Genomic DNA, 57671 nt, shown 5'->3' on the forward strand with positions numbered 1-57671 from the left:
TGGCAAAAGTGCCTGTTTTCGGGGTTTTATTATACCATTAAGATAGTGATAATTATTTAATTATCAAAGATATATACCACTTAAGAATATGCCTATTTAGAGGCTTAAATTTGAAAATCTTATTAATTCGTTTAAAACTTCCGTTTCTCTGGATGCTTCCATTTGTAATATTTGTTTATTACAAATAAAGCAGTCGAGGACGCCAAAATAAGGCGATCCTAATTTAATCAAACTAGCTTTAGTTGTTTTATGTGAACGATGGCTCTGGGCTTGCCCCGAGGTGGTTCACAAGTATTCCTTACAAAGGAAATAAGAATATGGAGAAAATACATTCTATATGATTGTACTACTAAAATAAAATTCAGTTGGGATGCTCAGCACCCCAACTAAATTTATTGACTTTTTCAATAAGCAGAAAAATCGATAAGTAACGTTTCTACCGGTAAAAACGTTACATTTTATAGGTTAGTGATCAAACTTGATATGAACTAATTTATAACAGCTTTTCATGTTGAGGGCCTCAGGCCTCCAACTGATATAATTGAGTTAATAAACAGTAATTCTACATTCTGTTGGTTAATATATTAGCTATAAAGTAAAATTACAGCTATATTTGTCTAATATATTAGCTATATGTATTCGGTTAATCCAACACCTCATGAAATCGGTAAGGAACTGGCTAAACGCCACAAAGCCTTGCGTAAACAATTAAAGATATCTCAATCAGATATGGCAGAGCGATCTGGTGTTTCTTTAGGTAGCTTAAAGCGTTTTGAAACTACAGGACAAATATCTCTGGAGTCGCTGCTTAAGTTAGCGCACCTTCTTAATAGACTGGAAGATTTTACATCAGTTTTCCAACCCAAAGAAGGCTTAGGTAATATTGAAGACCTTTTCTCAACTAAATCTTAGGTAAATAAGCTGTTATGGAAAATATCAAAAATATTTTAGTATCTCTGGAGCTTGAAGACCAAAGTTATGAGGTGGGGGAAATAGTAATGGATAATCGGACTATCTATTTTCGCTATAATGCTGATTTTTTAAAATGTGGTTTGAATATCTCACCAATTAAGTTGCCTTATAATAATGAAATAAATTCGGCTGGTTCAGAACCCTTTGATGGTTTGTATGGAGTTTTTAACGATTCATTGCCTGATGGTTGGGGAAGGTTGTTATTAGATCGCACACTTGCATCGAAAGGAATAAATATCCGGAATATAACTCCATTGGATCGATTAGCTTATGTTGGAGATAAGGGGATGGGAGCTTTGTGTTATAAGCCAAAGTTTGATGAAGATGTTTCCATTTCGGCTGAAATTGAACTGGATATGATAGCTCAGGAAATGGATCATATTTTAAAAGGAAGCGATTCTGATATAATTGAAGAGCTATTTACTTTAGGCGGTTCTTCCGGTGGAGCACGTCCTAAAATCTTTGTTGGGTATAATAATGAGACCAAAGAATTAATGCATGTTAATCAAAAACTGGCAGAAGGTTATGAAGACTGGTTGATTAAATTTCCATCATCTTCTGACCCTATAGAGATTGCTAATGTTGAATACGCTTATCATAAGATGGCTTTAAAAGCCGGATTAGAGATGAGCGATTGTAAACTATTCACTGGTCGGTCAGGACAAACATACTTTGGTACAAAACGCTTTGACAGAATTAAAGAGAAAAGAGTTCATATGCATACCGCTAGTGGATTGATGCATGATAATTTTAGAATGAGCACCATGGATTATGGTCATTTAATGGACTGCGCTTTTCAGCTTGAAAAACATGTGAAAGCTTATGAAAAAGTGTTGAGATTGGCAGCTTTTAATGTGTTTGCTCACAATAGGGATGATCATAGTAAGAACTTCTCTTTTTTAATGGATCCCAAAGGTCATTGGAGTTTCGCTCCGGTATATGATTTAACTTTTTCAAATTCAGCATATGGTTTTCATAGTACTATGGTTGCAGGAGAGAGTGAAAATCCTGGAAGGAAACATTTGTTGGAGTTAGGCTTACATTTTGGAATAAAGAAACCAGAGCTAATTTTGGAAGAGGTACAAGATGCAGTCTCACTTTGGGACTCAATCGCCAAAGAATGTGGAGTGTCTCAAACGGCTATTGTAGCCATACAAAAGGCAATAAATAGAGTGAATAAGAATGGATAAACTTCCTCATTTTAAGGAAGTTCAAACATAAGTATTGAGTAAATATCGCAAATCTTGATATGCGATATTTACATTTATGATGTTGATTGTTAATACAAATCCTTAATCTTCTCCATGTTCTTTTGAATCAAAGCCTCGGTTGTTCTTGCATAACGCTGAGTCATTTTTGTGCTGGAATGGCCAAGTGTTTTGGAAACCACCTCTAAAGGCATGTTATTCTCTAAAGCTACAGTAGTAGCAAAAGTGTGTCTGGCTGTATGGGTTGATATAGGTTTATCAATACCGCATATAATACCAATTTCCTTCAAATAAGCATTCATTTTTTGATTACTGAGGACGGGGAGAACAGCACCTTTTTCAATGAGTTCTGGTTCGTACTCATATTTGGCCATTAACTTTTTAGCAGCCTCAATTACAAAGATAGTACTCATCTGATCGGTCTTAGTACGCTTTTTATGAATCCAGGTAATCCCATTACTATCGGTTGTGATATGTTCACGTTTTAAAGACTTGGCATCTGAGAAAGCCAATCCGGTAAAACAACAGAATACAAAAACATCACGAACCTGTCTTAAACGTTCTATGTTTATTTCCTTATTGATAACTGTATCTAACTCTTCTTTGGTAGGATATGCTGCATCAACGGGCTTTAGTTTGAATTTTATGGTAGCAAATGGATCTTTCTTCATCCATCCATTGGCTAATGCAATGCGAACAATCTTTTTGAAGTTCTTCAAATACTTAATAGCAGTATTGTGTGCACACTTACGTTCTGTTTTTAAATAAAGCTCATAATTACGTACAAACTGATGATTCAGGTCTTCCAAGGCCATATCTTCACGTTTGTATTGCCAACGAATAAAATCCTTGGTATGCGTATAACAAGTTTCATAGCGTTGAACCGTATCAGGAGCGAAGTCAATTCCAATTAATTTTCTGGCATTGTCATTATGCTCCTGGAATACTTTTAGGATAGTTCGTCTGGTTTCTTTTTTGCCAACAAGTTTCTCCTTAATAATTCTAGCAGTAACCGTTTGGTTATCCAGAATCATAAAATCAATATAGGATAGAATTTTCGTCTGGTATTTATCTATAAAATCATTGACTTCTGTAGCGGCCGGAGTTTTGCCTTTAGCCCTTTCTTTTTTGTCATCCCATATTTTGGGCGAAACATGTTTTTTTAGAGAAAATTCTGTTCTTTCCTTGTTAATAGTGATTCTTACGAAGATTGTTGCATCTCCTGTTTTGGTAAGTTTTGTTCTTTTGATAAAGAACAAGATTTTGACATTCTCAAGTCCACTCATAATGATAAATTTTAACGTTAAAATTATTTTTATGAGTTCATTTTATAACGATTAAAAACCGAGTAATTAAGCGCAATGCAGCGTATTTTTAACTGTCAATCGAGGACTTTTTTCAGAGGAAATTAAGTCCTCGATAAGTCCGCTCTAAAACTGCCTTTTTCTGCCTTTTATTGCACACTTTTGCGCATGAAAAAACCCTGTAAGTGTTGACTTACAGGGTTTTACTTTAAATTGCTTTCGCACTCAGCGGAGAGAGAGGTAAGTGAACCTGCCCTCATATGCTTCTGTATATCAATATTTTAAGCTAGTGACTTTCTAAACAGGTCATGATTTAGCTACTACTTTTAGCTAAGCCAAAACACCGCCAAATCCTACAATATTTCAGATTCGAATTTACAAAATTTTGTTGAGATGACGAAAGTCATACAAAATATATATTATATCAATGAACAAAAAACCTTTTTGCTTTTTATTGTTAGCTCAAACCTAACATTAACCAGAAATGAATGATTTTATAGGGAAGGTCGAGAAGCTTTTTGCATCGCAAAGAGTAAGATTCGAAGATTTTCAAAAATTAATAGGAGAGTGGGGGGAGCTATTGTCAAACATATGTTACAATTATGACAAGCGACAAACTTTCCTTAAGCTAAACCGCATTAAGCTATCAGTTAAATGGTACAAGCAACAACACACTTCTGACAAGAGTAAGCAATTACAGGATTTTCTTGAGTATTTGATTCAATATTTAAGTATGGAGTTAGAGAGTTTAGAAATCCATCCTTATGCCAATGATGAAGCAACAGACATAAAAGGGACACCTGGTAAAGAAATACGTTGGACAATCAATAAACGTTCCCTCATTGAACTCATATGTGCATTACATGAAGTTGGATGCATCAATAAAGGAACCATTACATTACAAAAGTTAATTGAGCATTTTGGGGCAAAATTTGGCGTTGATTTGAAAAATTACCATCCTGAACTTCACAAGATGGCATTGCGTAAACCAAAGAATGACAATAACCAACGAGCTTATTTCTTGAATACCTTAGCATATAAGTTTAATGAAAAAATGCTCAGTTTAGAGTAAAAGTGACACAACTTGCTAGGCAAGTTGCGCTCATAAAACTTTCCTTGTTTACACTTTTGCAATGAACTTAAAAAGTCAGAGCATGAACGTTATAACATTTGAATCCGATGCCTACCAGGCTCTTATTGACAAGATAGAATCGCTTTCTCAATTAATAGACATACATCAGCAAAAAGTAAATCCAGATGAGGCATGGGTTAACAGTGAAGATGTATGCACTTATTTAGGAATTAGTCAGCGCACTTTGCAACGATTACGTACTAGTGGAAATATCACCTATTCTTCTCTAGGAGGCAAAATATTCTACACAATTTCCGAGATAAAGCGATTGCTTGAGAGTCGAAAAGTCAGAAGTAGTGCTCAATCGGTTGATGAGTTATGCGATGCATACAAAAAGCGTATCAGCAGCTTTCAAGGCAAAGGGAAACAATAGTGTTTATCTGAAAATTCAAAAACAATGGTAGTTTATCTTTCCGGAATCCATGACAACACTGATGAAAATGAGATTCTAAGATTAAAGATTCATCTTCTAAACCTGGGTTGTACAATTATTACTCCCGAAGATAAAGAACTTGAGAAGCACAGCTGGTCTGAAAATTTACGTTTGAGGATGAATTTTCTTCAAAGCAGTAGTGCCATTTATATGATTCCCAATTGGAAAGAAAGTGTAATGGCTCGCATTGAGCTTACTGTAGCGATGGATGATAGCATGCCCCAATGTTTTTCAACGGAAGATATTAAAGAATTAATAACCACCCTTGACGGCTAGAATTGGTTTCGGCAGGGCTGAACAAGGGCAGCCCTGCTTTTTTAAAAAGTAATTTTTGAAGAATTAATTATGACAATAAAAGCGCCTAATACAGTATCAAAGCTATTTTTTTTCGATAAACGCATAAAAGGCTTTTACGAAAAACAAGGATATACTTCTGTGCCATTTGATAGCATAGAGATTCAAAAAATGATTGTAGAATCTAACAAAGATTTGAAGAAACTCTTTTGTAATATATGGGGGGTACCTAGGGGAAACCACCTATTAGATATGTACCGCGAATTAAATGGTAATATTCATGAGTTTTTCTTGCATCTAGATAACCATAATCAACAACTATTTACAACAATTAATTGGTAGCTTAATGGATGCAAACAGGGTTATAGAACAAATAAACGACCATATTCTTAGCATTGCAGAGAATTTTATTGAGTTTAAAAAAATGGGCAGTAATTTTATGGGTTGCTGCCCTTTTCATAACGAAAAAACACCGTCATTAAGTGTGAATCCGGCAAAGGGAATTTTTAAGTGTTTTGGTTGTGGTAAAGGCGGTAATGCTATTGAATTTATTAAGGAACATGAGGGCGTAGAATTTAAAGAAGCAGTTGTGATTGGTGCTAAGAAGCTGAACATTGGTTTTGAGTGGAAAAAGAGCTCCAACTTCGATGAAGCAAAGTACAGGCACGAAGAAAGTTTAAAGATAGCATGTGGCGTTGTAGAAAAGTTCTTCTTACAACAGGTAAGTCAAAAGGAAGCGCAGCAATATATCAAAGAGCGTAAGCTTGCCATACCACAAGATAGCAGCTTTAATATTGGTTATGCTCCTAATGGGAATGCACTCCTGGCTCATGCAAGAAAAAGTGGTCTTAAAACTGAAATACTAGAAGAGATTGGTGTTTTAAAAAGTAACGACAAGGGTGTTTATGACTTCTTTCGCAATAGGTTGATATTTCCAATCTCCAATTCCAGAGGACAAACAATTGCCTTTGCCGGACGTGACCTTAATAAAGAGCCTAAAATCAAATACATAAACACTCCTGAAAGCTGCATCTATACCAAAGGAAATGAACTGTATGCACTGAACGAAGCGAGGTTTGCTATTAAAAATGATGACCGGGCTTATATTGTCGAAGGTTATACCGATGTTTTAAGGTTGCACTCGATAGAGGTTTTAAATTCGGTTGCAACTGGCGGAACAGCCCTTTCTTTGGCACAGGTAAAGCTTCTAAGGCGTTACACCAATAAGGTAACTTTGGTTTTTGATGGAGATAAAGCAGGGCAAAGTGCCACCGATCGAAATGCAGAGATATTGATTAAAAACCAATTTCATGTTTCGGTTATAGGCCTGCCTGAAAAGCAAGATCCCGATTCACTTTTCACCTCCAAAGAACTGTTTCTGCAGTACAACGATAAACAAGTCGATTACATCATTTTTAAAACTTCCCAATATGCAGTGCAGTTTGCTTCCGACCCGGTTAAAAAATCGGATGCCATTAAGAGAATATCCCTGCTCATTTCAAACTATGACAAAACAAAGCAAGAGGTATACATCGACTTTGTAGCCGAAAAGATCAAACCTAAAAAGGCATGGCAGGATGCCATTAAAGAGTTGAGCAGGGATGAGCCAAAGAAAAGCCAGCGTTATAATATTCCTGAACATGTTAGTCTGAGTAACTTTAATCGCTGGGGTTTCTATGTTGAGAATAATTGTTACGTATTCCGGAACAAGAAAGGTGATGACTATGTGCATCATTCCAACTTTGTAATGACACCACTTTTCCACATAGAAAGTCCAATTAATGCTAAACGCTTATATGAAATCAAGAACCGCCACAACTTAGTTAAAATTATAGAGCTTCCCCAACGTGATATGGTTAGCATTACAGCTTTTAAGCTCCAGATAGAATCATTGGGTAATTTTTTATGGACCGGAGGGGAAAGCGAATTGAATAAACTCAAAGCCTGGCTTTATGAGAAAACTAAGAGCTGTAAAGAAATAATGCAATTAGGCTGGCAACGAGAGGGCTTCTTTTGTTGGGGAAACGGTATTTTTAACGGTGACGAGTTTGTACGAGCGGATAAGTACGGCATCGTACAACATGACAGCAAGTATTTTTATATTCCTGCTTGTTCTGATATATACGATGGTGACGATACTTTATTTGAATTTGAACGCCATTTTATCCATAATGAGGGAAATATTACCTTATATGAATATGCTACAAAGTATTATGGTGTCTTTGGACATAATGGTATCATTACACTGTCCTTCTACTTTGCCTGTTTATTCATGGACATCGTAGCAAAACGCTTTGATAAGTTCCCTATTCTTAACATGTACGGACAAAAGGGGTCTGGTAAAAACACATGTGCCGAAAGCATTTTATATATGTTTGGTCGTAAAGGAAAAGTGCCCAACCTGCATAACTCAAGCAAGCCCTCCATCGCCGACCATGTGGCGACAAGTTCCAATGCAGTTTGTGTTCTGGATGAGTATCGTAATGATTTAGAAATGGAAAAGCGTGAGCTGCTCAAAGGTTTCTGGGACAAGACTGGGCGAACACGTATGAATATGGATAAAGACAAGAAAAAAGAAACTTCCAAAGTTAACCAGGGAATCATAGTCTGTGGTCAGCAAATTGCTACTGCAGATATTGCCTTATTCAGCCGTTTTATTGCATTGGGATTTTCAAAAACTGTATTTTCTTTTGAAGATAAAAAGCTATTTGAGGAACTGGAACAACTCAATAAGCAGGGATTAACCCAAATCACACATCAATTATTAAAACACCGGGAACTTTTTACTAAATACTATAATAAAACGGTTGACTCTGTTAGCGATGAGTTCAGGAAACTCCTTGGTACAATTGCAATAGAAACACGGATATTTAATAATTGGCTTACCGTAGCCTCAGCTTATGCTACCGTTGCTAAAATGGTAGAACTACCGTTTAAGATTGACGAGATTATGCAACTGTTCGTTGAGATGATGATTGAGCAGAATAAGGAAACGGCCAGGAACGATGATTTGGGTATCTTTTGGAAAACAATTCAATACCTTATCAGTTCCAATGTATTGTTTGAAGAAGGTGATTACCGTGTGGTCTATGCTGAAAAAATGGAACGCACCTTTAAAGAAGATGGCAAGTGGCAGAAGTCCGATATCGTATTCCAGGAACCGCAGAAGCTCTTGTACCTATCTGTAAGTCGTGTGTTTGGCTTATATAAATCACAGGCATTGCGTGAGGGAGATAAACCATTACCCGATGCAACGGTAGAGTATTACCTAAAAAACAGTCCTGCTTTTATTTGCGACACGAAGAAAGTCAGCTTTAAAAAGATGGATGCCAAATCAGGTTATCAAGAATACGATGAAAGAGGCAATAAGAAATATACCAGTACAACGGCTTTTGTGTTTTATCTTGATAAGCTAAACCTGAATCTTGATACAGAAGCAAAATCGGTTCATAGTTCAAACATGTAATCTATTTAAGCAGGTATATCAGTTAAAGATATAATCGACCCGGTATCAGTTTTGGTATCGGGTTTTTTGTTGTCATTTGTTTAATAATATAGAGGGGAAATGAAAACAAACTGCGATTTGCACTCCAAACATGAAAAATTCTTACAAAACTGGTTACTTAGGTTACTTAGATTACTTAGAGAGGTATAAATAATAGAATACAAGTGTATTATATCAATATTAAATACTCTATCCGATTACTTAGTGTTACTTAGAGTTACTTAGTATTTTGATGTTTATAATAATGGTTACTTAGTTACTTATAAAATGGAAGCTTATTTAAAAATATAAACACCTATAATAAAGTCCTTTAATCCTACTAAGTAACCTAAGTAACTTAAGTAAGGTAAATGTAGGTTCTTTACGATAGTTTTGTTCTTTTTTGCAGAATTGAAAAAGCTATCTTTACATCATTAGCCGTCAGGGGTATAATTGCGTAAGTTATGCCCAAAATATTTCAATGTACTAAACAAGCAAGTCTTTATCTGGAGCAATATTCAGAAAAGCAGCCTGAACATGGTCTGAATATTCTCTCAGGTTATCGCGATATTCAAAAAAGCCATGGAAAGCAGTCTCAGGCACTTAAAATATACTCAACAACACAACTTTTCTCAATGTTTAAATGGCTTTTTCACCTATTTCCAAACCTTAATCCAGAGTTATGATTATCCGAAGAACGATACTTAAACAGGAGTTGGTGAAAAAACTATATCCTAATAGCATTCTATTAAGTCAGCCATGCAGCAATTGAGAAATGAAATTGATATTTGCCCAGCACTCAAAAAAAAGATTAAACAGGCAGGGAATACCAGACGGCACTATTACACCATACAGCAACTCCTTTTAATTCTGGAACATTTTTGCATTACAATTGATGAGTTTGAGCAACTATGATGTATTTTTTAGGTTTCAATTAATTTGATTTATATCTTATAAAATGAGATAATTAATAAAAAAATTATAGATTAGTGGCTGAAATATTTATTTTCGAATGAATAGAATAAAAGAAGTATTAGAGGAGAAAGGCATAAAACAAACTTGGTTGGCTGATAAACTTGGTAAAAGCTATAATATGGTTAATGCTTATGTGCAAAATAGACAACAGCCGAGATTGGAAACGCTTTTTGAAATTGCTAAAATCCTCAATGTAGATCCTAAAGATTTAATTCAATCTGAGCATGAATAAGAAGAAACTGTCAGAACGAGATATATGTACCAAGTTTATTACGCCTGCCATTGAAAAAGCAGGTTGGGATAAACAAACTCAACTACTCGAAGAGGTTAGTTTTACCGATGGTAAAATATATGTACGTGGTAAACTTACAGCAAGAGGGACACGTAAACGAGCTGATTATATTCTTTATTATAAGCCCAATATTCCAATTGCTATTGTCGAGGCAAAAGATAACAAGCATTCAATTCGTGCAGGTATTCAACAAGGATTAGACTATGCAAAAATATTAGACATCCCTTTTGTTTTCAGTAGCAACGGAGACGGTTTTTTATTTCATAACAAGACAGAAACAACAGGGAATATTGAAACTGAATTAGACAATGATAGTTTTCCAAGTCCGAAAGACCTTTGGACTAAATACAAACATTACAAAGGAATAGAAACACCCGAAGCCGAAAAAGTAGTTGAACAAGATTACTTTTTTGACGGTAGTGGAAGAACTCCAAGATATTATCAACAAAATGCTGTAAATAGAACGCTTGAAGCAATTGCCAAAGGTCAAGATCGAATTATTTTGGTAATGGCTACAGGAACAGGTAAAACTTATACTGCTTTTCAAATAATTCACAGACTGTGGAAAAGTGGAGCAAAAAAGAGAATTCTATTTCTTGCCGACCGTAATGCGTTAATTGACCAAACAAGAAGGGGAGATTTTAAACACTTCAAAGATAAAATGACGGTTGTAAAGCACCGTATGATTGACAAGAGCTATGAAGTCTATTTAGCTTTGTATCAAGGCTTGTCTGGTACTGACGAAGAAGCAAACGCTTACAAACAGTTTTCACCTGAGTTTTTCGATTTAATTGTAATAGACGAGTGCCATAGAGGAAGTGCAAAAGAAGATAGTGCTTGGCGTGAAATTTTAACTTATTTTAAAAAAGCAACTCATATTGGTTTAACAGCTACACCAAAAGAAACAGACGAAGTTTCAAATATTGAATATTTTGGAGAACCTGTTTACACCTATTCTTTGAAACAAGGAATTGATGATGGTTTTTTAGCTCCGTACAGAGTTGTTCGTGTAAATCTAAACGTTGATGCCGAAGGTTGGCGACCAGAACAAGGGAAAAAAGATAAAGATGGAAACAAAGTTGAAGACCGTGTTTACAATAGAAAAGACTTTGACCGAACTTTAGTTATTGATGAACGGACTCAAATAGTTGCAAAAAAACTATCTGAATTCATGAAGGGTTCTGACCGTTTTGCAAAAACAATTGTATTCTGTTCTGATATTAACCATGCAGAGAGGATGCGCTCTGCACTTTCAAATTTGAATAGTGATTTAGTGGCTGACAATCACAAATACATTATGCAGATTACAGGTGATAATGATGAAGGGAAAAGAGAATTAGACAATTTTATAAACCCCGAAGAACGTTATCCTGTTATAGCAACAACTTCTGAGTTAATGACAACAGGAGTTGATGCACAAACTTGCAAAATAATTGTTTTGGATAGCGAAATCAAATCAATGACAAAATTCAAACAAGTTGTTGGTAGAGGAACACGAATAAATGAGGAATTTGGAAAACTTTATTTCACAATTCTTGATTTTAGAAATGTTACAGATTTATTTGCCGACCCTGAATTTGATGGTGACCCAATCCGAGTGAAACCAGTTTCTGAAGAATCTGACCTTGGAGGCATATTGGATGAAGAAGAAAATATTGACACGCCAATCATTGATGAAGAAACAGGTGAAGAAATAGAAATAGAGCCTGAAATCCGATATCCTGAGCCTCAGACACCAACGGATAGGGTAAATGAACCAAGAAAAAAGGTGTATGTAAACGGTGTGGATGTATCGGTTTTAATAAGTCGTGAAATGTATTTTGACAACAATGGTAAACCAATAACCACCAGTCTAAAAGACCACACTAAAGAGCTAATCAAAGGGCAATATGCCTCTTTGGACGATTTTTTAAATCGTTGGAACAGCACAGGCAAAAAAGGAGTCATTATCAGGGAACTGGAAGACCAAGGAGTGTTAGTTGAAGCATTGAGAGATGCGGTAAACCGTGAAGTGGATTTATTTGATTTAATCTGTCATGTGGCATTTGAACAGCCACCACTCACTCGCCAAGAGCGTGCAAATAATGTAAAAAAGCGAGACTACTTCACAAAGTATGGTGAACAAGCTAGAAAGGTTTTAGAAACTCTGCTTGATAAGTATGCGGATGAAGGTGTAACCAACATTGAAAGTATGGACATTCTTAAAGTGAAACCACTCACCGATTACGGTTCTCCTTTGGAAATCATCAAGCAATTCGGAAGCAAAGCCAAATATATGGAAGCAGTAAAAGAATTAGAAACTGAATTATATAACACAGGAACATAAAATGACTACCGATTTTAGTTCAATCATTAATGATTTTGTTGAAACAGAAAAACAAGAATTAGAGAAACTTAAACCTATCGCTAATAAGATTGGATGCTTTAAGTCTGTGACTATTTCATCAAGCTCAACACTTGAATTGAGTAAGTTTAAAATAAAAAACGTACTCTATTTTTTGACCCTTGATCCTTCGGAAAGCTTGACAGCTTCAACAATATCCAAAAATATTTCTAAGGAGAAAGCGGATGAAAGTAGTAGTCTAAAGTTACCACAAGTTAACCCTATTGAATTTAGCAGTACAGAAAGAGTAATATATGTGGGAAAGTCTAAAAATCTTTTTTCCAACAGGTTAAAAGCACATCTAGGGGAGGCATCAGAGAAAACTTATGCATTGCACTTAAATAGATGGAAGAAAATAGTCGGTAAAGAAGTAGAACTTATACTTCATTATGCCTCAATTGACAAAATAACAGATAAACAATTAGAGCTATTAGAAACGGCATTACATTATAAATTAAAACCAATACTAGGCAGATCAGGACATTAATATGGCAAACTTAAAAGGAATCATAGACGGCATTCGTAAAATCATGTGGCAAGATACAGGGTTGAATGGAGATGCACAACGTATTGAGCAGTTGGGATGGATGTTATTTTTAAAAATATTCTCAGATAAAGACAAAGAACTTGAAGTTTTAAACGATAAATACACTAGTCCAATTCCTGATGAATTTCATTGGGATGCTTGGGCAGGTGATGATGAAGGAATAACAGGTGATGAACTACAAGAATTTGTTGATCAAAAACTCTTTCCTGCATTACGTAATCTTAAAGTTGGAGTAAATGACGACCTTACCAATAAACGAGCATTGATAGTTCGTGAGGTGTTTGAAGGAAACAACAACTATATGAAAAGTGGCATCAATATCCGAAAGGTATTGAATAAGCTTAATGAAATAGACTTCAATATTGCAAAAGACCGGCATGCTTTTGGTGAACTTTACGAAACCATTTTGAAGGAGCTTCAAAGTGCGGGTAAAAGTGGTGAATTCTACACGCCTAGAGCAATAACTGAATTTATCTGCGAAATGATAAACCCAAAGTTGGGAGAGAAGATTTTAGACCCAAGCTGTGGAACTGGAGGTTATTTGACGGCAGCTGTTGAGCATCTCAGAAAAGAAGCAAACAGCGTTGAGGACATTGCGAACTTAGCCAAAAACATCATTGGGTGGGAATACAAACCACTTCCCTATCTATTGGCTACAACAAACTTGATATTGCATGACATCGAAGTGCCAAATGTCTCATTTAGAGATTCTCTTGATCAGTCTTTAAGTGCTTACACAGAGAAAAATCGAGTGAATGTTATTCTAGCGAACCCGCCATTTGGTGGGATTGTAGCCAACAACAACGAAAAGAACTTTCCTCAAAATTATCGAACAAAAGAAAGTGCGGACCTCTTTTTAGTTCTTATGGTTCATTTACTTAAGAAAGGTGGCCGTGCTGGTATTGTATTACCAGATGGTTCACTAACAGGTGGAGGTATAAAAGAAAGGGTGCGGCAAAAACTTTTAGAAGCGTGCAACCTGCATACTATCATTCGTCTTCCAAATTCTGTCTTTCAACCATATGCTGGAGTTTCTACCAATCTATTATTTTTCACCAAAGGAGAACCCACTAAAGATATTTGGTATTATGAGCTTCGCCTTCCTGAAGAACAAAAAGCATATTCCAAAACCAAGCCACTCCAATTAAAAGAATTTGAACCAATAAAAAAGTGGTGGGACAATCGAGAAGAAAGCGATATTTCATGGAAAGTAGATATTCAAACCATCATTGATAGGAATTATGATTTAGATATTAAGAATCCAATTAAGGCTGAAGAAGAAATAGAACATAGTAGTGCAGAACTAATGAACATATTGGAAAACTCCTTTGCAACCAGCAGCAAATTATTGAACCAACTTAAAGAAGCAGTCAAATGAGTTTGATGAAAATAAAAGACTTGTTTCACTTTGAGAAAGGCTCTTTGCAAAGCACAAAAGCTACACCTGGTGAATACGACTTTATCACTGCTGCTGCAGATTGGAAAACACACAATGAATTTACGCACGACTGTGAAGCACTCATTTTCGCTGCAGCTGCTTCAGGTTCTCTAGGTAGAACCCACTATGTGTATGGCAAATTCATTTCAAGTGATTTATGCTTTATCATCACCCCAAAGGATCCCGAAAAATATCCAATTGATATAAAATTTTATCACCTTATTTTTCTTGCCTTCAAAGATGAAATTGTAAGAAATACTAAATCTGGCACATCAAAAGAGGCCATTGGTTTAACTGTTTTTGGGAAGTATGAAATTCCCTATTTTGAAATTGAAAAGCAAATTGAAACAAGAGATAAGTTTGTAAATGCACAAGAAGCAACTAATGAACTAAATTCTGAACTGACCAGCCAAATCAATATAGTCGAGCAACTTCGCCAAGCTTTTTTGACGGATGCCATGCAAGGAAAATTGATGTCCATGGCCAAGAGTGACGAGCCAGCAACATTGCTTTTAGGAAAAATCAAAGCCGAAAAAGAACGGTTGACAAGAGAGAAGAAAATCAAAAAACAAAAGCCACTGCAACTCATTACACCAGATGAAATTCCCTTTGAAATTCCTGAAAATTGGTCTTGGTGTAGATTAGGAGAATTGTTATTAGACATAAAGTATGGCACATCAAAGAGTTGTGACTATAACTCTAATAGAAACTCTAGAGTACTAAGAATCCCTAATGTTTCTGGCCACTCACTAAATGGTGATGATTTAAAGTTTACGGACTTAAGCGAAAAAGAACAAAAAGATTTAGCGCTAGAACAAGATGATATTTTGATAATTCGATCCAATGGTAGCAGGGAATTAGTTGGTAAAACAGTATTAGTAAATGGTGAATTTGTAGGTTTTGCTTATGCGGGATATCTTGTTCGGTTAAGATTTAACATAAACCTCATAAATGCAAGGTTTCTATTGCGAGCCACAAAATCAAATTTTTTCAGGGATTTGATTGAAAAACCTTTAAGAACAACTGTGGGCATTAACAATATTAACACTCAAGAAATTTCAAACCTACTAGTTCCTATTCCCCCACTAGAGATACAAATACTTTTAGCTGATAAACTAGATGAATTAATGCTATTTCTTGATTCTTTGAATAAAAATATATCAGAAAGTATAATAAATAATGAATTGCTTCTTAAGCAAGTTTTGACTGAAGCGCTAGGTATAGAAATTTTAAAAGAAAAACCTCAAAAGGAAACGTCAAAGAAAGACAGACAGAGAACTAGTAAATATGATCCAAATACAATACTTATGGAAATAGTGCCACTTTTAAAAAAACATGGTAAGCTTCATGCAGAAGAACTTTGGAAAATGTCAAAGTATTATGGTCCTAAAGAAGAAGATCGGAAAATTGATGAATTCTATGCGGAATTAAAAAAACAAATAGAGATGAATAAGACGGTCAAAGAAAGTTCAGAAAAAGGCTATTTAGAACTTGTATGAGAATAGATAAGGTTTACATCGAAAAATTCAAAAACCTCCATCAATTCAATATTGATTTGGATGAGTCTAAAATGCAAACCGTTCTTTTGGGAGAGAACGCAGCAGGTAAGTCAAACTTCTTGGAGGCATTGGTTATTATTTTTCGTGATTTGGAATTAGGAGTCGCTACTCCCTTTAACTATATCATTGAATACCAATGCAAAAGTCAGAATCTAAGAGCTGAAGGAGGCCCCGGAACTAGTGGCGGTTTTAAAATACTGCAAGGTTCTAGGATAAAAACGAAAGATAATACACCTCAAGTCTTATATAGCACAAAGCCTATTGGAAAAAAAGAAATAAAAGAAAATAAGTACCAGTATTTACCAAGATACGTATTCGCTTATTATTCGGGTTTAAGCAATAGATTGCTCGAACACTTCGACCCGCACCAAACTAGGTTTTATAAAGACTTATTGGCGGGTTTAGATAATCCTATGCGTCCGCTCTTCTATGCCAGAATGATACATAGTCATTTTGTACTAATGGCATTTTATGCTTTCTCTCAACCAGAAATAAGTGATTTTCTTGAAGAATATCTCGATATCATAGGGCTTGAGTCTATTCTTTTTGTATTGAAGAAACCTGATTGGAGTAAGAAAAAAGATCCTCTTGATTTTTGGGGTGCGAAAGGTGTTGTAAGAGAGTTCTTAGATGATCTGTATGATGCATCAATGGCTCCTATTTCTGCGACTGAAAATGTAAGAGCAAGTTTCAACAAAAACCATAAAGAAGAACACCTCTTTCTCTATATATCCAATCAGGAAAAGCTTGAAAAGATTGCAGAGAAATATGGAAACAATGCTGAATTCTTCAAAAGACTGGAAAGCACTTATATATCTGACTTAATCTTAGAGGTACGTGTAAAAGTTAAAAAACGCCATGTAGATGGTAATATAACTTTCAAAGAACTTTCCGAAGGTGAACAACAGTTGCTAACTGTCCTCGGCCTTCTTCGCTTCACTAAAGAAGAAGAATCTCTAATCCTTCTAGATGAACCAGATACTCATCTAAATCCTCTTTGGAAATGGAAGTACATGAAATTGTTAGAGGATGTTGTTCAGAAACCGGATACAAGCCAAATAATTATGACAACTCATGATCCTTTGGTTATTGGTGGTTTAACAAAAGAAGAAATTAGAATTTTCTACACCGAAAAAGTTAAAGATGAGGAAGATAAAGAGTTAATGCTTGTTAAAACCATGACACCAGATTTTGACCCGAAAGGCTTGGGAGTGGCAGGTATACTTACCAGCGAGTTCTTCAAGTTACCAAGCTCAGTTGATGAGCGTACTTTGGAAGTTTTAAATAGAAGAAATGAACTAATTTCAAAACAAGACAAAGGAGAGCTAAATGATATTGAGTCATCTGAATTAAATAAAATATTTCAATATTTAAACAGTCTGGGTATTAATACAACAGATAGAGATCCGTTATATCAAAAGTTCATAATAGCAATAAGTGATCTTGATGAATTTAAAAAAGAAGAATACTCACCTCAAGATTTAAAGAAACAAAATAAAATCGCACTTCAAGTTTTAGAAGAATTGTTAAACGAAGAAAAAGGTAAATGATTTATATAAACATTGACAATCATGAACCAGGTGAAGACTGGTTAAATAGGGCTGATACCTTAACTGCCGATTTATTAGCTGCTGCCGATTTACCTGCTAGAAAAAAAATCATTAATGATAACGCAAATATGTGGGGCGAACTGAAAAAGCATTTTTGTGATGTGCTTCATAGAAAATGCTGGTATTCTGAATCTGTTAATGATTTTACACATTGTCATGTAGATCATTTTCATCCCAAAGGTAAAGCTGAAGACGAAGACAAAAACATACAAGATGGAGGCTACTGGTGGCTGGCATTTAATTGGAAAAATTATCGTTATTCTGCACCTGCAGGGAACATAAGAAAAAAACATTATTTTCATGTCAATGCTAATAAAGCTTTGACTCCTGCTGATGCAATTGAAAATGAAAATATAAGATTCCTCGATCCTTGCGAACCTGGTGATCCTGAAAAACTGAAGTTCAACAATGAAGGACTTGTTAGCCCCAAGAATGAGGATGAAAATTCTAGAGATTACTTACAAGCTGAATATACAATTCGTAGGATGAACCTAAATATGCATGGGTTAGTTGAAGGAAGAAGGGATAATTACAGAAAAGCAGCTAGGATAGTAAGAGAAACGCAAGCTCTCTTGGCATTGCAAAATCTTAACTATGACATGGCACGTCAACAATCGATAAAAGCCAATCAGAAATCATTGCTTGAATTAGCAAACAAGTTTTCTCCTTATTCAGCTGCAGTAAAATATTGTTTAAAAGAAAGTGGATTGGAATGGGCGGTTAACATTGCAATAGCTGCATAATGATTATTACATCCAACATAAAAGCTTTACTAAAGAATGAATTGGGGCAAGCAAAATCCGTTTGGGTAGCCTCAGCCATGATTAGCCATAGTGGTTGGTTATTTCTTCAACAAAGTCTTCCACAAACCGCAACACAGACCTATTTAATAGGTATTGACTTAGCGACAGACCCTAAAGTGTTTGAATCAATTATTGCTCAGACAGATATAAACGCCAGGGTTTATGAAACTAAATACACCTTTCACCCTAAAGTATATTTGATACAAAAAAAAGACGACACATACACTGCATTTATTGGTTCATCTAATACCACAAATTGGGGGTTAGAAAAGAACGTAGAGATGAATTACCAAATCCATGACCAAAACGAATGCAGAAAATTGCTCGATTGGTTTAACAGCCTTTATTCTGAAGGTTATTTAATAACAAAGAAGTTTGTTGATGATTACAAAGTCAAATTTATAAAGGCGTCTATAAAGGTGAAAGAAGTAGATAATGAAGCTTTTTCTCTAAAATCTTGTTTAACACAAAACAATAACCAATTTTTTACCAAAAATCATCATGAAATATTTAACAAGAGATTCCATCGAGTAAATAGTGAAGACCTTAAAAAAATTAGAAAAGAGGTAAGGCTTAAGCTCTTAAAATTGCACGAAATAATTTATCCCGAATTTTCTAATAATGGATTAACTGATTTGTATTGCCACCATCAGTCCAGAGAAATTGTCAGCCGGCACTTTTTTAATCAGTATAGCGGTAACTATATAAATGCCATGTGGCTTCATTATGGGAAGTCATTTGATCAATTACAAGCATACAAGAGTGAGGATAAATCGATAAATAGGCCTAACTCTTTTATAAATAATATTAGGATGCAGGTAATCATACATGAGGACAGTCTTGGTATTTGGTTAGTTTTAGGTCGCAATAATGGAAGCAGAATAGACAGAGATTATTTCAGGAGTCAAATGCAAGATCCAATAATTCAAAGATCATTTTTTGATGCATTTAAAAAGCTGGGAAATGAATATTGGATAAACGTTAGTAATGGCGAAGCCATGAAAAATTTAAATACTCCAACTGACTTGTTGAAAGAAATTCAAAAAGAAACAATAGATGAGTATTTCATCATTGGTTGTGAAATAGATTGGCTAGATTCTCGGGTATCTTCTAAAAATATATCAACTACAGTTTTGAATGAGTTTAAAAAGCTATATCCACTCTATACTATCATGCGTCATTAATAATTGAATTTTATGCTAGTAGCAATTCTAAAAGTAAAAGGTACCGGAATTCTTGAATTTAAAGGAAATGGATTCATTGTAAATAAAAAAGGTCTATTATTATCTGCAGGACATCTATTTAAAGAATCACTAGATATGAAAGATTATTACGCTGCCGTTCCTTCTAGTACGAAAAGGTCCAAACTATATACAATTCGAAAGTATTACTTTGAGCATTTTGATCCATTAAAAGCAGAATCAGAAGATGATTTTAAAAGAAAGAAGTGGCCAAAATACGAAGACCTGTTTATTGGTAGGGTTCTTAAACTCAAACCTGAAAGTCATTTTAAACTTAGAATAAAACGTCCCAAAGCAGATGAAAGGTTAAATTCAAGATGTTTTTTAAGAAGACCTGATATTGAAGAGTTCCCTTTTGAGAATGGCGAAGTTGATTTAAGTTCATTACAAAATGTTACAGAAAGTAACCCTATTAAATCAAGAGAATTCAGTATTGTCAGTGATGAAAGTAATGATTATCAAAAACAACCAGAAAGAATAGAACTAATTAAAAGGTACAATAACACTATGTGGTTAAAGTACCCTAATGGTAAAGGTTCTAGCGGGTCACCAATTTTTAATAATGATGGAGATGTAGTTGGTATTCATCTTAGAGGTGCTAGACCAACAGAGGGGCATTGGAAACATATTTTATGCTCAAAGTATATTAGAAGACAGTGCAGGCACATAAGGTAATTAGTTTACATTTCATTATTTTTTCTATCTTAGCACCTCTAGCTGTCAAGGGTATAATCTCAAAATTATGCCCGTTTTATTTAAATATACTCTACAAATAAGTCTTTACAGGAGGCTTATAGTTGTTTGTACCCAGTCCATAGGTGAAATATGCTTTCAATATTGTCTTCAAAAAAGTAGTTTTTTAAAAAAGCACTCTGCACATACTTGTGAAGACCTCGAAAGCGATTCAGATATTCGAAAAAGCCATCTAAAGGATGACAAGGTACTCTTGATAATGTGTTCAAGCTTGCTTTTTTCAATGGTTTCAGGGCTTATATATGTAGTTTTAAACCTAAACCCTGCGCGATGATTATTCGAAGAACGATACTAAAACAGGACTTGGTGAAAAAATTGTACCCGGATAGCGTTTCAACCAAATCTGCATTGCAACTATTAAGACGAGACATTGATTTATGCCCGAAATTAAAGGAAAGAATTACACAAGCTGGTCATACCAGACGGCATTATTACAATAAACAGCAATTAAGCCTTATCCTAAATCATTTTGGCATTACTCACGAAGAATTTGAAATACTATAAAGCATGATTGAGAACCAGAGAAAATGAATTAGTTCTTAGGACTTACTTTAAATTTATATTATATTAGGTAGGAATTAGTATTCACACACTAATTTCCCGATAAAGTGAAGAAAGGGCTGGTACATTAATTTGTATCAACCCTTTTTTGCTTTTCCAGTAATGCTTAACGCCATGGTTACAAGCTAATGTGCACGCACTTCATTGTTGTCAAGATAGTTTTCATCATAATTCGATAGAAAAGGGCTTATGCTCCATATTTGTAAATTTCTAGAACGCTATTAGGTAATTCGGTATCCAATAGCTTGTAACTAGCAATATAACAATGATATAAGGAAGGTTGAGCATTGACTTTGATTCTAAAGCCTAGTAACTTCGCAGTTATTTCATTTTAACTCTAAAAATGAAGCTATGAAGAAGTTTTACCTTTCCACTGTTGCCACTTTTTTGATATTAAGTTCAATCACAAAAGCTCAGGATATTACTATCAGTTTTTCTGCAGAAGGAGCAACAACGACCTTTGACCAAATTACAGCTACTAATTTATCAACCAACGAAAGTGTGACTTTGGGAGGCACTGATGTTTTAATTTTACACCCCATTGCAACAAATATTCAAACAGCAGAGCAGGATGCAAGAATAAAAATTGTCCCTAATCCCATTAATGGAATCGGGAATCTATATTATTCCAATTACAAAGCACAACTACTGACTGTTCAGGTTTCGGATATTTCGGGCAAAATCATATTGAAGAATGTTAAATACATGGAAGCTGGGAGCATACATTATGAGTTATCAACAGCAAATAAGGGCATTTATTTAGTAAGTGTCATTTCTAGTGAGGGAGTGTTTAGTATTAAATTTGCGCAAAATAGTACTGGAGTAAATCTACTACGCCATATTGGAGTAGATCCCTTGGTTAAATCTGTTTTAAAAGCTTCAAAAGCAGATTACACCTTAAATTACAATGATGGAGATATCATTTCTTATAAAGTCACATCCGGTAATTACACAACTATTATTAATGAAATACCAACAGAAACAAAAACAATTACAGCTCGAATGGTTGAGGCAGTTGATGGTGATGGCAATTATTATACAACAGTAAAAATAGATGAACAATTATGGTTTGGTGAAAATCTTAAAACAACCAAATATAACGATGGTACAGACATTCCTTTGGTTACTGACAATTCAGAATGGAGCGGATTATCAACTCCCGGCTATTGCTGGTACAATAATGATGAATTAAATTATAAAGATCCATATGGAGCTTTGTATAACTGGCACACTGTAGATACAGACAAGTTATGCCCTGATGAATGGTATGTGCCAACGGAAAATGATTGGGATGTTCTAACTAATTATTTAGGAGGAGAATCAATAGCTGGAGGAAAACTGAAAGAACCAGGATTACTTCATTGGAGTGAACCTAACAGGGGAGCAATTAATGAAACATTATTTACTGCAGTAGGGAGTGGATTGCGTAGTAATTATAATGGTAGTTTTGATGGACACGGTATTTATGGGTATTTCTGGTCATCTACAGAAGTTGATGAAGGTGGAGCTAGTTTTCGAGGTCTAATCAATTCATATGGAGATGTGACTAAAAGCAGTAGAGGTAAAAGCAATGGCTTTTCTGTAAGATGCGTACGTGAATACGAAGAAATAGAACAACAAACGATTTATGGCCAAATAGAACTTCCAATTAATATTAATCCAGAAGAAATAAGTATTGTTTCCACGGGAGGAATATGTGGTATTGAATCTGATAATTCTTTTAAAGCAAATGCTACGACAATAAATAAGCAATTCCTATTTGCAGAAAATCAAGAGGGTGAGATGCTTTACGCTTCATTAATTGATGATAGTGATGCAGTGATTAATGCAAATAGTACAGCCAGAACAATGGTAGCATTGATGCCCTGGACTGCGTTTGTGGAACCTGAAAATTTAGGTATACTGCTAGATGAAATATCTTCGTTTCCTGAATATCAGGCATTAGTTAACCAAATACAAACATCAGTTGAAAGTAATACGCCACCTTTGGATAACAACCTGGTAGAGGATGCTTTTTTAACATTAGCCGACAAAATTGTTAATCAAACCACCGCATCAAATGAACTAGCAGAGATAGCTTATTATGTGCCAGAAGTTGATTACTTGGTAGAACCAACAATAACCTATGCAAATGGTGAGTTAATTATTAAAAATGATGGCACAACTACAGCTGCTTGGGGTATTGAAATCATAAATGCGGATGGTTCATTAGTGGATGGTCTTATACTTCCGGGCAATACTGTTCAATTTCCATCCCTTAGTAGTATCTGGGGCTTTCTTTCATCAGGAGATCCAGTAGATGCTGTTTTTGTAGATGCTGAACCTTTAATGATTCCGATATCTAAAGAAGATAAATATGATATAATTTTTAGAAGCCCAACCTGTTCAATTGTATTAGAAGATGAATTAGCAAACCAGGCACTAATGTATAATCTATCACAATTGTATATAGCATTATTTAAAAGCTTTGGCATTGACCTCCTTAAAGATATTGGTTGTTATAAAGCTATTTTTAATACTCTTAATAATGCAATAATTGATGCTGTTCGTGATGATAGCTTTACCGTATCTTTTTTTATGAACAATTTATGTCCTTTAATAATGGCCGAAGTTAATTCAATTGCAGATTGCGATAAAACGTTCAATGGCAATTATATAAAAAAAATATTTAAGTTTATTGATGTCTATTCAAAGGCTGAAACCGTCTTTGTTACAAGTAAATTAGTTGGTGATATGTTAATGCTTAATAACATAGACCTATGTCGCCAGGTATTAAATGATAATATATACCCTTGCTTTTCACTAGTTAAAAATGAAACCATAGACAATCAGCAAGTAGAGGTAGGTGAAGTTATTAAGCTTGATGTTGGTACAGAAGTGGATTTACCGGGTGAGGCTAATAATATTTATCCAACCGGAGCTCATATATTATGGGAGACAAATGAAGTTGGTGGAATATTAAATGCTTCATGGACTCCAGTAGATGGTAATGGAAAAACGGAAGTTGAATATGAACCAACAGAAGCAGGTATTCATAAAATTAAAGCCTATGTTAAAAGTGATAAATTGGTTGATGAAGTCATATATACTGTTGAAGTAACAGGAAACAATTGCGAAGAAACCGGCACTGTTACCGATGCCAGTGGCAATACCTACAAAACCGTAAAAATTGGCACTCAATGGTGGATGGCGGAAAACCTGGCCGTTACCAATGTGCCTTTAGTAACAAATAATGATCAATGGGCAGTTTTAACTACCCCAGCATACTGCTGGTACGATAACGATGCCAGTTATAAGAAACCTTATGGGGCTTTATACAATTGGTATGCTGTGGAATCAGGTAAATTATGCCCTTCCGGTTGGCATGTGCCCAGTGATGCAGATTGGACCATATTAATTGGCTATTTGGGCGGAGCAACTGTTGCAGGTGGCAAGTTAAAAGAAACAGGTACAGCTCATTGGCGTAGTCCTAACATCGGAGCAACCAACGAAACTTGTTTTACAGCCGTTCCGGGTGGTATCCGTCACGTCTCTGGAGGTGCATATATCGGCATTGGAACTGAAGGGTACTGGTGGACGACTACGCAGGACGGAAGCTTTCATGCAATGGATCGATGGATGAGCTATGAATATAGTTTTGTCGGCACTTTCCGCAGAGTTAAGAGGTTTGGTTTTTCTGTTCGTTGCGTGAGGGATTAGATAATGTAATGTCAAATTGACTGGTATATAATTTGAACATTCATATAGAAAACAAAGGCAAAAATGTGGTAATAGTCAATAAAAGCCATTTAATACAAAATCTAACCAAAGCAAACAAAATCCCCACCATAACCCTATCTTATGTTTGCTCCCACTATGGAAGCAAGCACAAAAAAGGTCTTAGGTACATTAGCAATTGCAGCAGTTGTTGGCGGTGGTTTTTACCTGATTAAAAAAGGTAGGAAACTTGTGTCAGGTGCAAAGATGAACTTTGCACTTCTTGGCTTCCGCATTCATAAATTGAATTTACAAGAAGTTCAGTTTGCTGTTAAACTCCGTTGCTACAATCCCACCCAAGTACCCATCACTATAGCCGTAAATCAAGTTGTCGCCAAATACAAAGGTTCGGCTGTTGCTTATTCCACTCCTAACATTAAAGGCTTAACTATTGTAGCAGGCTCAACACAAGAGCCTGAAATCTTATTCCAAGTACCTTATCTGAACCTATTGGGTAAAGGCCTATCAATTGCACTACTCCAAAACACCGCACAGCTTAAAGCCGATTTGAGTTTCACACTGAACTTAAGTGTCAATGGCGAAACTATTACTACCACACAAAATTTAACAACTGGCACAGCCGGTTTTGATACAGGAATTGTAAGTACTTCTAATCAAGCTTACAGCTTACCTGAAAGTTCACAATCATCATTTAAAAGCACTACTACAATGAGCGGATTCGCATTGGGGCAACTTGGTATAGTATCCGGCCCTCGTAATACCCAGGATGGTCGCAAGTATAATAATCTTATAAAAAGAGCCACAGGAACAGAAACTTTCGTCAAGAATGGCAATGTACTGGAAACAGTTGAAAGCTGTATTGAAATAATAGCCGATCATTACAGAGAAGTAGAAGACCTGGCTAAAATGCTTAAAAGTGGATCGCATACTGAGCCAGGCGAAGTAAAAGATACTTGTCGAAACATCTTCAATTTTGCATACAATTACCTACAGTATCAGAAAGATGATGACGGAACAGAACAGCTTCGTACCCCGGCTCGCAGTTGGTTGGATGGTCAGATGAAGTTCAAACAGCAAGGCCTTACATCATCAGGTATCGATTGCGATGACTACAGCATTTTTGTTGGTTCTATATTAAAATGTCTTGGCATTCCTTTTAAACTCCGTATTACCAAGTATGATGGCAAACAGAACTATCAGCATATCTATGTAATAGTCCCTGCTATAGGCGATTCAGAGGATGAAATAGTCATTGACCCAGTATTATCAAAATTCGATTACCAGAAACCATACAGTTTTGAACGATCAGACTTTAATATGGCTCCATTGGAGTTAGCCGGACTTAGCGGTATAAATGGATTAACAGGAACCAGTACTTTGGGCTTACCCATATCTGTTTTGTCAGGCATCGATCTAAGTGGAGGAAGACAAGTACAAGGTGAACATGAAGACCTCATGGCCATTGTATCAGGTTTTGATTTTGAAGAGACAATTAATGGATTAGGTAATGCCGAAGATGCCACTTATCGCTATTTAGTTCGTACCCGTAATTTCCTGTTAAGGAATAAGGATAATAAAGCCAAAATGGCACATATACAAAACCCTGATCAATTCATATCAATGGTTGACCAGGCCATTAAATTCTGGAACACACCCAAACGAGATGCAGTACTAGACAAGCTCTCAACCATCGAAGCCAAACTTGTTGCCAACGGACATATTAAATATGATGCAGATGCCATTGAAGGACTAACGGAAATAGATGATCATGATGAGTCAATAGATGGCTTGAGTGGAGATAGAGGCCTGGGAGGTTTCTTTAAATCACTTAGACGCATTGGTAAAAAGATTGGTAGGGGAATCAAAAAAGCAGGAAAAGCTGTAGCCAAAGTAACCAAGAAAGTTGTCAAAGCAATTATTCGTTTCAACCCTTTATCCATTGCTATTCGAAATGGCTTATTAGCTGCACTTCGATTAAATATGTTTGGCATTTCAAAGAAACTGCAATATGCTTATTTACCAGAACAACTGGCAAACAAATATGGTGTTGATGCCAACAAGTTAAAAGACTTAAAGAAACGACACGGCAGAGTTAGAAAACTATTCAAGGGTTTGCAGGGCAGAGATAAATATCTGAAAAGAGCCATCCTAAAAGGTGCTAAACAAAAAAGTTCTGACTTTACGCTACATGGTATTATTAATGGCCTTAAAGCTTTGGAAGCAATTGGTGAATTAGCCGAGTTGGGAAATTTGGGTGAACCTGCTACAGCGGTATCGATAGGTGCAGCTACAGGCGTATTAGCTAAAATCAAAAGCTGGTTGAAACCCGTAAAAAACATTTTCAATAAGATAAAAAATAAGTTTAAATCCAGAACACAAGCTCAACCGCAGCAGGCTCTTCCTCAGAATATAGTTCAACCAATAGCACCAGTAATACCAAATTATAGCTTCCCACAGATTAATCAAAACATGCCTATGATACCAACGATGACACAACAACCATCGATGAACACGACAATAGCACCAAGCTCTATTAATACAAAGAAAGGCATCAGCAAGGGCGCAAAAATTGGAATCGGAATTGGTGTGGCAGCGCTTATCGGTACCGGAGCCTATTTGATGCTTAGAGATAAGCATGATAAACCAAAAACAAGTACCAAAAAATCAAGCAGAAAAGGATCACTCGGATCAATAACACTTAGTTAATAACAGATTTTAAATTTCATAAAAATGGCAGTACGAAAAACATCAAGAACACCTACTTCAAGTAGGGCACAAAAGATTGACTTTATGAAAGCGACCAACAACATAGGTAAACCCATTGCTGCCGTAGCAGGGTTTGCTGTTGGGAAATATGCTCTCAAAAAGTTTCAAAAAAGTTCAACAGTCACAGGACTAATGGGCACGGACATGAAACAATACCTCATTCCGGCAGTGATAACCATGGGTGGTTTAGTTGGCACCCAGTTTACCAAGAATGAATACATCAGAATTGGTTTGGTAGGTGCTGCAGGTGCAGGCGTGGAAGCAATGGTTAAAAAAGCCACTGGTAAAACCATCCTACAAGGATTGGAAGGTGTTATGGGCGATGATGCTTATACCGACTACGAAGAGGTGGATGGATTACAGACTCTTAATCCGGTAACACAAGCTCTTCCTGCAGCAGATATTGATATTGAGCGTGAGATTGAAGCTTCTGTTTCGGGAGCATCAGATTTCAGTATGAGCGATGAGCCAGTGGGAAGTGCAGCTAGTGACTTTTCCATGTCAGATGAACCAATTGGCTCAGATGATGATGAACAGGTTGGAAAGGTTAAGATCATTGGACCAGACAGCATGGACTATGATATCTTTTCTGGAGATATGATGGAATCCTAAAATGAGTATCGAGATTTACAGAATTGAGTACAGAGACAATTAAATAATAACAAGCTAATTAAGCTACAAAAAGTAAAAATCATGGCAGAGATCAATGAGCAAAATGATTTATACCCTTCAATGGAAGAAGTTGAAGGTTTAGAAGAAGCTTTACTTGACAAAGAAGAGGAAGCATTAGAGAAAGAAGAAGACCAGGATGATGCCACCGAAGGTATTGGTGAACTTGGTCGTAGCAGACGCTGGCGCAGACGTAGAGCACGAAGAGGACGCCGACGTACCAGTCGTAGACGTGCCATTCGCAGGTCGTTTAATGCTGGTTCAAGAAGCACAGCCGTCAAAACAGGTTTAACTAAAAGCCTGACATCCAAAGGTCAGTTTGAATTACGCAGACAACAGCTGCCTGCAGATATTCAAAAAGCCTTGAAAGATGCACGTATGCAAACCGTTGATGCAGCAATCTACACGGTAAAAAGTATCAAGGACAAATCGGATATTGATTTGATGGAAGCATCGGATGATAAAAAGGCTGGTCGTACCAACTTGAACCGTGCCCAATTGGATAGCAGCAAGTATTTCTTGCTTACAGATATTGTTTTGGAGTACGCTCATGGTTCATCAGAAGAGGATAACGACCCGGCAGATTTTGCATTTGGTCAGTTTGCTTTTCCTCCTCAGATTACCAACGGTACGTTTGAAATGACTTTGGGAACTAAGGTAATCTTACCTGAAATATCATGTGCGGTATTCGATGATAGTGATACGACAAAACGTAAGTTTCAGTATAAGTTGGCCAATCCAAAATGGTTAAAACCATCAATGGATATCACACCAAAATTGAACATGCCAAAGTCAGTGGCAGGTGATAAGGTTTTCAATCCAGCCGTGAAGATTACGCTATTGGGAACAATGACAGAGAAAGCCTAGGTAAGTTATTTAGCCCATCTTAAGTAGAGAGTAAAACCATACTAACAAGAGGCTTATTATAGATGCGCTAAATAACGCAATCCATACATGTAAAGGGGCGGTATAGCTATCGCCCCTTTACCTTTAAAACATCCCTATACAATGGAAGAACAAAATACCACTATTAAGAAACTGCAAGTCGTAAAATTCGAGGTTAAAAAAGGTGATACTTTTGAATTTAATGGCAATACTAAAACAGAACATGACCGTATTAAAGGCATCTTCTTACGCCTTTCGAATCAGCAAGCTTTGCAAGGAGCAACGCTTCGGGTTTGGATTGATGACACCGAAATAATACCTGATGATACCGAGGTGGCTCTACTACACCACAGCGATGACATGAGTATTAAAGATGTAGCCTTCCCGGTTAATGAAAAAGCCAAGAATAGTCCTATTCGTATCATTTACAAAGACAATAGTGAAAACCTGGCAGTAGCTGATAGCTACGATGTACGAGTGTACCTGCTTGCTGATGTAGAGCCTAAATAACATTCAACTCCCGAATAATGAAAAGATACTTTGTAATAACCCACCAATCTGAGGGTAATGGCCACCTGAATGTTCAGGACTTACTACCAGCTTCATGTAAGCTTATTACTGGCATTGCTGTAAATGCAATAGCTAAGCAAGATGCTATGGTGGAAGATGTCCTTGGAGAACTTTCCTTTCCTCAAGCCTTAATCACCGATTTACTGTTGGATGATAAGATAGCTGACTTATTCTACTCTTACCTGCGTACGCGTACCAACCAGATTGATAGTCGTTCTTTTTTTGAAAGTAATATCCTTCCAGAGATTGTTAAGGTACTGAGTAATAATATAGTTTTTCCATGCTTGAATACACAGCAGCAACAAGCGCTAAATGATAGTATCATCAAGCTGTTCAATGAGCAATTCACAGATTATATCTACAACGAGGCAGGGCTTTTTGATAAAGCACAAGGAATGAATGATCTCGATTTTACAGACTTTATTGCACAGCAAACACTCATATTTTTCTATTCTCACAGAAAGGAAATCTTCAAGCGAACGATTCAAGTGTATAATCAGCCACAGTCATATGAATGTGGTAATATCAGCTTATTGGTAAATGGTAACAGTTTCTTGCTTCGTGATCATATGGTAACGGCTAATCGTAAGGTTCGACACATGAGCAAAGAAGTAATCCCTTTCCATGAACCACTTGATGTTAACAGCAATGTTCATACGATTTTCAAGAGCAACAAGAATAGTGATACTCATTTGCTAACCATCAGAATCTATATCCAATATGAAACGAGTAAATAGTCATTGCTTATTTGTGAGTGAGCGATTCATGCGAGTTCCATTGAATGCTGTTGAAAATCTAAAATTTTAATAAGATGAACACGAGTGAGTTATTACACACCATCGCCAAAGACCGTGTTGCCGGGATGCGAACCATTGATAGCTATCAATTGAAACCTACGGTTATAAGTGTTAGCAATGCTGATATGTCCATTGATTTGAAAAACGACATGTGGATTCTAAATACAAGAGGATTGCCTGCAACAATTGAGGAACTAGAATTGGTAAGTAGCGATAATGTATTTACAGCTTCACCCCAGGAATATGACTTTATGGATGAATACCGTTATCAGGTTTTTACCGATTATATCGATATTAAAACCGCTGCGCAAGACTTCACTCCATATAGACTAGAGTTTGTAAAAATAATCCCTCACAGGAACCCACACAGTGGGAGTTAATAATGAAGCAATAAGACACAATGATTTACAAGCTGTAAATAACCTTGATACCCACTACTTGATACTAAAGACATGTTAGATTACAAAGAACAAATACAAAGCATATACGATTTTTTAAAGCGTTCCGAGGTAGAGCAGAAATACCCATACGCCTATGAAATATACCTGCTTACCGGAGCCGATGAAACAGCTTTAACTTCAAGAACCTCTGGAACGGCTAAATTCAATCAGGACATTGAGAGTGCCATTGAAAAAGCAAAACAATCTCACTCAATGGTGCGAGTGAGTGTATTTGGTGGCAAGAGCCCCAATGCTCGAAGCTTAAACAACTACACAATTAACGTTAGTGGACTGTTGAATCCAACCCAAAAACCTATAGAGAAAGCCGAGATTCAAACCATTATTAAAGAAGAAATGAAGCAGCACCAAACACAAGGTAACACCAACGGTTTGGGAGAGATTGAAGGCTTACTCGGGCTTTTTACTGGAGAAAATGAACAAGCTAGAAGTAAGGTCGAAGGCCTGTTTGGTTTGTTCAATGCACTATCGGGTAACAACAAGGAAGTTGAACGAATTAACTATCAAAAGCAACTGGATGATTTCAAGTTCGAGACGCGCCATACCATGCTACAAGAAAAGTTGGAAAAGCTAAGCAGTGAGAATGCAGAGCTTCGAGTGGATAGAGAACGCTTTGTAAATGAAAACAAAGAACTAAAAAATGAGAAATCAGAATTGGAGAGCCGACTAGCTGGTTATGCTCCCAATGAAATAATGAAGCGTGTGGCGGTGGGTGTTATATCAGGTATAGGTGGAAAAATACTCAGTAACTCTCCCAAAACAGCAGAATTATTAGGGCTTAGTCCGGATGAATTAAAAGGAGCTTTGGGTATCGTTGATGATGACCTTGGTGAAGAACAGCAAATTATACCGGATGCCAATGTAGAGATAAATGAAGTTGGTACGCCACAGACTCCCGAAGACAAAAAGAAGGTAGCTATCATCAAGAATCTTTCAGATGCTTTATCCACTTGGGATTTGCAAGAGGTAGCCAAGATTGCCAACATCGTTGGTTTATGTATGGATAAAGCAGAACTGATCAATGAAACATTGGCATTTCTGAGTCAGTCTATTCAAGAATCACAATCAGAAGAAGCCAATTAAAATTAGATAAGATTAAAAATACATAATCATGAGAAAATTCAAAGTAGGAATCACAATCGAATCCGAAGCCCCGGAAACAGTTAAAAAAGTCGGTAATCTGATCCAAAACGCAGTCAACAAGGTTGAGCAAGAAGACATCATTCGCCTATTGGAAAAAGTGGCGAAGAATCCTCAAATAATTAAGACAGCATTGAAGTTTATCTAATACCAATCAAACATCATAAGGCTCTGGTATTATGCCGATACATAATCAATGGGTTTTTAGAAGTGAAACGCACTAAAGGCGCGTTTTGATTAGTAATCGGTATAACAGGCAATGCCTGTGATATTATCGGAATCAGTAGCGTATTTCTTATTAAGCTTTTAAACAATAAACTGAAAGTGCAAAATATTAATTCAAATAAAGCAGCATTGCTTACAACAGGTGTCAAAATCGGTGTTCCACTTGTGGCTATTGGTGTGGGTGTCATTCTCATTAAAAGATTGCTGAATAAAAATCCGGATGGGACTTCTTCTACTGTTGCTCCATCATTAAAGGATATGTCGCTAAATAAGGAGAACCTGACCATCTCACCATCAGATGCCGCTTTGTTTGCGAATACCCTTTACGGTGCTATGCTAAATTTTGGAACGGATGAAAAGACCATCTATAGCACCATTGATAAAATCAAAAACAAGGATGATATGCTATTGGTGATAAGAGCTTTTGGAATGAAAATGTACTTATGGGGAGGTCGGGCAGCTTTTTTAGGTCAGAAATACAACCTGATTGGTTGGCTACGCTTCGAATTGAGCAATAAAGAGATTGCTAGAATCAAGCCCAAGTTCGATGCATGGGGAATCCCTCTCTAACAGGCAATGCCTGATTTAATTATAAAAACAATGAGCTATTACATTGACTAGCAGGGTTTATGAACAGAAAGATATTATTTATTTCGGGAGGGGTGTTAACCACAGGGGCAATAGTAACAGCCGCTTTACTTATTCGCAGACGAAACAGACGTTTGTCAGCAATAAAAGCAGGTAAAGGCAAGCTATTGCCCCCAAGTGGTTCCGACAAGAGTCCATCAAATATCCTGACCACAAACAACAATACCTTGCCTGGTAATTTTCGCAATTGGAATGGTGGAAATACTTACATGAACAATGCTCCAAGAGGCATTAGAAACAACAATCCTGGTAACCTGGTTTACACCAATATTAAGTGGAACGGCAAACTACCAAAAGAGCAAAATAAGGACAGGCGGTTTGAAATGTTTATCGCACCTGTTTATGGTGTCCGTGCGATGATTAAAGACCTCAAGCATGACATTGAAAAAGGCAAGAATACGGTTCCCACTTTGATTAGCGAATACGCTCCAAAGCATGAGAATAATACAGCAGCATACATCGCTACGGTTTGTCGGGATTTAAAGGTTAATCAATCAGCAAAACTTCTGCCAACAAAAAACACTTTACGACTACTGGTACTATCCATTGCCAAGGTAGAGAATGGAGGCAATTACATCACTAACGAGCTTTTTAACAAGGCTTATTCATTAATTTAAAAAAAAGATAGAAGACATAAGTATCAAGACACAAGACTATAGCCATCATGTAAATAATCTTGATACTCTTATCTCAATACTTAATACTAAAAATACATATGGGAACAATTAAGATGTTTATGGGTAACAATCCACCTCTTCTAAAAACTGGAGAATGGGCGTCCAATGGTATTTATGCCTATTTGGGGATAGAAAATGGAGATACAAAAATCTTCCAAAGTGTTTTTGATCCAGATAAAGAGCAAACGGTTGCTGGGTTTACATTCGATAGTAAACGCAAGCAATTTAATATCCCCAAAGATACCCCCTTAAGCAAAATACAGTTATTGATAGATTCTCTACCTAAGTCGGTTAAATTAAAAAGTGGTGATGACTTTAATGGAATCACGCTCATGTTTGAGACAGGAGATTATATCGACGATACTCAAGCTCCCTTAACCATTCGCGATTTTTCCTATATGCTTACACTCAAAGGGAGTAGTTACGAGGATGTTAATTTAGTGGTTGAAAGACCAATTGAAATTAGGAAATCGACCGTTAACTTTTACTACGTCAACATATGGCAGAAATCATTGAATACTTATTTGCTCCAAATAAAGGATAGTATTCTTTTTCTTACTGAACAGAAGTGCCTACAAGAAAACTATTACTATTTCTTCAAAGACAAGGGGAACAATCAGATTTTCTTTAGCGAGACAGAGTTTCAAAGTTTTGAGAACGGGGATGCTGGAATATCCGGAGGTTCGTTTGTTTTTTACGCGATATCGCCATACTCACAGGTATTTGCCTATTATCATCGTTACAGTGATAATGTGCCGGATTATATCTGCCGGATCCTATATGGTCAATTAAAAATTGCCGATAATATTGGGGCTAAAAAAGCCTATGGCTTTCTTGAAAATACGGGTACGTTTTATCATGGTTCTTTTGATAGTACCAATCCTAAACTACCTACACAGCTCAGTTCATTTTTAGTCTCATTAGAAGCTGCCGGGGTTAAAAATATAGCTATCGATAAGGATAAGAACCAACTTGTTTTCACATACAACGATAATAAGAAAAGTACGATAGAAATGACCAAACCTAAATAGGTCATCATTGTATTTCAATATTCTTTAGATGGATAAAAAAGGCTACATATCAAGGATTCGTGAGGAATTGCACAATGGTCGTAAGCACTCTAAAACCACAATTGAAAGCATTGCTAAAGGCTTCGGTATTACCAATAAGAACTTGGTTAAGGAATTTACCGAACTGGCAATAGTCCTGAATGCACGAGAGATAGCACACGACAGCTCATTGACTACCTACGAGAAGTACCTTGATATTGTAGCCCTTTATCAATCACAGGTCAATCTATCCATGCGCACAAGCATGAGCGTACTCATGCAGCAGTATTCGACTCCTGCACCCATATCGTTTTTAGCATCGAGTTACATTCTAAGCGCAAATACTATTCCTTTATACCTTGAGCCATCGGCAGGGAATGGACTTCTGACAATCGCTCTACCTTATCATTTTACTCATGTCAACGAACTAGACGATGTACGGCTCGAAAACTTGAAAGATCAACCTTTTGCAAAGGTTAGCTCTTGGGATGCTTTGAAACCGCCAGCAGCTTATGACCGAAAGTTTGACGGAGTGATTACAAACCCACCTTTTGGTTCACTTTCTGAACCCATTCTGTTTGGTAAATTCAAGATAAAACGCCTGGAGCATGCAATGGCTCTAAATGCCTTACGTTGCATGAAAGACAATGGCAAGGCAGTCATTATCATCGGTGGCCATACCACATGGGATAAACATGGTCGAGTCACCGCAGGAACGAACCGCATCTTCCTTAATTACCTCTATCATTTTTACAAGGTTGAAGACATCATACCTATTAACGGCAAAAAGCTTTACTCCAGGCAAGGAACATCAATTAATACCCGATTGGTTTTAATTGGTGGTGCAAAGTCAGTACCCGAAGGTGCAGCTCCACTAAAGAATAATCTTCATAGTTCTGTAGTATCAACGCATGAGGAGCTTTGGGACAGGGTATGGTTAGAGCCTGAGCACAAAAGCGGCGAAACTCAAACAAAAAACCTTCTAAAGCTAATAGCTAAAGCCATTCAAATCAAACAAAAGCAACTCTCCAAATGAAATCAGATATTAAATTCAGTAAAAGCAGCATAACAGTCAAGTTCAGTCAAAATCCAAAGGAACATATTGTCTCCCGGCTAATCGAATTGGGTTTTTCTACCAAGGATAACAAAAGTTTTATCCGCAGTCAAAAACTAGCTCAAAACGAACATGAATACCTACAAGGCATGTTGGGAGTTCAAGGTTTGGGAATGGCATACATACCTGCAGCCGAAAAAGGATTTATCCTGGATACAACGGTTCCTGATTCGATGGGACATGAAATGCATATCGCTATACGTAAAATCAAGAAAAGCATAGGGATGCCACTGTTTGATTATGTAGCTGAAAAGCTGGATTACCAAAATGAAAATTTGGTGAAAGCTCTTTCGTGCGAACAGATTGATGCAGTTTCTCTGGCAATCTACAATATCGAAAAGCGCAAGCAGGGAATTATTGTTGGTGATCAAACAGGGATTGGAAAAGGACGAACAGCAGCTGCATTGATTCGTTATGGAGTAAAAAGTGGTTTACAACCCATCTTCCTATCCGAAAAGCCAAATCTATTTACTGACTTGTATCGTGATTTATCCGATATAGGCAGTTCTGCTCTGGTTCCCTTTATCGTAAATACCAAAGAGAGCAAAACCAACATCAAGGACAAGAGCGGTGAAATTGTTTATACGGCTCCAGAGAAGTCAACTCAGGAAAGCATTATCAAAAGCAAAAAAGTGCCGAATAATTACAACTTTGTTTGTGCCACCTATTCACAATTTAATCAGCCCAAGAAACCTGCAAAACAGCAACTTCTATTATCAGCAGCAGGCAAGAATATCATTATCATGGATGAAGCACATAATGCTTCCGGAAGTTCCAATACAGGTGAATTTATGCAAGATGTACTACGTCAAACTAAGGGCGTGTGTTTCCTATCGGCAACTTTTGCCAAGCGACCTGATAACATGCCCATCTATGCGCAAAAGACATCCATGAGCGATGCCAATATGCCCAAAGAAGATTTGGTGGAAGCCATCTCAAATGGTGGTGTGGCACTACAGGAAGTGTTGGCAGCACAACTGGTTTCTGAAGGGCAAATGATAAGGCGTGAACGCTCATTTGAAGGTGTGGAAGTCAACTACATCGAACTAAAAGAAAAAGCCAAACAGCAAGCTGACATAGCCGATAAGGTTACTTCCATCATACGTGATATTATTGGGTTCCAGGAAAAATACATTACTAAGCAAGTTAAAGAGCTTGATAAGATTGCAGCAGCCGAAAGTAAGGAAGTTGAAACCCGAAAGGGAACAGAGAAAGCAGGGGTTGACAATATTCCTTATTTCTCCAAGGTATTCAATGTTATCAACCAGCTTCTTTTTAGCTTAAATGCTGCCGATGTGGCTGACCATGCTATTCAACGATTAAAAGAAGGAAAGAAACCCATCATTGCCTTTGCTTCCACAATGGGAAGTTTCCTGGAGGGAATGGCCAAACCGGATGATATCATAAACGGTGATTTCTCAACAGTACTGGAAAAAGGATTGGATTCAGTTCTTCGCTATACTGAAAAGGATATTGATGGAGAAAGTCAAGGTAAAACCTTTAATATTTCTGACTTATCGGAGGATGCACAGTATGCCTATCGGGATATTGTCAAGCGTATTGAACAAGCTTCTACCGGAATTACTATCAGTCCACTTGATTTAATCATTCAGAAAATAAAAGAAGCTGGCTATACGGTTGGTGAAGTAACCGGACGTAAGCTCTGTGTTCAATACAATTCAACCAAAACTCAAAATACAACCGCTTTAGTTTTAAAGCGGAAAAAGGAAAATACATCCGATTTATTTCGTCAGTTCAATGATAATGAAATTGACTGCCTACTCATTAATCAGAGTGGTTCTACCGGAGCTTCGGCACATGCCATTATCACTGATAAAGTGCCTGCGAAAGAGGTGAAGCAGCGTGTGATGGTGATACTTCAACCAGAACTGAATATCAACACCGAGATTCAAAAGCGTGGACGTATCAATCGCACAGGACAGATAATGAAACCGATTTACGATTACATTATTTCGTCCATCCCGGCACAAAAGCGGTTTATGATGATGCTTAAAAAGAAGCTGAAATCATTGGATGCCAATACCACCTCCAACCAAAAGAGTAGCAAGTCACAATTAGAATCGGATGACTTTTTGAATAAGTATGGTGATAAGGTGGTTCGTCAATACATGATGGAAAATCCAGAGTTAAACAAAGCCCTGGATAATCCTTTAAAATTTGAGGGTAAAGAAAGCGATGAAACACCATCCGAAGGCGATGCATCTAAAGTAAGCGGACGTGTAGCTGTATTATCGGTTAAGCAGCAGGAGAAATTCTACCAAGAGGTGATTGAGCGTTACAACGATTACATCGAATACCTCAAACAAGCGGATGAATATGACCTGGAGGTTGAAATACTGGACTTAAAAGCCGTATCACTTGAGAAAAGCGTGGTCATCGCAGGTAAAGGTGGGCGTTCTGTTTTTGGGAATGATACCTTTTTGGAAAAGTGTGAGTGTAACGTCCTGAAGAAACCATATGGCAAACCAGAACTGGAGAAGCTGATAAAAAAGCACCTGAATGGTAAGCTCCCGGACAGCATCAAGCAAGAAACTATTGCAGCGCATGAGAAACATGTACAATATAAACTGAATGCTGATTTACAAGAACTAGAAACCAAGTACAAGGGTTTATTAGATGGTATCACCGATGAGAAGGGTTATCAAAAGATTCCGGTCTTTGATAAGCAGGAACGCATGCAGTATATCAGCGAGCGTGAAGATGAGATTATTGAAGCCAAAGGTTTGGATGAAAACAGGATTAAAACCCAAAGTCAAAACCGAAAAAACTACCTGAATAACTTCTTCAAGTTCTTTAAAATTGGACATGGCTACCATTATCCTGCATTGAGCTTCGAAACTGATAGCAGCGATAATGCCTATTGTATATTCCTTGGATTTGATATTAATACCAAGCGCAAGAATCCTTATGCACCATCGGCAGTAAAGCTACGTTTTGCCATTGCTGATAGTCGCAAATACATTGTACTTGCTTCATCGGGAGACACAGCAAAAGAAATTGAACGTATCCAGGCTCGTAGCTTTCAGTTATTCACTCCTCAAAAAGAAAGTCTGATTGATAAGTGGGATGAAGCTATTAAGGCCTTTACCCTGGATAGACAAATCCGCTACATCGTTACCGGAAATATTCTGCAAGGCGCTGCCGATTTTTCAGGAAAGCTAGTCAGCTTCACCACCAAAGGCAAAGGTGTTAAAAAGGGGATTTTGATGAGTGAGGCATGGTCGCCAGATAACAACGACAATAATGCCAATAGTTATGTAGTTGCGCCAATTACAAAACTACAAAAGCACATCATGAGCTTACGTAATGGAGCTACCATTAGCACCGAAAACAAAATAACCATAGCCAGGCATTTTGACGATACTTTCAAAATCATCATGCCCAAAACCAAGAGCCATATTACTATTTACACCGACAAAGAGGTTGTGAAGCTTCTGGTCAATAACCGGGATGGTTTTGAGATGGTATCGGGCAATATGAGAGCTTCGGTGACCACCGATAAAATGTCTAAGCTGATTAATCTTCTTGGTGAACGTTTTAGCCTATCAGTAAAGGTTCCTAGAAATTACTTTGAACAGTACCTGGAGAAAAGTCCAAAACAAACTGACACTACAGATAGCCTGACCAAAGAAGCGATGGAGATGTTTGAACAGGATAAAAAACAATTCCCTCAAAAGTTAGCCAAACAAAAACAGGCAGTCACAAAAGGCAAGACCATCAATATTTCCCAGGGTAAGAAACTAAAACTGGTAAAGCTCCGGGCAAAAGCCATCCTGATAAAACAGAAACAACTTAAAGCTGTGGCAGGTCTGTAAGCCCTTGCGAAGGGCAGCGAATAATCATAAACAGGTTACTAAAACATAATATCACATAGCATGAAACTTACAGTTAAGAATTATAAGGAAGCTACCAAGAATATAGATTTCAAAAAACTACCAGAAGCAGCTCGTGAAGCACATAAGGAATTTGATTCTTTTGCTGATTTCTACAATGAGGATAAGGATATTAAAGAAATGCTGGACAATCATTTTAAGATTGTGGAACCATTCCTCAACCAAAGTCACAAACGCTTTAAGGAATTGCCAGATAGACATCCTTTAAATATCCTGGATAAGGAATCAGGTCAGTATAAAGAAGCTTTAAAAGAGTATCGTGGAAGTAAGAAAAAGAAGACTTCTTCGTCACAAAAATCGACAAAATTTGTGACGAGAAAGGATGATGCATCCAAGAAGACTTCAACAAAGAAAACAGCAGCTTCTAAACAGGCACAACGCAAGCCTATCGAGGTTGATTTAATGCCATTGGAAATAAAGGTTATTAAACGTTATCTCAACTTTCATAACAAAAGGGTAAGTGAACGTCAGGTATCATTGCTGTATAAAGTAATTCAAAAGGCAGCAACTGAAAAGACCATCCGTAAGACAAGCAAGTATGCAGCCGAAATTAAGAGTATTGGCAATGATCTAATAAAGACCTACAAGGAAATGAACGGTACTTGTAAATTTGATGTTCCTAATTCATTGTATTCAAAACTGAAAGATATTGTTGATGATTATGGAGTAACTCCGGCAGTTGCCCTGATTAAACGTTTTATCAACCTTTATGGGAATATCACCAAAGCAAAAGCCCAACGACTATTGACTACTGTTACCAATTCATTAAAAAATGGTAAGGTCAAGAAGTCTGAAAAGGAGTTTGAACAAGTTAAGAATGTTCAAAAGCATTTGCATGCTTATCTGGAGAGCGACAAACTGCTTGTTACCAATGTTCAGTTAAAAGGCTTGAAAGGACTTGCCGGATTGGGAAAGTAAACGCCACTACTAAGAAGCCAAAAATTAGTAGTGGCATAAAAACGCCAAAGGTACATATATCAAGCAATACCGTAAGCCATGTAGTTAAATCCAATCAAGTAGTATCAGCTGATCAACTGGCCAAAATGAAATTTTCAACTTTATCCATTGGTGGAAAGTTCGGCAAACTACTTGGTCAACCATACAAACCATTTTACTTGATGATTTATGGTCAGCGCTTTCATGGGAAGAGTTCAGTAGCCATGCTGTTGGCTGATGTGTTGGCAGCAAAAAAACTAAAGGTGCTTTACGTTTCAAATGAGGAGGGCGTTAAAGGTTCGCTGCAAGAAAAGCTATTACGACTAAAAATCAAAAGTCCGATTCACTTTGTTGAGGATTACAACCCAAGTCAATTTAAAGGTTATGATGCTGTATTCTTTGACAGTACGCAAACTGTAGGCATGAAACCGGATGAGTTTAAGACATTAAAGAAGCGTTACCCAGGTACTTCGTTTATCCTTGTTTTTAAAGCTAATCGTGATGGCACTTCAAAAGGTGGTAGTGACTGGGAGCATGATGTGGATGCTATTATGCACATAGAGAATCAAAGTGCCACCATGGAGAAAAACCGCTTCCCTAATGGCAGTAATGAAACTATAAAGATATTCTAAAATGGAAGAGATGAATATGAAATTTTATTGGCTAGTGATTGCTGGGTTCAGCTCTTTAATTGTGGGTGTAGTTTCATTTGTAATTCGCAATGCACTTTCAAAAAATGCAACAAAAGAAACGGTAGAAGCTAAAACCGATTTACTCGAGAAAGACATTGCTCATCTCTCAAAAGAACTGGAATCATGCGAAAATAAATTTGTTGTTCTGCATAAACGCATCTCCGATTTACGTGATAGCTCTAAGGAGATTTATGTGAGTAAGGAACTATTTCACCAAACCATTAAGCAGCTTAATGAGAAGCTCGATACCATCCTAAAATTTGTAGAACGATGACAGGCATTGCCTGAGATAATAAAAAATTGAATGAAACTATTTAGAAAACTTGCAAATGCAGGTGCCGCCGAAACCATAAAGGCAGGCACGAAACTTATTGATGAGATATTTACCACACAAGAGGAAAAGCTTCAAGGCAAAATGGAACTTTTTAAAATGGCAGTTGCCGATCGAGACTCTGCTCGAGAAATGTATGCCCAGGATAATTGGCTGCAAAAGACCTTTGCTATATTCTTCCTGCTTGCATGGATTGGGTTGACCACACTAATGTTGAATTACTTTGTTTTTCAAACCATAAAGTTGCAAGATTGGCAAATAGCCTTTGTAAGCAGTATTAATGGCGGTATCTCCACCAAGTTAAGCACCATTATTGACTTCCTTTTTGGAGGTTCAATCAGCGGAGTAAACAATGTAAATCTCAAATCTAAACGCAAAGCATGAAACTTATGCAGAAGAAAACATTTGATGAACTCTTTGATGGAGTAATAAAACACGAAGGCTATTACGCTAATGTAACTGGAGACAGAGGTGGTGAAACCTATATGGGTGTTGCCAGAAACTTGCATCCAAATTGGGACGGTTGGGAATACATTGATGCATATAAAGAGACGTATGGAAAAATCAAGAGGAACTTTAAAATAGATATACCAGAACTGAACCAATTGGTGAAGGATTTCTATAAACATACATTCTATGACCATTACCAAATTGGGAGTATTAAAAATGGCTCGTTACAAGAAATCATATTTGACTGGTGCGTTAATAGTGGACACTGGGGAAGCCGAGGTGTTCAACGAACCTTAAATCAATTCTTCAATGCTGAACTAAAAATGGATGGCATTATCGGGAAGCAAACTCTTAAAATCATTAATGGATGTAATCCAAGAGAGTTGTTTGAGGCCATAAAAGCAGCTCGGATAAGATATTACTATACTATTGCTAAAAAAGGTCAGAATTATAGGTTTTTGAAAGGGTGGTTGAGGAGGATAGGATCGATTAATTATAGAAATTAATCTTTATTCTTATTTAGATTTAATTGTGATTATTTTTTTAATCTTTAATTTTTCCACATTCACCTGCATCAAAGGTAGTTTTATCAAAGGTATGTAACCTTGTAATTGATAGAGTTCTGGAATTAGTGCAATTTTGCTCTAATTCTACCACATAATCTCAGACATGAAAACTAAATTATTTCTTTTATCAGCTCTTATTATTTTTGTATTTATTAATTCCTGTTCAAAAGATGAGGATGGAGGAGCTCCAAATAATGAACCTCCCGTTTATACCAATGGTGAGGGGGTTATTGGGACTAAAGGTGGAACTGTTAAAATTGACGATAGTAGCTCGCCTTTAGATGGAGTAGAATTGCTTATTCCTGAAGGCGCACTCGCATCAGACATAAACATTGAAATATCCGTAGCAGATGATGTTGAATTTCCTTTTGAAACAAATGGTGATGTTATTCGATTTGAGCCGAAAGGGCTAACATTTAATAAACCAGTTGAGCTTAAACTCCCATATACGAGTACAGATACTACCGGGTTGGCTGTTGTACATTACGATGCCTCAATTGATAAGATAACGGAAATGCCAAAGCTGTATGTTGATAGAAGTAGCAAAACAATTACAGCAACAACTACTCATTTTTCAACTTATTTGGTGTTTGATAAAACTAAAAATGTAAGTCTGTTATATGAAATGCTTAATGTTGATGGAACCATTGGCGCTAAAATTAAAATAGCGGGTAATACTACTGATGTTGGAATGAAATACATTCGAACTACCTTATTGCGAAATTTGGCTGATCATGAAACCAATGCTTGGGATTGTCTAAAAAATCCATCTTACAAGGTTTACTCACTTTTTAAAGTTAAACTACGGGGGTATCACTGGTCATCGGTACATTCATATGAGTCTATGGTGAAAGTTGATTTGCAACGCACAGGGGGATCTCAGACGCATTTAGGAGTTCCTTTTACTGCAAATGCACATTTGTCAAATAGCTCCACTCCATTCCAAACAGGAAATTTATCTAACTATGATACTAATTCATCAGATTTAAAAGCGCTTGGTCGGTGGTTTAGTGGTGAACCATTGATTATTAAGTTTGATGATATGACCAATATTGACCCGGATAAAAAATACTTCATTAGTTTAGAATGGGCTTTGGCAAGCGAAGTAGATGGTTGGACAAACAGAAATTATACGCCCATATTTGAATTCAACTCAATTGATGGGCGGATGAAGTTGTCAGAAATGGAAGATTATTCCAACGATGCCAACAACAATAACATCGACGATGATTTTGAGGTGTGGAACGAACCAGTAGCCGAATTCAGAGTAAGTACAACCTTAATCGACAAAGGTCAATCAGTAACGTTTACCGATTATAGTACAGAAGAGCCAATGGAGTGGTTATGGAATTTTGGAGATGGTAGCACTAGCACAGATAAGAATCCGACACACACATACAATAAAGCAGGCGTTTATACTGTGTCGCTAACGGTTACTAACGATGCAGGTTCCGACACCGAAACCAAAACCAACCTTATTACTGTTAACGAAACAGGTTCAGCTCCGGTAGCAGCCTTCTCAGTCAATAAAACTAGCATTACCGAAGGTGAAGCAATAATTTTTACTGACCAAAGCGCTAACGAACCCACTTCCTGGTCTTGGAACTTTGGTGATGGCGGCACTAGTTCTTCTCAAGATAAATCACACACCTACAATGCGGCTGGAACATACACCGTTACCCTTACGGCAACAAATGCACTGGGCTCAGACACTGAAACCAAAACCGATTACATTACAGTTAGCAGCAATATTTCTATACCTGAAGTTTCATCAGGTACGGTAAGTAACAAAACAAGTAATAGTGCAAGCACCGTTGGAGTTGTTGCAAATGATGGCGGAGAAACACCTTCAGCTGTAGGTTTTGTGTGGAATACTGCAGGCAATCCAACTTTAAGTAATAAGACTGGCTACTCAACAGAGAATTACGATGAAAACAATGGGGAGTTCTCAGGTGCTTTGACTAACCTAGCTGCCAATACCACCTATTACGTACGGGCTTATGCAAGCAATAGTGCAGGTACTGGATATGGTGCTGTACATTCTTTTGCAACATTGCCTGCCGAGGCCTCTTCCTTACCAGATGTGTCAACAGGAGGCCAGGTTAAAAAAATTACAACAAGTAGTGCCGAAATTACCAGTGTGGTACACGATGACGGAGGCGGAGCTTTAAGCGCACGTGGCATTGTTTGGAGTAGCAGTATTGAAGCTTGTGAGCTATCTGATGCAGATGGTAACACCAATGATGGAACAGCAACGGGCTCATACTTAAGTCAATTATCTGGACTTTTGCCAAATACTACTTATTATGTAAGAGGGTATGCAACTAATAGCATAGGCACGGCCTATGGCTCACCTGTTATTTTTAATACTCTTGATGATATGAGCTTTTACATAACCGTAGCCTCGCCAAATGGAGGTGAGAACTGGGAAAAAGGCTCAACTCAAACTATATCTTGGGACAGTAATGTAACAGGTAATGTTCGTATTGAACTATGGCGAGGAACAATCTTAGAAACCAATATTGCTGCATCTATTGCCAATACGGGATCATATACCTGGAACATGACTACAGGCTACCAGGAACAAGACGATTATAAAGTGAAAATTGTAAGCGTGGATGATGAATCGGTATTTGATGAAAGTGATGCAACTTTTACCATAAGTGAAGAAACTCCTAATTATGAAACAGGAACAGTAACAGATATAGAGGGCAATAACTACAAAACAGTTAAGATTGGTACACAATGGTGGATGGCCGAAAACCTGAAAGTTACCAAATATAGTGATGGCACAACTATTCCTCATATTACAGATAATACTACTTGGGCAAGTTTAGGCGATAATAATACTGATAAAGCCTTCTGCTTTTATAATAACGATAAAAGCTTGGGATATGGGGCTTTATATACCTTTGCTGCAGCTGTAAATGGTACTCCTCATAATGGATCTAACCATGTGCAAGGTGTGTGCCCAACAGGTTGGCATTTGCCGAGTTCCGGAGAATGGGGTATTTTAGAAAATTATCTGATAATCAATGGTTATAATTACAATGGAATTAGAAGATACAATAATTTAGGTAAATCATTGGCTTCCAAGATTGGTTGGTTAGATAGTCCGTCCATTGGAGATGTAGGTAATGATCAAAGCACTAATAATAAAACTGGCTTTACTGCCCTACCAAGTGGCTCGCGCGACAGTAGAAATGGTTCTTTTAGCCCTCAACAAAGCAATGGTTCATGGTGGAGCAGCAAGCAACGTTATTACGGAGGTTTATCTTATAGTAGCTCACCATTATACCTAATTTACAATGATATGTCTGAAGGTAGAGCAGTACGTTGTATCAAGGATTAGAGCTATTTTACTATTAAACAATTTGTCCATTACCGCGAAGCGGACGATTTTTGCGAAAAACGCGAGTATAGCCGCACCTGTTCAAGCTTTAGCGAGTGATGACACAAAATCATTGAAGTAATTTTGAAATTTGAAAGAGATAATGTTTATCCGGGGTGCGATTATTTAAATCTAGCAAATAGTAGTACCCCGAATAAAAACAAACATGTATGAGAAACTTTTTATTTCTTTTGTTTATAATTCTCTTACCATTAGCTAATAATGTTAGCTCTCAAACCTATAAGCTTAAACTTTTTGTCCATCACCAAGCAAATACCCCAATAATACTTGGTTCAATACAAGGAGACAAATTCACCTTTATTGATAGCTCCTATGCCTCAGATGGCCATAGAAAATTTCAATTGTCAAATAATCATCTTTCTGGTGTTTACCGTGTTATCTTAGGTCAAACCATTATGGCTAAAGTATTGAATGAACCTCCCCAACAACTAGATTTTATATTTAATGGAGAAGACATTGAAATAGAAACAGATTTCAAGGCTCCACTGGATAGTGCGAAGGTTATCCGGTCGGTTGAAAATCAGGTGTGGTTTGATTTTTTGAGAAAAGAAAAGCTGTACCAAAAGCAGGTTAAAGAATTGGAGATGCAGATTAACCATTTTCAAGAAAATAATGATGTCTATTATACTTTAGCTAAGCAAAGTGCTATTATCAATAGGTATAACAATTTGCAAAAAGAAAGAAGCAAGTTGATTTTACCAATTATACAAGAGTATCCATTTTTATATGCAAGCCAACTCATCAAAATAAAAAGCGAACCCTTTTTAGATGGGAACCTAAGTGAGTCGGAACGAAAAGAAACAATAAGAAAGCATTATTTTGATGATGTAACTTTTTCAGATGAGCCATTGATGAACTCATCGATCTACACCGATAAGGTGTTTAGCTACTTTATGCTATATGCGCAGAAGGAATTATCAAAAGTAGAACAGGAGGCAGAGTTTAAGAAAGCCATTGATGTGATTCTGGATAAAACCATGGCTAATCCTAATGTTTCTGCCTTTATTGTTGATTATCTAATGCGTGGTTTTGAGAAGTTGGGATTAGATAATCTACAAGCCTATATCTCAGAAAACTTTATGGTTCCTCATGGTTGTTCTGGTGATCAGAATACGCTTAAAAGACGTTTAGAATCTCAAAAAATGACAATTGGTACTCAAGCTCCTGATTTTAATCTGTCGGAAATTGATGGGGGATTGGTTAATCTTTATCATACTAATAGCAAATACAAACTAGTGTTGTTTTGGGAAACTACTTGCCCAATGTGCAAAGACATCCTTCCCCAATTAAGAAGCTGGTATTTTGGAAAAAGTATTGATTTGGAAATATTTGCCATTTCTATTGATAAAGATAAGGCTGCATGGCAGGAATTTGTTGTAAACTCCAATTACCCCTGGTTTAATTTAAATGAACCTTATAAGTGGGATGGTGAAGTTGCAACAGCTTATAATTTGTATGCTACGCCTACTATGTTTCTTTTAGATGAAGAAAACAAGATTTTGGCAAAGCCAATTGATTTTGGTGGGTTTTTGGAGGCAGTGTCATCGCTTTAAAAAATTAGATGTCATCTAATTTTTCTGCATTATTGAGTTCAGAATTTACTTTATCTTCATAAATAATAGATACTACACCTCTCATATAATTTGACTTCTCGATTTCAATTATAATTACACCTTCTTTAGTTGTAAAAGCAGTATGGTAATTACATCTATCTTCATATAATGCAATCATTTCATTACCAGAATATCCTTCAAAACTCTCATTGCTTTTACCCTTACCATACTTATTTTGATAAAGTTCTTTGACCGCAAAATATTCATCCCTTAGGGATGCCCAAGTTTCATTTTCTGGTAAAACAGCTGCTACCCTCCATACGGTATTGGAATTTGCTACACCGATAACGCCAACATAACAGTTTTGATTTAAGAATTTACCTTGCAACATTACAGCACCATCCTCTCTTCCTATTTCTTTAAATCCTTTCTCTTCGAGTTTCTCTACAAAATCTTCAACTGAATTATTTAGTGAAACACCTTTAAAAGACATTCGTTCCTGACTGAATAATGATGAACTAAGTAAAATTGATACGAATATAAATGCAAGTATTTTTTTCATGCTTTATCTAATTTTAAGTATTGTAATCAAAAAATATGCCATGAGTAGAAACTAATAAATTAGTGGTGTTTAAAAAGTTTTAAATCAATTCTTTGATTATTACCTAAAATAGGAAGGAACCATCGATAAGCAGGCTATCATGGTCATTAACTCAACAGATCATTAATAGAACACTATTGCTCAAATAGGTCAAAACCATACGTTTGAAGGAGCGAGGTGAGACTTATTGCTAGATCAAACTATGCATAGTAATAACTATTTATGTAGAATTAGATACTCGATAATCGTTTAGTCAAAGAAATACTAAAATAATCCGTTTACTTTAGTTATATATTTGTTTTGTAGCATATTATGAGCTATTTTGTAATGTGTGAAAAATTAGTTCCAAATGAATAACCATATCGCAAATATTGATTTTCTGTCTCAAAAGCTATCACTAGACGAAATTGCTGAATTAATTCCTGGGTGGCTTCATGTTAATAATATCATAGATTTTGGTTTGTTGTATATGAGCCCTAGAATGGAATCTGATTGTAAAATCTCATTTAATGAAGTGAAGGAGTTGGAATTCAATTACATGCAGGATTTTGTTCATCCAGAAACTCTTGAAAGGGCAGTTCCTCAGTTACTTGAGTTAGTTGAATCAGGTGATAGCAATAGAACACTAAGTTTTTACCAATACATTAAGTTGCCGGAGAAGGAATATGAATGGTATCATACCAGCAGCAAATTATTTAATAAAGAATCTGTTATTTCAATTTCTATCCCACTATCAGTACTTCAAGACTTTGATCAACATATCGTTGAAATCTTAAATGAAAATATATTTCTAAAGATAAATCTTGAAAAGTATAAATCTTTATCGAATAGAGAAAAGGAAATTATTAAGCTATTAATTCAAGGGACATCAAATACTCAGATTGCAGAATCAATAAATATTTCTGAATTTACTGTAAAAACACATAGGAGGAATATATACAGGAAGTTAAATATATGCAACGTATGTGATTTGGTTCGATTCGCTCAGATGTATAATATTAAATAATAGTAGCAGTATTACCCAAAAATACTCCAATCGGAGTATTGAAATAAAATATCGATTGAGCGTTATTTGTGATAGATCACAAATGAACACAATAATTTTATCGATATGAATTTCTTCAAACGTATATTTCTGAAATGTAACTTACTCACTGTTTTGATTATTGTTCAACTTACAGCAGTTGCTCAAGATATCAATATTAATTTCTCTGCTCAGGGAGATGCTACAACAATAGATGAAATCATCGCAACCAATTTAACAAGCAATGAGTCAATAACTATTCCTGGGGACGCAACATTAGTGCTTCGTTCCACCGCAACTGCTATCGAAAAGTTAAGATTGAACGATGCTCTAACAATTGCACCTAATCCCTGTAATACCGTTACCAATTTATATTATTCTAGCGAAGGCCTTCAGGATATTACCATACAGCTAGTATCCTTGACAGGCATTGTTGTTGCTCAAGCTTCACAAACTCTAGAAAGGGGCACTCATCATTTTCAATTGTCAGCCCAAACTCCTGGCATGTATGTAATCAATTTGTTTACTACTAATGGTTCTTGTAGTACAAAATTAATTCAGCAGAAAAATGGTACAGTTAACATCAAATATTTGGGAACAGAAGTAACACAAGATAAAACACTTAAAACCACAACAGCTGATTATGTATTGAACTTTACGCCTAGCGACATAATCTCCTATGCTATCAAAAGTGGTGAATACACCAGCATTGTTAACGAAATACCTGGTGTGTCAAAAAACATAAGCGCTGAGTTATATGCCTGTAAAGATGGTGATAACAATACCTACCCCATTGTTAAAATAGGAGAGCAAATTTGGATGGCAGAGAATCTAAAAACAACAGCATACTCAAATGGTACTTCTATACCTCATGTTACCGATAATACTGAATGGGCTAATCTGGGGGATAATAATACCGACAAAGCCTACTGCTTTTACAACAATGATGAAAACCTTGGCTATGGAGCCTTATATACTTATGCAGCAGCCGTAAATGGAACACCACATGATGGGACTAATGATGTGCAAGGTGTCTGTCCCATTGGTTGGCATGTGCCGAGTGATGAAGAGTGGACGGACCTGGAAAACTATTTAATAGCCAATGGTTATAATTATGATGGAACTACAGAAAGCAATAAAGTTGGTAAATCTTTAGCTTCTTCATATGGTTGGAAACCCAGTAGCGGTACAGGGGATGTAGGTAATCTTCAAAATACTAATAACAGCACCGGCTTCACTGCTTTACCAAGCGGATACCGCTACTTCAGTAATGGTACGTTCTACTACTCAGGTAGCAGTAGTCGTTGGTTTAGTAGCTCAGAATATAATTCTAGTGAGGCAAACCTCCGTGGTATTGGGAAGTCAGTTGAATATTTGTACTACGAATACTATAGTAAGTCAATTGGATTATCGGTTAGGTGCATTATGGATAACACCACTGCAAACCTTCTTCCAGTTGCAAATTTCACAATTGAAAAAGCTATTATATCAATAAATGATGTTATTAATTTTACAGACCAATCAACTAATTCCCCAACAAGTTGGAACTGGGACTTTGGCGATGGCAATACTAGTACTCAGCAAAACCCAACACATGCATATACAGCAACTGGAAAATATACAGTCACACTTACAGTAGCTAATGAAAATGGATCCGATACTGAAACAAAAACGGATTATATAAATGTTGACAATGGCAGAAAACATGGTGCTTTTGCTATTACTGAACTAACCTATACTGATGCATCTGACTGGACTCAAATTGTTCATACTATTTTTGGAAATGAATACCGGGTATTGGATTGGAGCGACTTAGTAAACTATCATTCAAACGGTGGAGATTTATTAGAACTATTAGATGGATTAGGATTAACGGAATATGGGAATGGAGGTTCTGTTACATTAAATGGAGACCCTACTTATTCTGACACTAGATTTTATTTTATTTCACGGCACGAGCATAACTTACCGTCCAACTATTTAGCACATGAAAATATTGATAATTACTTGGTGAGTTTAGGCTCATGGTCTGGAACCCGGAAAATATTGGCTATAAATGAAAGCTTATTGGACAATACTGAAACCGGCACTGTAACAGATATTGATGGCAACGAATACAAAACTGTTAAAATAGGTAATCAATGGTGGATGGCGGAAAATCTTAAAACTACCAAATATGCTGATGGAACTTCCATACCGCACATAACTGATGATACTGAGTGGGCTAATTTGGGTAATAATAGTACTGACAAAGCCTACTGTTTTTATAATAATGACGAAAGCTTGGGTTACGGTGCTTTATATACCTGGGCAGCAGCAATGAATGGTGCAATTAGTAGTAACTCTAATCCAAGTGATGTTCAGGGAGCATGTCCGCAAGGATGGCACTTGCCAAGTGATACAGAATGGGCTGAATTAAAAACTTATATTACAAATGACGGGCATTCGGGAACAGAGGGAACCGCATTGAAATCAACAAGTGGTTGGAATAATAACGGTAATGGGACCGATGATTATGGATTTGCTGCTCTTCCTGGGGGCCAAAGACCTTTTAGCTTAGTAGGAGGGTATGGTCATTGGTGGAGTAGTAGAGAAAACGATAACTCAGCTGCTATTATACGATATATACCATATCATAATCCTTATATCGCCAGAACAGCAGATAGTAAATCAATTGGTTTTAGTATCCGCTGTGTTAAAGATAATAACACAGGTATTATACCTGAAGCTGATTTTGTCGCTAATAATACAGTTGCATCAATAGGTGATGTTGTAAGTTTTACAGATCAATCATCTAACAGTCCTACAAGTTGGAGCTGGAATTTCGGGGATGGTAATTCTAGTAGTGAACAGAATCCTAGTCATTTATATTCTTCAGCGGGGATTTATACAGTTTTATTAACAGTCACAAATGAAGCAGGTATTGATACTGAAATAAAAACAGATTACATAACAATTTCTGAGGATACTGAAACAGGTACAGTAACAGATATAGATGGTAATATTTACAATACAGTAAAAATAGGTGATCAGGTTTGGATGGTTGAGAATCTTAAAACCACCAAATATGCCAATGGCACCTCTATTCCTCATATAAGCGATAATACAGCATGGGCTAATCTTGGCGATAATAATACCGATAAAGCCTATTGCTTCTATAATAATGATGAGAGTTTGGGCTATGGTGCATTATATACGTATGCGGCAGCGGTAAATGGAACACCTCATGATGGCACAAATAATGTGCAGGGTGTTTGCCCTAGTGGTTGGCATCTGCCCAGCGACGCTGAGTGGACTCAATTGGAGAATTATTTAATAGCCAATGGGTATAATTATGATGGAACAACTATTGATAATAAAATTGGAAAATCATTAGCTTCTAAATCTGGTTGGGAAAGCAGCAGTAATGTTGGGGATATTGGCAATAACCCAAGCACAAATAACAGCACCGGGTTTACTGCCCTTCCGGGTGGCTACCGTTACTACTACGATGGCTCGTTCAGCTATGCGGGCAGCCTCGGTGCCTGGTGGAGTAGTACGGAGAACCGTAGTAGCACCGCCTACTACCGGATCCTGCACTACAGCTACCCTGACCTGTACCGCAGCAGCTACTACAATAAGTCGCCCGGCTTCTCTGTGCGTTGCGTTAAAGACTAAACACTAGTCTTTCTATTAGTCTATATACTAATGTTTTACAATATGATGAAAACAAGTAGAAAAAATATAACTATTGGACTTTGTATGATTCCATATTTTCTGTTTTTAGCTTATCGTTTAGCCTATAACAGCAACTATCTATATATGGATTGGGAAATTGATAACATTGTATTATATTTTGAAATTCTTATTACGATTTTGATATGCATATATCTCCTTAAGGAAAAATTTTTGAGCAAAATTGTATATTCTATTTATGTAATATTTATTGTAACAAGTAATTCCCTTGTATTTTTATCCCCAGAAATTTACGGTAAAACATACATAGTAATAATTGCAAATATTTCCTTGATAGTAAGTTTATATTTAGTTTTCTTTTATGGCTACAATATAATGCAGTTCAAAAATTTAATTAAGCCCTTATACAAAAAAAAGGATTACGGATTTAAATACACTGAGCAGGTGGAAGCAGATGTGATACATAGGCATATTGTTGCATCAAAACTTTTTATGGCAGCTACAGTTATCATTATAGTAAATACATTAATTGTAAGCTTGTTCCACTCTCAAACATTTAATCAAATAATCTGGCATTCACATATACATTTTATCTCGCATTTTAGAATGTTGATCTTTGGACAAATCAATGTAGGAATTCAGCTCCATAACTTGAAAGGTGTATTTATAATAATAGCATTTGCAATTACTTCTACTTTAGTAATAAAATTAATTTATAAAAATATCAGATACTCCAATGTGATATTTATGATTTATTACATAATTCATTTAAGCTTTTTACTTAAGATAGCTCACAGCCTACCTAATTTAAAAATATACATTATTCCTAATTATTCATACCACCATTTTTCATGGTTTGACAACTTAGGTGTTTTTTCAATTTATTTATACTTAATTGCCGAACTCATTTTGTTTATAACTTTTATATTGCTAGTTAAGAAAAAGTATAAACGATATAGTTCAAGTACTAATTATCAAATTAATGCAAACGAAGAATCAACTCAGATAAATACAAGACTTCATAAGAAATATTCAAACCTCTAAATTGTAAACCAATGAAAATAGCTAATAAAGTTGTAAATGTCCCTCTCAGTGGTGGGTTATTAGGAACCATTGGCAGTTCGCCAAAATCGAGATTGTCAATCGAGATTGAAGCTGCTAATAAACATGGGTGGAATGTAAAACAAGTTCTTCCTGCATCAAGTGGGAGTTTATTATATAGTTTATTGAGAATAATATTGCTAGTTATCACATTGTTTCTATACACTATTGAACCTGGTTATTATTTAATTCTTGAAAAAGATATAACGCATAATTCTTAATCAGAATCGGCTGTTAGAAGTTAGAATATAATAATAAATTGGCTTTTTCACGGATTTTGTTATAACCTAAGAAATCCATATACTTATTGAGGATAGTCAGTTTTAGCCTATTTTACATTTTGAATACAAATTAACGAATTATAAAGACATTTAAAGTTATTTGGGGAGTGACTACATGTGAAATGTGAAAAGTTGCTCCCCGAATAAATCGTAATAACATGAAATACCATATAATCCTTTTTTTGCTAATACTATTATTTCATACCAGTTATTTGTCATCCCAAACCTGTCATCTAAAACTACATATTCACAACCAGTCAAATTTCCCCATTGTTTTAGGCTCTATTAATGGAGATCAATTCACTCCAATTGACAGCCTTATCTCAAATGATGGCCATATCAAATTTAAATTATCTGATAATAATACTTTTCTCATTTATCGGGTTGTTATAGGTCAAACTCTCATGGCAAAAGTATTGAATGAACCGCCTCAGCAATTAGATTTTATTTTCAATGGAAAGGATATTGAGATAGAAACTGATTTTAACGCCACTTTGGATAGTGTAAATGTAATAAGCTCGGAAGAAAACCTGGTTTGGTTTGATTTTTTGAAGAAAGAAAAAATATATCAAAAGCAACTAAAAGAGCTGGTGATGCAAATCAACTATTTTCAGAATAAAACTGATGATGTATATTATACCAATAGCAAACAGACTGAAATAATAACCCAATACAATAAACTTCAAAAGGAAAAAGAAGCTTTAATTATATCTATCCAAAAGGAACATCCAAAGCTTTATGCCACAAAATTAATCCGGCTAAAACGTGAACCATTCTTAGATGGAAATACTTCAGAAAAGCAAAGAAGAATAGTGCAGAAAACGCATTTTTTTGATGGTGTTGACTTTTCGGATGAATCTTTAATTAACTCTTCTGCTTATACAGATATAGTTTTTCAATACTTTATGCTCTATGCACAAAAAGGGTTATCCAGAGAAAAGCAGGAAGAAGAATTTAAAAAAGCCATTGATGTGTTTTTGTAAAAACAAGCAACAACCCCGATGTATCAGCTTTTGTGGTGGATTATCTGTTAAGAGGTTTTGAAAGGCTAGGGTTAGATCATTTGCAGACGCATATTTCAGAAAACTATATGGTTCCACCTGGTTGTTCAGGTGAAAATAATACCTTGAAAAGGCGTTTGGCATTTCAACAAATGAAAATTGGCAATCGAGTTTCAGGTTTTAATCTATCAGAAATTAATGGAGGATTAGTTAACCTATACCAAACTAATTGTAAGTACAAACTGATTTTGTTTTGGGAAACTTCTTGTCCAATGTGCAAAGAAATCCTTCCCCAATTAAAAAGCTGGTACTATGGAAAGGATATTGATGTGGAAGTTTTTGCGATTTCAATTGATGAAGATAGGGCTGCATGGCAGGATTTTATATTAAACTATGATTTTCCCTGGATAAATTTAAATGAACCAAATAAATGGGGTGGTAAGGTAACAACAGATTATAATTTGTATGCTACACCTACTATGTTTCTTTTAGATGAAAAAAACAGGATCCTAGCTAAGCCCATTGATTTTACTGGGTTTTTGGAGGCTTTATCAGAGCTCTCTATAGAATAAAAAAAACTCCCGACTGAAATAATTAATCGGGAGATGTTTTAATAAGGTTTATAAGATTATTCTTAAATCAAGCCAAACTCATCTCAGAACACTTTAACTTCTCTGATAATAACTGCATGTCTGAGCTTATCTTCTCATTAGTAATACGAGCGTAAATCTGTGTTGTTTTAATATTGGTATGACCAAGCATTTTGCTTACCGATTCGATTGGTACACCCTTTGAAAGTGTTACGGTGGTGGCAAAAGTATGCCGTGCCAGGTGAAAGGTCAGGTTTTTAGTTATCTCACAAATATCAGCTATTTCTTTCAGGTACGCATTCGTTTTTTGATTCGTTGGAATTGGTAAAAGAACACCGTTTGGAAGACCTTTGTATTTATCTAAGATTAACTGGGCTATATCCAGTAATGGCACTACAGTTTTGATAGAGGTTTTTTGTCGTTTGGTGTTTATCCATAAATTACCGTCAAAACCTTTAGTTATGTGCTCCTGTCTAAGGTTTTTGATATCGATATATGCCAAGCCAGTGTAACAAGAGAAGATAAAAATATCACGTATGCGTTCCAGTCGTTCACTACTGAAACTTTTTTGCATGATGCGTTTCAGTTCGTCATCATTTAGGTAGCCTCTATCAACTTTCTTTATAGTAATCCTGTAATTGGCAAATGGATCAGTTTGTATCCATCCGTTCTTTTGAGCTATAAGGATAATGCTTTTAAATTTTTGAATGAATTTAGCCGTTGTATTTGCATTACAACGGCACTGCACGTTTAAGTACGTTTCAAATCCAACAATAAAGGAGTAATTGATTTCTCTTAGGTCAATATCTGTTCGCTTATATTCTACTTTCAGGTAATTTGATAAATGGCGTTTGCAAACTTCAGCTTTTTGGTATGTAGCCTTAGATTTATTAATGCCAATTTGTTTTTTTAAGCTATCGTTTGATTCTTCAAAAAGTTCCATTAATAAGAATTGCTCCAATCCAATGCCTAAGAAGGTATTCTTAACTTTTTCTGCAGTTATCTGGATATCTATTTTAGTAAGGTCGTTATATACATTATAAAGCGAGTTTTTAATTTCGTCCAATACGGTATTTAAAGTTCTTGCTTCGGCATTTCTTCCTTTGGCCTTATTCAATTCAACACTCCAGTCATCTGGTTTAATAAATTGTTTGGTGTTGAAATGTGTTTTCTTTCCATTAATCGTAATTCTTGCAACAATAGGTGCAGTTCCGTCTTTCTTTTCTGCATTCTTTTTAACGAAAAAAAGAACATTAAATGTGCTTCTCATAAACTTCATTTTTTGATTTGTAAAACTATGTTATTAATCACAAAATGAAATACTTGTAGGGGAGACAATGTTGGACAAAACCTAGACAATTCTGGACAAATCGTAACCTTTTTTTGACTTTTCAAAATAGGTTACGATTTAGTTACGATTTTATGTCGTTTTCAGGCATAATAAGAAAGACAAACTGTACAAAAAAACATAAAAAAAACCTACAACTCGTTGAAGTTGTAGGTTTTGTCATTTTCATGTCTTCTATTGACATACTAATCAGCGGAGAGAGAGGGATTCGAACCCCCGGTACCTCGCGGTACAATGGTTTTCAAGACCACCGCATTCGACCACTCTGCCATCTCTCCAATACTTTAATATCTTGTCCGAAACCCTTGTGGTCGTTAGTGTTTCAGTGTGTATCTCTTTCGATAACGGATGCAAAAGTAGAGTATTTTCTTTAACTGCAAAACATTTTTAAGACAAAAAGTAAACTTTTTTTGAGATGCTTTTCTATGGTTCATAAATACAGTGGTTTATGAAATGAATTTTTTTTGATTTTAGTTTTGGGTAAAAGTTGCC

Annotated in this window: 49 protein-coding genes and 1 tRNA gene; 46 read left to right on the forward strand and 4 right to left on the reverse strand. The window is 36.3% G+C overall.

All coding sequences use genetic code 11. The features are described from left to right. Window positions 1–633: 633 nt before the first annotated feature. Both ACRD7B_RS15265 and ACRD7B_RS15270 read left to right on the forward strand, forming a co-directional pair. Window positions 634–912, forward strand: a complete 279-nt coding sequence (locus ACRD7B_RS15265; protein ID WP_430825448.1) for a helix-turn-helix domain-containing protein — start codon at window positions 634–636, stop codon at window positions 910–912. A gap of 14 nt (window positions 913–926) precedes the next feature. Next, a complete protein-coding gene (locus ACRD7B_RS15270; protein ID WP_430825449.1) occupies window positions 927–2162 on the forward strand; it encodes a type II toxin-antitoxin system HipA family toxin in 1236 nt (411 codons plus the stop codon). Between the two features lie 89 nt (window positions 2163–2251). On the opposite strand, the gene ACRD7B_RS15275 is transcribed toward ACRD7B_RS15270, so the two are convergent. After that, window positions 2252–3466, reverse strand: a complete 1215-nt coding sequence (locus tag ACRD7B_RS15275) for a phage integrase SAM-like domain-containing protein (RefSeq protein ID WP_430825450.1) — start codon at window positions 3464–3466, stop codon at window positions 2252–2254. Window positions 3467–3968: 502 nt separating this feature from the next. Here ACRD7B_RS15275 and ACRD7B_RS15280 point away from each other — a divergent pair. From ACRD7B_RS15280 to ACRD7B_RS15465, 38 genes are all read left to right on the forward strand, one after another. Then, complete coding sequence (locus ACRD7B_RS15280) at window positions 3969–4556, forward strand: RteC domain-containing protein (protein WP_430825451.1); 588 nt, start codon at window positions 3969–3971, stop codon at window positions 4554–4556. A gap of 82 nt (window positions 4557–4638) precedes the next feature. After that, the gene (locus tag ACRD7B_RS15285; RefSeq protein WP_430825452.1) at window positions 4639–4989 is read left to right on the forward strand and encodes a helix-turn-helix domain-containing protein; all 351 of its coding nucleotides are present in this window, start codon (window positions 4639–4641) and stop codon (window positions 4987–4989) included. A gap of 24 nt (window positions 4990–5013) precedes the next feature. Then, window positions 5014–5325, forward strand: a complete 312-nt coding sequence (locus tag ACRD7B_RS15290; RefSeq protein WP_430825453.1) for a DUF4406 domain-containing protein — start codon at window positions 5014–5016, stop codon at window positions 5323–5325. A 69-nt stretch (window positions 5326–5394) separates the two neighbouring features. Then, entirely contained in the window at window positions 5395–5685 is a 291-nt protein-coding gene (locus ACRD7B_RS15295) for a hypothetical protein (protein WP_430825454.1), read from the forward strand. A gap of 4 nt (window positions 5686–5689) precedes the next feature. After that, window positions 5690–8809, forward strand: a complete 3120-nt coding sequence (gene dnaG, locus ACRD7B_RS15300; protein WP_430825455.1) for a DNA primase — start codon at window positions 5690–5692, stop codon at window positions 8807–8809. 482 nt (window positions 8810–9291) lie between these two features. After that, complete coding sequence (locus tag ACRD7B_RS15305; protein ID WP_430825456.1) at window positions 9292–9513, forward strand: hypothetical protein; 222 nt, start codon at window positions 9292–9294, stop codon at window positions 9511–9513. A 73-nt stretch (window positions 9514–9586) separates the two neighbouring features. Next, window positions 9587–9742 (forward strand): hypothetical protein, encoded by a 156-nt coding sequence (locus ACRD7B_RS15310; RefSeq protein ID WP_430825457.1) that lies wholly within the window; start codon window positions 9587–9589, stop codon window positions 9740–9742. A gap of 97 nt (window positions 9743–9839) precedes the next feature. After that, the gene (locus ACRD7B_RS15315; RefSeq protein WP_430825458.1) at window positions 9840–10034 is read left to right on the forward strand and encodes a helix-turn-helix transcriptional regulator; all 195 of its coding nucleotides are present in this window, start codon (window positions 9840–9842) and stop codon (window positions 10032–10034) included. Further along, a complete protein-coding gene (hsdR, locus tag ACRD7B_RS15320) occupies window positions 10027–12420 on the forward strand; it encodes an EcoAI/FtnUII family type I restriction enzme subunit R (protein WP_430825460.1) in 2394 nt (797 codons plus the stop codon). The genes ACRD7B_RS15315 and hsdR overlap by 8 nt, the downstream gene beginning before the upstream one ends. 1 nt (window position 12421) lies before the next feature. Beyond that, complete coding sequence (locus ACRD7B_RS15325) at window positions 12422–12964, forward strand: GIY-YIG nuclease family protein (protein WP_430825461.1); 543 nt, start codon at window positions 12422–12424, stop codon at window positions 12962–12964. A 1-nt stretch (window position 12965) separates the two neighbouring features. Continuing rightward, a complete protein-coding gene (locus tag ACRD7B_RS15330; RefSeq protein ID WP_430825462.1) occupies window positions 12966–14402 on the forward strand; it encodes a class I SAM-dependent DNA methyltransferase in 1437 nt (478 codons plus the stop codon). 5 nt (window positions 14403–14407) lie between these two features. Further along, entirely contained in the window at window positions 14408–15961 is a 1554-nt protein-coding gene (locus tag ACRD7B_RS15335; RefSeq protein WP_430825463.1) for a restriction endonuclease subunit S, read from the forward strand. Then, window positions 15958–17571 (forward strand): AAA family ATPase, encoded by a 1614-nt coding sequence (locus ACRD7B_RS15340; protein ID WP_430825464.1) that lies wholly within the window; start codon window positions 15958–15960, stop codon window positions 17569–17571. Before ACRD7B_RS15335 ends, ACRD7B_RS15340 begins: the two co-directional genes overlap by 4 nt. Next, window positions 17568–18374, forward strand: coding sequence for an HNH endonuclease family protein (locus ACRD7B_RS15345; RefSeq protein ID WP_430825465.1), 807 nt, complete (start codon window positions 17568–17570; stop codon window positions 18372–18374). The genes ACRD7B_RS15340 and ACRD7B_RS15345 overlap by 4 nt, the downstream gene beginning before the upstream one ends. Next, on the forward strand, window positions 18374–19618 hold the full coding sequence (locus tag ACRD7B_RS15350) for a phospholipase D-like domain-containing protein (protein ID WP_430825466.1): 1245 nt from the start codon (window positions 18374–18376) through the stop codon (window positions 19616–19618). Before ACRD7B_RS15345 ends, ACRD7B_RS15350 begins: the two co-directional genes overlap by 1 nt. 12 nt (window positions 19619–19630) lie before the next feature. After that, window positions 19631–20350, forward strand: coding sequence for a trypsin-like peptidase domain-containing protein (locus ACRD7B_RS15355; protein ID WP_430825467.1), 720 nt, complete (start codon window positions 19631–19633; stop codon window positions 20348–20350). A gap of 348 nt (window positions 20351–20698) precedes the next feature. After that, window positions 20699–20932: a DUF4248 domain-containing protein gene (locus ACRD7B_RS15360; protein WP_430825468.1), complete on the forward strand. Its 234-nt coding sequence runs from the start codon at window positions 20699–20701 to the stop codon at window positions 20930–20932. A 408-nt stretch (window positions 20933–21340) separates the two neighbouring features. Continuing rightward, entirely contained in the window at window positions 21341–24688 is a 3348-nt protein-coding gene (locus tag ACRD7B_RS15365; RefSeq protein ID WP_430825470.1) for an FISUMP domain-containing protein, read from the forward strand. A 141-nt stretch (window positions 24689–24829) separates the two neighbouring features. Further along, window positions 24830–27412 carry a hypothetical protein gene (locus ACRD7B_RS15370; protein WP_430825471.1) on the forward strand — a complete coding sequence of 861 codons (2583 nt, stop codon included), beginning with the start codon at window positions 24830–24832 and terminating at the stop codon, window positions 27410–27412. 24 nt (window positions 27413–27436) lie between these two features. Then, on the forward strand, window positions 27437–28084 hold the full coding sequence (locus ACRD7B_RS15375) for a hypothetical protein (RefSeq protein ID WP_430825472.1): 648 nt from the start codon (window positions 27437–27439) through the stop codon (window positions 28082–28084). Window positions 28085–28165: 81 nt separating this feature from the next. Then, window positions 28166–29008 (forward strand): hypothetical protein, encoded by an 843-nt coding sequence (locus ACRD7B_RS15380; RefSeq protein WP_430825473.1) that lies wholly within the window; start codon window positions 28166–28168, stop codon window positions 29006–29008. Window positions 29009–29149: 141 nt separating this feature from the next. Continuing rightward, window positions 29150–29536, forward strand: a complete 387-nt coding sequence (locus ACRD7B_RS15385; protein ID WP_430825474.1) for a hypothetical protein — start codon at window positions 29150–29152, stop codon at window positions 29534–29536. A gap of 17 nt (window positions 29537–29553) precedes the next feature. Further along, entirely contained in the window at window positions 29554–30333 is a 780-nt protein-coding gene (locus ACRD7B_RS15390; RefSeq protein WP_430825475.1) for a hypothetical protein, read from the forward strand. A 74-nt stretch (window positions 30334–30407) separates the two neighbouring features. Continuing rightward, window positions 30408–30773, forward strand: coding sequence for a hypothetical protein (locus ACRD7B_RS15395; RefSeq protein ID WP_430825476.1), 366 nt, complete (start codon window positions 30408–30410; stop codon window positions 30771–30773). Window positions 30774–30845: 72 nt separating this feature from the next. Continuing rightward, the gene (locus ACRD7B_RS15400) at window positions 30846–31934 is read left to right on the forward strand and encodes a myosin/kinesin family protein (protein WP_430825477.1); all 1089 of its coding nucleotides are present in this window, start codon (window positions 30846–30848) and stop codon (window positions 31932–31934) included. Window positions 31935–31962: 28 nt separating this feature from the next. Then, window positions 31963–32139 carry a hypothetical protein gene (locus ACRD7B_RS15405; RefSeq protein WP_430825478.1) on the forward strand — a complete coding sequence of 59 codons (177 nt, stop codon included), beginning with the start codon at window positions 31963–31965 and terminating at the stop codon, window positions 32137–32139. Window positions 32140–32315: 176 nt separating this feature from the next. Further along, window positions 32316–32786 (forward strand): hypothetical protein, encoded by a 471-nt coding sequence (locus tag ACRD7B_RS15410; protein WP_430825479.1) that lies wholly within the window; start codon window positions 32316–32318, stop codon window positions 32784–32786. 59 nt (window positions 32787–32845) lie between these two features. Continuing rightward, window positions 32846–33481 (forward strand): hypothetical protein, encoded by a 636-nt coding sequence (locus ACRD7B_RS15415; protein ID WP_430825480.1) that lies wholly within the window; start codon window positions 32846–32848, stop codon window positions 33479–33481. Window positions 33482–33579: 98 nt separating this feature from the next. Next, window positions 33580–34572, forward strand: coding sequence for a hypothetical protein (locus tag ACRD7B_RS15420; RefSeq protein WP_430825481.1), 993 nt, complete (start codon window positions 33580–33582; stop codon window positions 34570–34572). 28 nt (window positions 34573–34600) lie between these two features. Beyond that, window positions 34601–35626: a hypothetical protein gene (locus ACRD7B_RS15425; protein ID WP_430825482.1), complete on the forward strand. Its 1026-nt coding sequence runs from the start codon at window positions 34601–34603 to the stop codon at window positions 35624–35626. After that, window positions 35623–39540 carry a strawberry notch-like NTP hydrolase domain-containing protein gene (locus ACRD7B_RS15430; protein WP_430825483.1) on the forward strand — a complete coding sequence of 1306 codons (3918 nt, stop codon included), beginning with the start codon at window positions 35623–35625 and terminating at the stop codon, window positions 39538–39540. Before ACRD7B_RS15425 ends, ACRD7B_RS15430 begins: the two co-directional genes overlap by 4 nt. Window positions 39541–39600: 60 nt before the next feature. Then, the gene (locus ACRD7B_RS15435) at window positions 39601–40536 is read left to right on the forward strand and encodes a hypothetical protein (protein WP_430825484.1); all 936 of its coding nucleotides are present in this window, start codon (window positions 39601–39603) and stop codon (window positions 40534–40536) included. A gap of 125 nt (window positions 40537–40661) precedes the next feature. After that, window positions 40662–41186, forward strand: coding sequence for a P-loop NTPase family protein (locus ACRD7B_RS15440; protein ID WP_430825485.1), 525 nt, complete (start codon window positions 40662–40664; stop codon window positions 41184–41186). A 10-nt stretch (window positions 41187–41196) separates the two neighbouring features. After that, on the forward strand, window positions 41197–41520 hold the full coding sequence (locus tag ACRD7B_RS15445; RefSeq protein ID WP_430825486.1) for a hypothetical protein: 324 nt from the start codon (window positions 41197–41199) through the stop codon (window positions 41518–41520). Window positions 41521–41550: 30 nt separating this feature from the next. Continuing rightward, window positions 41551–41961, forward strand: a complete 411-nt coding sequence (locus ACRD7B_RS15450; protein WP_430825487.1) for a hypothetical protein — start codon at window positions 41551–41553, stop codon at window positions 41959–41961. A 5-nt stretch (window positions 41962–41966) separates the two neighbouring features. Next, entirely contained in the window at window positions 41967–42533 is a 567-nt protein-coding gene (locus ACRD7B_RS15455) for a glycoside hydrolase family 108 protein (protein ID WP_430825488.1), read from the forward strand. A gap of 163 nt (window positions 42534–42696) precedes the next feature. Further along, window positions 42697–45945, forward strand: a complete 3249-nt coding sequence (locus ACRD7B_RS15460) for a PKD domain-containing protein (RefSeq protein ID WP_430825489.1) — start codon at window positions 42697–42699, stop codon at window positions 45943–45945. A gap of 209 nt (window positions 45946–46154) precedes the next feature. Then, on the forward strand, window positions 46155–47558 hold the full coding sequence (locus ACRD7B_RS15465; protein WP_430825490.1) for a TlpA family protein disulfide reductase: 1404 nt from the start codon (window positions 46155–46157) through the stop codon (window positions 47556–47558). Window positions 47559–47562: 4 nt separating this feature from the next. Here the strand turns inward: ACRD7B_RS15465 and ACRD7B_RS15470 are convergent, their stop codons facing one another. Further along, window positions 47563–48120, reverse strand: coding sequence for a hypothetical protein (locus ACRD7B_RS15470; RefSeq protein ID WP_430825491.1), 558 nt, complete (start codon window positions 48118–48120; stop codon window positions 47563–47565). Between the two features lie 388 nt (window positions 48121–48508). Here ACRD7B_RS15470 and ACRD7B_RS15475 point away from each other — a divergent pair, with 388 nt between their 5' ends. The 6 genes from ACRD7B_RS15475 (at window position 48509) to ACRD7B_RS15500 (ending at window position 55813) form a co-directional block, all read left to right on the forward strand. Further along, window positions 48509–49165, forward strand: coding sequence for a response regulator transcription factor (locus tag ACRD7B_RS15475; protein ID WP_430825492.1), 657 nt, complete (start codon window positions 48509–48511; stop codon window positions 49163–49165). Between the two features lie 105 nt (window positions 49166–49270). Beyond that, window positions 49271–52840: an FISUMP domain-containing protein gene (locus ACRD7B_RS15480; protein WP_430825493.1), complete on the forward strand. Its 3570-nt coding sequence runs from the start codon at window positions 49271–49273 to the stop codon at window positions 52838–52840. Window positions 52841–52882: 42 nt separating this feature from the next. Next, complete coding sequence (locus ACRD7B_RS15485) at window positions 52883–53902, forward strand: hypothetical protein (RefSeq protein ID WP_430825494.1); 1020 nt, start codon at window positions 52883–52885, stop codon at window positions 53900–53902. Window positions 53903–53913: 11 nt separating this feature from the next. Further along, a complete protein-coding gene (locus tag ACRD7B_RS15490; RefSeq protein ID WP_430825495.1) occupies window positions 53914–54180 on the forward strand; it encodes a hypothetical protein in 267 nt (88 codons plus the stop codon). 218 nt (window positions 54181–54398) lie between these two features. Then, window positions 54399–55223, forward strand: coding sequence for a hypothetical protein (locus tag ACRD7B_RS15495; RefSeq protein ID WP_430825496.1), 825 nt, complete (start codon window positions 54399–54401; stop codon window positions 55221–55223). A gap of 32 nt (window positions 55224–55255) precedes the next feature. Further along, window positions 55256–55813 (forward strand): TlpA family protein disulfide reductase, encoded by a 558-nt coding sequence (locus tag ACRD7B_RS15500; RefSeq protein WP_430825497.1) that lies wholly within the window; start codon window positions 55256–55258, stop codon window positions 55811–55813. Between the two features lie 67 nt (window positions 55814–55880). On the opposite strand, the gene ACRD7B_RS15505 is transcribed toward ACRD7B_RS15500, so the two are convergent. Continuing rightward, entirely contained in the window at window positions 55881–57101 is a 1221-nt protein-coding gene (locus ACRD7B_RS15505) for a site-specific integrase (RefSeq protein WP_430825499.1), read from the reverse strand. A 271-nt stretch (window positions 57102–57372) separates the two neighbouring features. Continuing rightward, window positions 57373–57457: transfer RNA gene (locus ACRD7B_RS15510), tRNA-Ser, on the reverse strand. Window positions 57458–57671 lie beyond the last annotated feature (214 nt).

The organism is Carboxylicivirga fragile (genome assembly GCF_050589805.1).
Lineage (GTDB): Bacteria > Bacteroidota > Bacteroidia > Bacteroidales > Marinilabiliaceae > Carboxylicivirga > Carboxylicivirga fragile.

Excerpts from the sequence above, each read along its gene's own strand:
- ACRD7B_RS15265 (WP_430825448.1), top strand. The coding sequence starts at position 634 with ATGTATTCGGTTAATCCAACACCTCATGAAATCGGTAAGGAACTGGCT.
- ACRD7B_RS15270 (WP_430825449.1), top strand. The coding sequence starts at position 927 with ATGGAAAATATCAAAAATATTTTAGTATCTCTGGAGCTTGAAGACCAA.
- ACRD7B_RS15275 (WP_430825450.1), bottom strand. The coding sequence starts at position 3,466 with ATGAGTGGACTTGAGAATGTCAAAATCTTGTTCTTTATCAAAAGAACA.
- ACRD7B_RS15280 (WP_430825451.1), top strand. The coding sequence starts at position 3,969 with ATGAATGATTTTATAGGGAAGGTCGAGAAGCTTTTTGCATCGCAAAGA.
- ACRD7B_RS15285 (WP_430825452.1), top strand. The coding sequence starts at position 4,639 with ATGAACGTTATAACATTTGAATCCGATGCCTACCAGGCTCTTATTGAC.
- ACRD7B_RS15290 (WP_430825453.1), top strand. The coding sequence starts at position 5,014 with ATGGTAGTTTATCTTTCCGGAATCCATGACAACACTGATGAAAATGAG.
- ACRD7B_RS15295 (WP_430825454.1), top strand. The coding sequence starts at position 5,395 with ATGACAATAAAAGCGCCTAATACAGTATCAAAGCTATTTTTTTTCGAT.
- dnaG (WP_430825455.1), top strand. The coding sequence starts at position 5,690 with ATGGATGCAAACAGGGTTATAGAACAAATAAACGACCATATTCTTAGC.
- ACRD7B_RS15305 (WP_430825456.1), top strand. The coding sequence starts at position 9,292 with ATGCCCAAAATATTTCAATGTACTAAACAAGCAAGTCTTTATCTGGAG.
- ACRD7B_RS15310 (WP_430825457.1), top strand. The coding sequence starts at position 9,587 with ATGCAGCAATTGAGAAATGAAATTGATATTTGCCCAGCACTCAAAAAA.
- ACRD7B_RS15315 (WP_430825458.1), top strand. The coding sequence starts at position 9,840 with ATGAATAGAATAAAAGAAGTATTAGAGGAGAAAGGCATAAAACAAACT.
- hsdR (WP_430825460.1), top strand. The coding sequence starts at position 10,027 with ATGAATAAGAAGAAACTGTCAGAACGAGATATATGTACCAAGTTTATT.
- ACRD7B_RS15325 (WP_430825461.1), top strand. The coding sequence starts at position 12,422 with ATGACTACCGATTTTAGTTCAATCATTAATGATTTTGTTGAAACAGAA.
- ACRD7B_RS15330 (WP_430825462.1), top strand. The coding sequence starts at position 12,966 with ATGGCAAACTTAAAAGGAATCATAGACGGCATTCGTAAAATCATGTGG.
- ACRD7B_RS15335 (WP_430825463.1), top strand. The coding sequence starts at position 14,408 with ATGAAAATAAAAGACTTGTTTCACTTTGAGAAAGGCTCTTTGCAAAGC.
- ACRD7B_RS15340 (WP_430825464.1), top strand. The coding sequence starts at position 15,958 with ATGAGAATAGATAAGGTTTACATCGAAAAATTCAAAAACCTCCATCAA.
- ACRD7B_RS15345 (WP_430825465.1), top strand. The coding sequence starts at position 17,568 with ATGATTTATATAAACATTGACAATCATGAACCAGGTGAAGACTGGTTA.
- ACRD7B_RS15350 (WP_430825466.1), top strand. The coding sequence starts at position 18,374 with ATGATTATTACATCCAACATAAAAGCTTTACTAAAGAATGAATTGGGG.
- ACRD7B_RS15355 (WP_430825467.1), top strand. The coding sequence starts at position 19,631 with ATGCTAGTAGCAATTCTAAAAGTAAAAGGTACCGGAATTCTTGAATTT.
- ACRD7B_RS15360 (WP_430825468.1), top strand. The coding sequence starts at position 20,699 with ATGATTATTCGAAGAACGATACTAAAACAGGACTTGGTGAAAAAATTG.
- ACRD7B_RS15365 (WP_430825470.1), top strand. The coding sequence starts at position 21,341 with ATGAAGAAGTTTTACCTTTCCACTGTTGCCACTTTTTTGATATTAAGT.
- ACRD7B_RS15370 (WP_430825471.1), top strand. The coding sequence starts at position 24,830 with ATGTTTGCTCCCACTATGGAAGCAAGCACAAAAAAGGTCTTAGGTACA.
- ACRD7B_RS15375 (WP_430825472.1), top strand. The coding sequence starts at position 27,437 with ATGGCAGTACGAAAAACATCAAGAACACCTACTTCAAGTAGGGCACAA.
- ACRD7B_RS15380 (WP_430825473.1), top strand. The coding sequence starts at position 28,166 with ATGGCAGAGATCAATGAGCAAAATGATTTATACCCTTCAATGGAAGAA.
- ACRD7B_RS15385 (WP_430825474.1), top strand. The coding sequence starts at position 29,150 with ATGGAAGAACAAAATACCACTATTAAGAAACTGCAAGTCGTAAAATTC.
- ACRD7B_RS15390 (WP_430825475.1), top strand. The coding sequence starts at position 29,554 with ATGAAAAGATACTTTGTAATAACCCACCAATCTGAGGGTAATGGCCAC.
- ACRD7B_RS15395 (WP_430825476.1), top strand. The coding sequence starts at position 30,408 with ATGAACACGAGTGAGTTATTACACACCATCGCCAAAGACCGTGTTGCC.
- ACRD7B_RS15400 (WP_430825477.1), top strand. The coding sequence starts at position 30,846 with ATGTTAGATTACAAAGAACAAATACAAAGCATATACGATTTTTTAAAG.
- ACRD7B_RS15405 (WP_430825478.1), top strand. The coding sequence starts at position 31,963 with ATGAGAAAATTCAAAGTAGGAATCACAATCGAATCCGAAGCCCCGGAA.
- ACRD7B_RS15415 (WP_430825480.1), top strand. The coding sequence starts at position 32,846 with ATGAACAGAAAGATATTATTTATTTCGGGAGGGGTGTTAACCACAGGG.
- ACRD7B_RS15420 (WP_430825481.1), top strand. The coding sequence starts at position 33,580 with ATGGGAACAATTAAGATGTTTATGGGTAACAATCCACCTCTTCTAAAA.
- ACRD7B_RS15425 (WP_430825482.1), top strand. The coding sequence starts at position 34,601 with ATGGATAAAAAAGGCTACATATCAAGGATTCGTGAGGAATTGCACAAT.
- ACRD7B_RS15430 (WP_430825483.1), top strand. The coding sequence starts at position 35,623 with ATGAAATCAGATATTAAATTCAGTAAAAGCAGCATAACAGTCAAGTTC.
- ACRD7B_RS15435 (WP_430825484.1), top strand. The coding sequence starts at position 39,601 with ATGAAACTTACAGTTAAGAATTATAAGGAAGCTACCAAGAATATAGAT.
- ACRD7B_RS15440 (WP_430825485.1), top strand. The coding sequence starts at position 40,662 with ATGAAATTTTCAACTTTATCCATTGGTGGAAAGTTCGGCAAACTACTT.
- ACRD7B_RS15445 (WP_430825486.1), top strand. The coding sequence starts at position 41,197 with ATGAATATGAAATTTTATTGGCTAGTGATTGCTGGGTTCAGCTCTTTA.
- ACRD7B_RS15450 (WP_430825487.1), top strand. The coding sequence starts at position 41,551 with ATGAAACTATTTAGAAAACTTGCAAATGCAGGTGCCGCCGAAACCATA.
- ACRD7B_RS15455 (WP_430825488.1), top strand. The coding sequence starts at position 41,967 with ATGCAGAAGAAAACATTTGATGAACTCTTTGATGGAGTAATAAAACAC.
- ACRD7B_RS15460 (WP_430825489.1), top strand. The coding sequence starts at position 42,697 with ATGAAAACTAAATTATTTCTTTTATCAGCTCTTATTATTTTTGTATTT.
- ACRD7B_RS15465 (WP_430825490.1), top strand. The coding sequence starts at position 46,155 with ATGAGAAACTTTTTATTTCTTTTGTTTATAATTCTCTTACCATTAGCT.
- ACRD7B_RS15470 (WP_430825491.1), bottom strand. The coding sequence starts at position 48,120 with ATGAAAAAAATACTTGCATTTATATTCGTATCAATTTTACTTAGTTCA.
- ACRD7B_RS15475 (WP_430825492.1), top strand. The coding sequence starts at position 48,509 with ATGAATAACCATATCGCAAATATTGATTTTCTGTCTCAAAAGCTATCA.
- ACRD7B_RS15480 (WP_430825493.1), top strand. The coding sequence starts at position 49,271 with ATGAATTTCTTCAAACGTATATTTCTGAAATGTAACTTACTCACTGTT.
- ACRD7B_RS15485 (WP_430825494.1), top strand. The coding sequence starts at position 52,883 with ATGATGAAAACAAGTAGAAAAAATATAACTATTGGACTTTGTATGATT.
- ACRD7B_RS15490 (WP_430825495.1), top strand. The coding sequence starts at position 53,914 with ATGAAAATAGCTAATAAAGTTGTAAATGTCCCTCTCAGTGGTGGGTTA.
- ACRD7B_RS15495 (WP_430825496.1), top strand. The coding sequence starts at position 54,399 with ATGAAATACCATATAATCCTTTTTTTGCTAATACTATTATTTCATACC.
- ACRD7B_RS15505 (WP_430825499.1), bottom strand. The coding sequence starts at position 57,101 with ATGAGAAGCACATTTAATGTTCTTTTTTTCGTTAAAAAGAATGCAGAA.